Raw genomic sequence first — 48,237 nt, forward strand, 5'->3', positions numbered from 1 at the left:
GAAACGCTACACCCCCCAAGGCCACCACCCCCCCCCCCCCCCCCCCCCCCCCCCCCCCCCCCCCCCCCCCCCCCCCCCCCGCGCCCGGTCACGCGCCGTACCCTCCGTCCACCGAGAACTCCGCGCCCGTCACATACCTCGCCTCCGGTCCCGCGAGATGGGCCACCGTGGCGGCCACCTCCTCGGCGGTGCCGAAACGGCCCAGGGCGGTCATGGCCGCCTGCCCGTCCGCGTAGGGACCGTCCGCGGGGTTCATGTCGGTGTCGATCGGGCCCGGGTGCACGACGTTCGCCGTGATCCCGCGCCCGCCCAGCTCCCGGGCCAGGGCCCTGGTCAGACCGGTGACCGCCCACTTGCTCAGCGCGTACAAGGTGGCGCCGGGGCCCGGTACGTGCCGGGTGACACAACTGCCGACGGTGATGATCCGCCCGCCGGTCCCCATGAGCGCGGCGGCGGCCTGGGAGGCCAGGAACACCCCGCGGACGTTCACGGCGAGCAGGCGGTCGACGTCGGCGAGGGACATGCCCTCCAGCGGACCCATCAGCCCGGCGGCCGCGTTGTTCACCAGCACGTCCAGCCCTCCGAGCGCCTCCGCCGCACGCCCCACCGCGCCCGCCGCCTCCTCGGCGTCCGCGGAGTCCGCGCGAAGGGCGACAGCCCGCCGCCCCAGCGCCTCCACGGACCGCACGACCTCCTCCGCCGCGTCCTTGCCGTGCACATAGGTCACGGCCACGTCCGCGCCCTCCCGCGCCAGTCGCAGTGCCGTCGCCGCTCCGATACCCCGGCTGCCACCGGTGACCAGGGCCGTCTTTCCGTTCAGGATCGCTTGTGCGTTCATGCACTCATTCCATCGGGCGGCCGTGGGGAACGCTGGCGGTGAACGGACGCCGACCTGGGCCGCCGGCGCGGGCGAGCCCCGGCCGGGGGTCAGCCCTGCCGTGGCCCGCGAGGGCGGACCAGTCCGCTCTCGTACGCGAGGATGGTCGCCTGCACCCGGTCCCGCAGCCCGAGTTTGGACAGCAGCGCGTTCACATGGCTCTTGACCGTGCCCGTGGTCACGCCGAGTTCGCTCCCGATCTCGGCGTTGGTCAGACCGGAGGCGATCTTCAGCAGTACTTCCCGTTCCCGCACGGTGAGTCGGCCGAGGGCTCCCGGGGCCGACAGCGGCGCCGGGGCGCCCTGCGCGAAGGCGCCGATCAGACGCCGGGTCACGGCGGGGGCCAGGATGCCGTCTCCCGAGGCGACGACCCGAACGGCGGACAGCAACTCCTCCGGTCGGGCGTCCTTCAGGAGGAACCCGGAAGCCCCGGCGCGCAGCGCCTCGTACACGTACTCGTCCAGGTCGAAGGTGGTGAGCACCAGCACCCGGGGCCCGCTCTCCAGAGCGGTGATCAGACGGGTCGCGGTGAGTCCGTCCATACCTGGCATCCGGATGTCCATCAGCACCAGGTCGGCGCCTCCGGCGGCGGCGAGCGAGACCGCCGTCGCTCCGTCACCGGCCTCGGCCACGACGGTCAGATCGGGTTCGGCGTCCACGATGGCGGCGAATCCGGCCCGGACCACGGCCTGGTCGTCGACGACGATCACGCGTGTGGCGACGGGGACACCTCCTGGACGGGGGCCCGAACGGGTCCGGCCGGCAACGACACCCGCAGCGTACCGCTCGGTTCACCCACCATCCGCCCCTCACCGGCGGCGACCTGCACGCCCAGGCGCTCGGCGACGGGTCCCGCGACGGCGAGCCGTACGCCCGTCACCGTGATGCGCACGGTGTCACGGCGCCGCCTGAGCGTCACGCGCGCCGGGCCGAGGTCGCCCGCGCCGAGCGCCGCTTCGACGATCCGGTACACCGAGACCTGCACGGACGCCGGAAGGTCACGGGCCGCCTCGGGCAGGCCCCGCAGACGCACCTCGCGGCCGCGGGCGGACAGGACGCGGCACAGCGCGTCGAGGTCGTCGGCGGTCGGCGACGGCGCGAGCCGGTCGTCGGCGTCCTCCGGTTCGCCGAGGCCGCGCAGCATGTCCCGCATGGCGGCCAGCGCGGCCCGGGCCGCGGCGGCCACCTCCTCCAGGTCCGCGCGCCGTGCCGTCGCCACCAGCGACGCCGTGTGGTGCAGCACGGCGTCGCGCAACGTGCCCGCCACCCGCTGTCGTTCCGCCTGCGCGGCCCGGTCCGCCTGCCACATCGAGCTGGCGAACGCGTAGTCGTCGTGGGCCAGGGCGCGCAGGCGGCGGCGCCGTACGAGGAGTCCGGCGCCCCATACGGCGGCGAAGAGGGGAGCCAGCGAGACGTACAGGAGGGCGGCCATGCCGACGGCGTCACCCCACCCGGCCGGCTCACCCGCCAGCACACCGTCGGCGCACGCCACGGTCGTCACCAAGGTCGCCACCGCGAGCGGCGCGGCGGCCACCGCGGGCACCGTGCGCGCGGGCCCCTGCCCGTACGCGGCGATCGCGTACACGGCGAGCGTCTCCACCGCCGCCCCGCCGGTGAGGAACTCCGCCACCTGCGGCGACAGGGGGAACGCGACGACGGCCGTCGCCGCCGGCACACCCGTGGCCAGCACGGTGAGGAAGGCCGCCCACGGGGCGCGTCTGCGCCAGATCAGGGGCAGCGCGTGGAGGGCCAGCAGCGCCGTCAGCACGAGCAGGTCCGGCAGCGCGGCGCGTCTGGTGCCGGCCGGCCAGTCCTCCACCATCGCCAGGGCGCAGGCGAGGGGCAGCAGCATCGCGACGAGGGCGAGGGCGGGGTCGGCGAGCCGCTGCTCCCGCAGGACGTCGCGGCGCCACGCGGGGCCGGGCCGCTGGTGCGGCTCGGCCCCGTCGGGCAGCGTCGCACGGACCCGCCAGCCGCCCTCGCGCGTGGGTCCGGCGGTGAGTTCACCGCCGACCGAGGCGGCGCGCTCCCGCATCCCCGGGACCCCACGTCCGGCGCCGAGACCTCCGGCACCGTGCGGGGCGAAGGCGCGCGACGGGCCGTTCTCCACGGTCAGTTCGAGCAGACCGTTCCTGCGTCGGACGATCACCCGCGCGGCCGCGCCCGGCGCGTACCGCAGGGCGTTCGTGAGCGCTTCGCGGACGATGCCGTGGATCGCCTCGCCCGACGGCCCGGCCAGATCGCCGGGGATGTGGGTGTCGACCGGGCGGCCCAGACGGCCGAACCCCGCGACCAGTTCAGCGATCCGGCCGCTCATCGGCCGGTGCTCCGGGCGATCGGCATCCCGCAGCAGACCGACGAGACGCTGCAACGCCGTGAGGGTCTCGGCACCGGTTCGCTCCGCGAACGCCAGGGCCTCGGCGGCCAGTTCGGGCCGGCTGTCCCGGAGCCTGCGCGCGGCGTCGACCGTGACGACGACCGACGTGAGGTGATGGGCACTCACATCGTGCAGTTCACGGGCGAGCCGCCGGCGCTCCTGGTCGCCCGCGAGCCGACGGGTCTGCTCGGCCCCGGCCAGTCGCCGGGCCGCGGTCAGCCGGCCGGCCAGCCACTGGCGACGCGCCTCACCGAGCCCGGCGCTCAGCAGGTACGTGCCCAGGGAGATGCCCAGCGTCGCCAGAAGCGGCATGCGCAGGCCCTCTTGAGCGGCCGCCAGCAGCCACTCGACGCCGACGGCGGCTGCCACGGCCCGTACCGTGACGGGCACGGGGCAGCGGACCGCGACGGAGTACAGGGCGATCAACGCGCCGATGCCCGGGTATCCGTCCGGCATCAGGAGCGCGCCCAGGACGAGGGTCACCAGCGTGCAGGCCAGTGTCCGTACCGGCGTGTGCCGGCGCCGGCCCAGCGCGGCCGTCTCCACGGCCAGCACGCACACCACGCCGATCAGACGGGGTGTGCCGGATGCTCCGTCCAGGCCCGACCCCGCGCACAGCAGGGCAGTCTGACCGCCTGCCAGGGCCAGGGGAAGAAGCCAGTCACGTGTCGTCTCCATGTCGCCGACGAGCGTAAAGGCCCCTCCGGACGGCCGACACCATTCCACAGGGCGAGACCGGTCCCTATCCGGGGATAGAGACAGCCGTCGTGCCGTGGGCCGATGACGGGGCCCGTGTGTCCCGGGCAGGCTGACGGCATGACGCATCCACCGGTCCCCGAGCCGCTCCCGTACCACCGTCTGGCCCGCCTCTCGACACGCCACCGGTGGTGGCGCCCGCTGGTGGGAACGCTGGTCGTGGCCGTGGCCTACGTCATCGCCGTGATCGTCCTCGACGTCCTGTCCTCCGCGTGGGGCACCAGCAGGGGATACCCCGAGGACGCCGACGGATTCGTGGAGTTCGGGCCGGTGTCGGGCACCGCCGTGGACCTGCTGATGATCGCCGTGGCCATACCGGCCGTGCTGCTCGCCGTGCGGTGGATCGGTCGCCGGCCGGCGGGCACGGTCTCCTCCGCCACGGGGGGACTGAGGTGGCGCTGGCTGGCCCGGTGCGTGCTCACGGCCGTGCCGGTCGTCGCCCTGACGACGGGCGCCATGCTCCTGCTGCCGGCGGACGGCGAACCGGAGCCCCGCTGGGCGGGCTGGTCGCTCTTCGGGCCGGCCCTGGCCATGCTCCTCGTACTGGTTCCGCTTCAGGCCGCCGCCGAGGAGTACGTCTTCCGCGGCTGGCTGACCCAGAGTGTGGGTGCCTTCGTGCGCTCGCCGTGGGTGGCGCTCCTGCCCCAGGCCGTCCTGTTCGCCGCCGCCCACGGCTGGGGCACGCCGTGGGGCTTCGCCGACCTGGTGGTGTTCGGGGCGGCGGCCGGCTGGCTGACCTGGCGGACGGGCGGCCTCGAGGCATCCATCGGACTGCACACGGTCAACAACCTGATGGCCTTCGGCTTTGCGGCGGCGGTGGCCGGCGGGCTCGACAGCGACGAGACGGCGGCCGACGCGCCCTGGGAAGTGGTCGCACTCGACGTCGTCGGCATCGCCCTGTACACGGCGGCCGTGGCGTGGTGGCTGCGCCGCCGCCCACTGGACCGCACGGCCCCGGCACCGCTGCCGCCCGCACCGCCGCCCGCCTACGCCGTCCCGTACGGCCCGTACCCGGCCAACCCCTACGCGTACGGCCCCTACCCGGACGGCCCCTACGCGTACGGTCCGTCCCCGCACGGTCCTCACCCTGGCGCCCCGGTGCCGCACGGCCCCTACCCGGGCGCCCCGGTGCCGCAGCCGTGGCCGGGGCGGCCGGCCGCGGGCCCCTGGGCACCGCCCGGACACCCGGGGGCCGGGGCAGGAGCTGCCGACGGCAACTGAGGTGTCCGGCGGGGGCGTTGTCAGTGCCGGACCGTAGGCTCACCGCAGGGTCGGGTCCTGGAAGCGATGGGGGTGACGGTGCGCAGGCCGGTCGAGGGCGAGGTGCATGTCCACTACGGGGGACGTCGGTGAAGGCGGGACGGCCGCGCGCGAGGCTCAGACGCTGACCGCGATACTCCGTTCGCCGGACGAGCCGTCCAGCTGCCAGTCCCGGGGAGACATCCCGTAGGCGGCGCGGAAGGAGCGGCTGAAGTGGCTGGCGCTGACGAAGCCCCAGCGCCGCGCCACGGCTGCCACACCACCCGACTGTTCCTCGGGCCGCAGCAGGTCCCGCCGGCACCGCTCCAGGCGCTGGGCCCGGATCCAGCCGCCCACCGTGGCCCCCTCGGCCTGGAACAGCTTGTGCAGCGAGCGGACCGACATGAAGTGCGCCGCGGCGATCGAGGACGGCGAGAGGCCGGGGTCGGACAGGTTGCGCATGATGTGGTCCCTCACGCGCACCAGGGTGGTCGCCGCGGCCTCCGGGGTGGAAGGCGTGAGGTGACCGCGCCGCTCCTCGATCAGCAGCGCCAGCAAGTCCAGTGCCGTGGCCGCGACCTGACGGCCCGTCGCCGCGTCGAAGGTCGCCGCCTCCTGCGCCATGCGGGCGAAATACGTCGCCACCAGAGCGGCACTGCCCGCCTCCGGGCGGAAGGCGGTCGCGGTCACCGCCCGCAGATCCTCGTCCCGCACGCGCAGCGCCTGCCGCGGGAAATGGAAGGACGTGAAGCGGAACCTCTCGTCCAGCCGCTTGCGGAACACACGGGAGGAGTCGGACAGGGAGAACTCGCCCGGCCGTATCACGGACTCCCTTCCGTCCTGCTCCTTGAGCGAGGAACCCCGGAGCTGGAGGCTCAGGATGAGGTACTCCTGGTCGTCGCGGGCGATGAGCCGGCTGCTGCGGGAGACCACCTGGGGGCCCGCCTCGACATGGGCGACCTGAAAGGCACCGATCCGCCGGCCGACGATCCTTCCCGGCGACGGTTCCTCCTCCAGAAGGGCGACGTCGAGCGGGACGAAGGTGCGGGCGACGGCGTCGTGCCAGCGCTCCGCGCGGTCGGAGGCGGCGAGCGGCACCGTGGAGAGAACGTGGGACACGGACTTCCTCGAGAAATAGCGCACGGAGCCCGGCTCGCCCTCCCGCACGGGCGGAAGGGCGAGGTCCGTGCGGGTCGTCAGCCGGCCGCGCGGACGGCGTCCCGGATCAGGCCGGCGACCTCCTCGGGCCGGGACACGGCGACCGCGTGGGAGGCGCCCTCCAGCTCCACGACGGTCGCCCCGGCCCGCTTCGCGCCGAAGCGCTCGACCTCCGGGTTGATCGCCTGGTCCGCGCCGGCCACCAGCGCCCAGGACGGCTTGGTCTTCCACGCGGCGGCGGAGGCGGTCTCCTCGAAGGCCGCGGCGGCCAGCGGCCGCTGCGCCACCGCGAGCACCTGGGTGACCTCGGGGGCCACGTCGGCGGCGAAGACCGACGGGAAGGCGTCCGCGGCGATGGTGACCTCGACGGCGTCCTGCCCGCCGGGGACGGGGTACGTCCACTGCTTCAGGTTGCTGACGAGCGGCGACAGCGGGAAACGGCCCTGCAGCTCGCCGAGGCTCTCGCCCTCCTCCAGGACATAGGCGGCCACGTAGACGAGCCCCACCACGTTCTCCGTGGTGCCGGCGACCGTGATCAGCGCACCGCCGTAGGAGTGGCCGACCAGGACGACGGGGCCGTCGATCTGGGCGGCCACGGAGGCGATGTAGGCGGCGTCGGAGGCGAGGCCGCGCAGCGGGTTGGGCGGCGCGATGACGGGTATGCCGTCGCGCCGCAGTTCCTCGATCACCCCGGACCAGCTGGCGGCGTCGGCGAACGCGCCGTGGACGAGGACGACGGTGGGAGTGGAGGCGGTCATGAGGGTGCTGGCTCCTGGGCTCAGGCGGTGTGCAGGGCGGTGTGCAGGGTGCGGACGGCCAGCTCGATGGCCGCCCCGGCCGCGTGGGTGCCACGCAGGGCGTCGAGCATCACGAAGTCGTGGATGATGCCCTGGAATCGGACCGCGGTGACCGGCACGCCGGCCTCGCGCAGCTTGTTCGCGTACGCCTCGCCCTCGTCGCGCAGCACGTCGGCCTCACCGGTGATGACCAGCGCCGGGGGCAGACCCTCGAGCTGCTCGGTGGTGGCGCGCAGCGGGGACGCGGTGATCTGGGCGCGCTCGCCCTCGTCCCTCGTGTACTGGTCCCAGAACCACTGCATGCCGTCGCGGCGCAGGAAGTAGCCGGTGGCGAACTGGTGGTAGGAGGGCGTGTCGAAGTTCGCGTCCGTGACCGGGTAGAACAGCACCTGCTGGACCAGCGCCGGACCACCGCGCTCCTTGGCCATCAGGGTCAGGGCGGCGGTCATGTTGCCGCCGACGGAGTCACCGGCCACGGCCAGCCGCGAGCCGTCGAGGCCCTTGGCCGCACCCTGCTCCACGACCCACTGGGCGACGGCGTAGTTCTGCTCGATGGCGACCGGGTAGCGGGCCTCGGGGGAGAGGTCGTACTCGGGGAAGACCACCGCGGCCTGCGCGCCGACGGCGAGTTCGCGCACCAGCCGGTCATGGGTGTGGGCGTTGCCGAACACCCAGCCGGCGCCGTGGATGTAGACGATGACCGGAAGGGTGCCGGTGGCGCCGGCGGGCTTGACGATCCGCGCCCGGACGCTGCCCGTGGGACCGCCCGAGACGGTGACCCACTCCTCGTCGACGGCCGGCTTCTCGATGTCGCCGGACTGCACCTCGTCGACCGCCTTACGGCCCTCCGCCGGCGGCAGGTCGAACAGATACGGCGGATTGGCGGTCGCCTCCGCGAACTCGGCTGCGACGGGTTCCAGTACCGGCTGCACCGGCGCTACGGCATCGGACATCGAATCTCCTCGTATTTCCTGGGCTGCCGGAAGATCCGGCACACGAGCCGGACGTGTCACTGACTGGTCCGGCGCCGCTGAACGCCACCGTAAATCGGCCGAGCGCAGGGCAATTGCCCGTGAGCGTACGGCCGGTGTACCCACAGCGCACGGGTTCTCCGGGCCGCGCACCCGGTGCGCTGTGGGAAACGGCCCGGTGCGCGGAGAGGAAACACGAAGGAAACCGCCGGACCTAACGTGACGGCACAGCGGCCCGCCGTCGGCCCGTGAATTCACCGTTGCCCGGAAGGGGTCCTGCAAACGTGTCATCCATGCCGGTCGGTGGGCTCGTGCCCCGAGCCACCGACGACCCCGCGGACCTCGTCGTCCGCAATGCGAAGGTCCACACCGGCGACCCGGCCCGCCCGCAGGCCGGGGCGATCGCGGTCCGGGACGGTGTCATCACGGTCGTCGGTGACGACAAGGACGTCGCGCCGCACGTCGGGGCGGGCACCCGGGTGGTGGACGCCCTCGGCCGACGGGTGGTCCCCGGGCTCAACGACAGCCATCTGCACGTGATCCGCGGCGGCCTGAACTACGTACTGGAGCTGCGCTGGGACGGTGTTGCGACCCTCCGCCAGGGCCTGGCCATGCTGCGTGAGCAGGCCGCACGCACCCCCAAGGGCCAGTGGGTACGGGTGGTGGGCGGCTGGTCGGCAGAGCAGTTCGCCGAACGGCGGCTGCCCACCGTGGCCGAACTGAACGCGGCCGCCCCGGACACCCCGGTCTTCGTCCTGCACCTGTACCAGTCGGCCGTGCTCAACCGCGCGGCGCTCGAGGCCGCCGGATACGGCAGGGACACCCCCGACCCCAGGGGCGGGCAGATCGTGCGCGGCCGGGACGGGGAGCCCACCGGCATGCTGCTGGCCGCGCCCAGCGCCCTGATCCTGTACTCGACCCTGGCGAAGGCGCCCGTGCTCCAGGGCGCGGACAGGAAAACGTCCACCCGGCATTTCCTGCGCGAACTGAACAGGTTCGGGCTGACCTCGGCCATCGACGCGGCCGGCGGATTCCAGAACTTCCCCGAGAACTACGGCACCGTGCGGGAACTGGCGGAATCCGGCCAGTTGTCGCTGCGGATCGCCTATCACCTCTTCCCGCAGACGGCCGGGCAGGAGCTGGCCGACCTCGCCCGCTGGATCGACATCGCCCGTCCCGAGGACGGCGACGCCTGGCTCCGGCTCAACGGCGCGGGCGAGAATCTCACCTGGGCGGCCGCCGATTTCGAGAATTTCAGCCAGCCGCGCCCCGAACTCGCATCCGACTACGAGGCCGAGTTCGAGAAAGCGGTACGCCTCCTGATGGAGAACGGCTGGGGTTTCCGGCTGCACGCCACCTACGACGAGACCATCCGCCGGGATCTCGCCGTCTTCGAGAAACTGGCCGCGGACGGGCTCTTCCCGGCGGGCAACCGCTGGCTGTTCGACCACGCGGAGACGGTGTCCCCGGCGAGCCTCGACCGGATCGCCGCGCTCGGCGGCGCGCTGTCCGTACAGAACCGCCTGTCCTTCCAGGGCGAGGCGTTCCTGCGCCGCTACGGCCCCGGAGCCGCCGCCGACGCCCCGCCGGTCCGCGCCATGCTGGAGCGCGGCCTGACCGTGGGAGCCGGCACGGACGCCACCCGCGTCTCCACCTACAACCCCTGGGTCGCCCTCCACTGGCTGGTCAGCGGCCGTACCGTCGGTGACCTTCCGCTGCGCCCGCCGGCGAACCGCGTCGACCGGACGACGGCGCTGGAGATGTTCACCCGCGCCGGCGCCGTCCTGACCGGCGAGGACGAGGTCAAGGGCGTGCTGCGGCCGGGCTGCTACGCGGACCTCGCCGTGCTGTCCGACGACTACTTCACCGTGCCCGAGCCCGACATCGCGCACATCGAGTCCCTGCTCACCGTCACCGGCGGCCGGATCGTCTACGGCGCCGCCGAGTACGAGGGCCTCGACGAGGAACTGCCGCCCGTCAGTCCCGGCTGGAGCCCGGTGGCGCACTACGGCGGCTACCAGGCGTCCCGGCCCGGCGCCCCCGGCTCCGCGGGCGCCCGCCAGGCCGAACTGATCGGTGAGGCCGTCGCCGAGTCGGAACAGCACCGCGCCTGGCGCGTCCGCCGCGGCCTGGTCGCGGACGCCGCGCACCCGCCCTTCGACCCCTGCTTCGCCCTCTGAGCCCCGGTGCCTCACCGCTGAAGCACCGCACATCACCCACTCACCGGAAAGGTTCCGTCATGGCCGACATCAACGAGGTCACCTCCGCTCCCAGCCCTGACCTGCTCACCCCCGACAACTGCGCCGTGCTGTTCGTGGACCACCAGCCGCAGATGTTCTTCGGCACGGGCAGCGGCGACCGCACCGCGATCATCAACTCCACTCTGGGCCTGGCCAAGGCCGCCAAGGTGTTCGACGTGCCGGTCGTGCTGAGCACCGTGGCCGCCGAGTCCTTCTCCGGCCCGGTCCTGCCGCAGCTCGCCGACGTCTTCCCCGAGCAGAAGATCATCGACCGCACCACCATGAACGCCTGGGAGGACCCCGCCTTCGTCGAGGCGGTCAAGGCCACCGGCCGCACCAAGCTCGTCATCGCCGGTCTGTGGACCGAGGTGTGCGTCGTCCTGCCCGCGCTCTCCGCCCTCGCCCAGGGCTTCGAGGTGTACGTCGTCACCGACGCCTCCGGCGGGGTCAGCCCCCAGGCCCACGAGCACGCCGTCCAGCGCATGATCCAGGCCGGCGCGGCCCCGGTCACCTGGGTGCAGGTGCTGCTGGAGCTGCAGCGCGACTGGGCCCGCTCGGAGACGTACGTGCCGGTGACGGAGGTGGTGAAGGAGCACGGCGGCGCCTACGGCCTCGGCCTCGTCTACGCACAGGCCTTCATCGGCGGGCACGCGGCCGGCTGAGCCCGGCCTCCACGGCACACCCCGTCAGGAACAGGCAGGAGAAGATGAACACGGGACTGCTGGTCCTCCGGCTCGTGGTGGGACTGCTCATCGCCGGGCACGGAGTGCAGAAGGTGAGCTTCCACCTCGGAGGCCATGGCTTGGCGGGCGGCACCGAGGAGTTCCGCCACGACGGATTCCGCGGCGGCCGGCTGACCGCCGTCGTCGCGGGAGCCAGTCAGATCGGCGCCGGCCTGTTCCTGACCGCCGGGCTGCTCACACCCCTCGCGGCGATGGCCGCCATGGGCGTGATGACGGTCGCGGGTACCGTCAAACGGTCCCATGGGCTCTGGGTGCAGAACGACGGCTACGAGTACCCGCTCGTCCTCGTCGCCGTCTCCGCGGCACTGGTCCTCACCGGGCCCGGCCGGTGGTCCCTCGACCGGGCACTGGGCATCACCGACTGGCCGGTGTGGATCGTCCTGCCGGCGATCGTGATCGGCCCGACGAGCGGCCTGCTCACCCGGCTGGTGCTGCACCGCGCGTCCGCCCCGGCCGAAGGGACGCCGTATGCGCCGGCTGCTGACTGACGCGGCCCGTACGCTCGTACCGCCCGCGGGGGACCGGCACGGTCCGCTGCCCCCGCTGATGCTGACCCTGACGGTGGTCACCGGCCTGGTCGACGCGGTCAGCTATCTCGCGCTCGGGCACGTCTTCGTCGCCAACATGACCGGCAACGTCGTCTTCCTCGGCTTCGCGCTGGCGGGCACCGCCGGCCTGTCGGTGTCCGCCTCCGTGGTGTCCCTGGCGGCGTTCCTCACCGGGGCGCTCGCCGGAGGCCGGCTGGGCACACGGTTCGCGGCGCACCGCGGGCACCTGCTGCGGGCGGCCGCCGGTGCCCAGGCGGTCCTGGTCGCCGTCACGGTGGCCGTGGCCGCGTGGACCGGGGGCCGGGTCACCAACGGCGTCCAGTACACCCTGATCGTGTTCCTCGGGCTGGCCATGGGGCTGCAGAACGCCGTCGCCCGCCGCCTCCGCGTGCCCGATCTGACCACCACCGTGCTGACCCTGACGCTGACCGGGCTGGCCGCGGACTCCTCGCCGGCCGGCGGCGAGGCGCCACGGCCCGGCCGGCGGATCCTGTCCGTCCTCGCCATGTTCGCCGGTGCCCTGGCCGGAGCCCTGCTGGTCCTGCACGGCCACGTCGTCCTCACCCTGGGCCTGGCACTGCTGTGCCTCGCGCTCACCTCGGTGACCACACACCGCCTCTCGGCCGGCGCCGCCGACTGGGCCCGGCCGCACCCCTGAGGACGGCGTCCCACGGTCCGTCCCGGCGCGCGGGGTCGCGCCGTTCGCGCGGGGTCGCCCCGTACGTCGCGACTCCGCCGGCCGGCGCAGCAGGGTCCGCCGGCCGGGGTCCCCTCGTCCGCGAACAGCCTCGGGAAACCGCCCGGGGGAAGTCCGGCGACGGCGGTCGGTGCACCTCGTGGAAGCGGATGCCGCCCGGTCCGAGCCGCGCCCCTCCCGTGCGCACCCCGGTCCGTCGTCAGCCGACGCGGTCGGCGATGGCCTGCGCGCACACCAGGGCCTCGGTACGCGTCGTGTCCACCTCCAGGTCGTAGACGACTCCCCGGTGCACCAGCTCCGCCTGGGCCGCGGCCATGCCCCGGGCCCGGTCCCCGCGCGCGATCTCCCGCCCGGCGGCGACCGCGCCGTCGCACCTGACGCCGACCCACAGGACGGCCAGCCCGGCCACGGCCTTGCGCCACCGCTCCTGGGAGGCCGCTCCGCCGAGGAAGACATCGTCGACGACGACCCTGGCGCCCGCCCGCGCCATGGCCGCGATGCCCTCCATCCAGGCGGCCTCCAGCGCCCGGAAGTCCGCTCCGACGCTCACCCCGCCGTCATCCGCGAACGTGATGCCCTCGTCCGCCGCCCGCGTCTTCGCCGGCAGCGCGTCGACGAGCGAGTCGATCCCGAACGCCAGCCAGGACCCGGGCAGTACGGCCTGCAGGCACCGCACCATCCCGGACTTCCCGGAGCTGGAACCACCGTTGAGAATGATCATCTGAGGCGTCACGCCGCCACAGTAGGCCGACTCCCCGGCGACGGGAAACGAGATACGGCGGACACCGCGCCGACGCCGGGGGACGCGCCGGGCGCTGGGGGACCAGGACCGGTGCGCTCCCGGTCAACTCCCCGCGCGCGCCTGCGCCTACGGTCAGAAGCGGACGCAGCCGCCGACCGCCTCCCACCCTCGCACCCCAGTGGACCCGTATGAGCGCCGCCCCCTCACCCGCGCCGACCATCGCGCCGCAATCCCCCTGGTCCCCCCTCGCCGCCCGCGTGTTCCGGGCGCTGTGGATCGCCCAGCTGGTGTCCAACATCGGCAGCTGGATGCAGACGGTGGGCGCACAGTGGCTGCTGATCGGGAACGACGCGGCCCTGCTGACCCTCGTGCAGACGGCGTCCAGCCTGCCCGTCGTCCTCCTGGCCCTGCCCGCCGGTGTGGTCGCCGACCGCTTCGACCGCCGCTCGGTGCTGCTCGCCGCGCAGGGCGCGCTGCTCGCGGTCTCCACGGTGCTGACCGTGCTGGCGTTCACCGGCGCGCTGACGCCGACGATCCTGCTCGCCCTGACCTTCCTGCTGGGCTGCGGCACCGCCCTGATGGGCCCGGCCTGGCAGGCGATCCAGCCGGACCTGGTGGAACGCCGGCGACTCGGTCAGGCGGCCGCACTGGGCGCGGTGAACATGAACCTGGCCCGAGCCGTCGGACCGGCGCTCGGCGGGGCGGTGGTCGCGGCCGCGGGCGTGGGCTGGGTGTTCGCCTTCAACGCGGCCTCCTACCTCGGCATCGCCGCCGTCCTGCTGCGATGGAAACCCGCCCCGAGGCCGGCCGCCGTCGGCGCCGAACGGCCGGCGGCCGCCCTGCACGCGGCCCGCCGCTACGTGGCGAACGCGCCCGGTGTGCGCCGCGTGCTGCTGCGCACGCTGCTGTTCGTGCCCGGCGGTGCCGCCCTGTGGTCGCTGCTGCCGCTGACCGCGCACCGCTTCCTCGGCCTCGGCTCGGGCGGATACGGACTGCTGCTGGCGGCGGTGGGGGCGGGTGCCGTGGCAGGGGCGTTCCTGCTGCCCCGCGTCCGGCGTGTGCTCGGCGCGGGCGGCACGCTCACCGCCGGTGCGCTGGTCTTCGCGGCGGTGCTGGCGGTGCTGGCCACGGTCCGGGTGCCGTGGCTGGTGGTGCTCGCGCTGCTGCCCGCCGGGGTCGCCTGGATCGGCGTGCTGTCCACCCTCAACGCGGCCGTACAGACGCGGCTGCCGGGCTGGGTCAGGGCCCGTGGACTCGCCGTCCATCTCGTGGTCTTCCAGGGCGGACAGGCCCTCGCCGCACCGCTGTGGGGTGTGGTGGCCGACCGGCTCGGGCTCACCGCCGCCCTGCTGATCGCCGGGGCCGCCCTGCTGCTCGGCGCGGCCGTCGGCCACCGCCGGCCGCTGCACGGCACCGAGGGCCTCGACCCTTCACCCTCCGACCACTGGCCCACCCCTCCGCTGCTGTTCGAGCCCGGTGCGGCGGACGGCCCCGTGCTGGTCTCCGTCGTCTACCGGGTCGGGCCGCGGGACCGCGCCGAGTTCACCGCCCGTATGACCCGGGTCGCCCGCTCCCGGCGCCGTACGGGAGCGCTCACCTGGGGGCTGTACCAGGACGGCGGCGACCCGGAACGCTTCGTCGAGAACTACCTGGTCGCCTCCTGGTCGGACCACCTCGCCCAGCACCACTCCCGGCTGACGGCCACCGACCGCCGGGACGAGGAGCGGGCCAGGGAACTGCTCGTGCCGGGCACCCGGCCCGAGGTGACCCACGCCTTCGACTCCCTCACCGGTCCGCTCGTCCCGGCGGCCGCGGACCGGGCGACGGCACCGTCGGACGACACGGGGAACGCCCGGGACGGCACTCGGGACGGCACTCGGGACGGCAAGGGGCACGGCTGACCGCCGCCGGCGAGGTGCACGGTGTGCGCGTGTGAGCCCTGGACGCGCCCCCGCCCGTGCGAGAAGACTGCGACTGACGGCGAGGCGGTGGCCAACGGATCGTCCGAAGCAGTCCGCCCGTCCCCAACTCCTCGGGAAGAAAGGTCGGCCGCTGTGCTGTTGCGTCTGCCCACGTCCGTGTCCGAAGCGCAGGAGTGTCTGGCCGCGGGTGCTGTGCCGATCGGTGGGGCGACCCTCGTGTGGGCCGCCTGGCAACGCGACGGCTTCCCCGAACTGGCCGTCTCCCTGCGCGAGTTGCCGGAAGCCAACATCATCGGGCGGGAGTCCGTGGGCGCCGCCGTGATCCTGCACCGGATCGACGACCGGGTGCCCGACGTCCTGCGCCTGGCGGCCGCCACGGTGGGCACCGGCGCCGTACGGCGGACGGCGACCGTCGGCGGGAACCTGGTTGGCAGCACGCTGCGCTGCCTGCTGCCCGCGGCGCTGGTCCTGGACGCCCGGGCGAGGGTGCTGGACGCCGAGGGCGTGCACGAGACCGATCTGGCCGAAGTGGTGGCCAAGCGCCCCGCGCTGCTCAGCCTCCACTGGCGTGCGCCGATCGCCTCCGCGTACCGCAAGCTGCCGGCCGAGCCGGGCGGGGCGCCGCCACTCGTCGTCGCCTCGGCGGTGCACGCCGACGACGGCGCGGGCAGCCGCCTTCTGGTCGCCGTCCGCGACGGCTACGACGTGTTCAGCGGTGGCACCGCAGGCGGCACGGACGCCGAGCAGGCCCTGCACGCGCTGCGCGGGACGGCGCTCGGTGAACTGCCGCCCGCCGTCTGGGAGATCGTCGACTCGCAGGTCACCGGTCTTCTGGAGGGTCGCGGCAACCGGGAGGACCCCCAGCGGCCGTAGGACGTCCGGGTTCCGCCGTACGGGTCCTCGAGGGAACTCCGGCCGCACCCCGTTCGTCTTCCTGTACCAGCGGCCTCTCCTTCGTGGCAGGCCGGAGCTGCGCGGAGGTCGAGCGATGCCCAGAACGCCGGCGGGCAGGATCGTGTACTGGTCCGAGCGACTCGTCGAGGAGGTGATCGATTCCAACGGCATTCGCGTCGACCCCCGGCTCAAGTCGGTCGTCAAGGTCGGCGCCGCCGGCGCGGGAGTCGAACTGAGCGGTCACGAACGCGGCAAGGCCACCCGCTTCGAGATCATGAAGAAGGTCTCGAAGAAGCTCGGCGACGAACTCGTGTCCGACCTCGACACCCCCGGACCGCTCCATCTCGTGCAGGGCCGGGGACAGGCCGACGTCACCGAGTTCCAGCGGTGGGGTACGCCGGCGGAGCACGGCCCGCGCCAGGAGTCGTGCCTGGTGCACGTCCGGACGGACAGCAGGCGCGGGCGCCGCGTGGACCTGTGTCTGTTCGGCAGCCTCGGCAACCTGACGGGATACACGGCGCCGCAGGAGCAGGCCACGGGGTGGACGTCGTCCGCCGCTCCCGCCATCGAGGAACTCGTCGCCACCCGGGGAGCGAGGATCCCTCGTTCCTACGACGACGAGTCCGTCGCGGTCGAGGCGTTGAGAACCGCGCTCCACCAAGGAGCGCACGCGGCCTCCTCCGGACGTCCGGGGCGCCCCGACACCCGCGCCTACACCGTCGCGGGCATCGAGAGCTGCCAGTTCGCGGCCGTCGTCTACAAGGACGTCACGCTCAGCCCGGGCCGCTGGGACTTCGGGCACGAGCCGGAGCTGAACGGCGCCCAGCGCATCCTCGTGGGCGCCCCGCTGTGGCTGCGGGCGACCGGCCCCTAGGAGACGTGGACGCCGATCCTCGCGAGGTCGGCGTGAGCGAGTTCCACCCGGCGGGCGGCGCTGGGGCGGTCGTGGAGCCGCGCCTGCGCCTCGAGTTCGCGCAGCGCGGCACGCACCGACTCCGTGTCCCCGCGCGCTCCGTGCAGCAGGACCGGTGCGGACAGCGCCCGCAGGTACCGGTCGACGAGGTCCCGCCGCCCGTACTCCACCACCAGGGTGCGATAGGCCGCGGTTCCCCTGTTGAAGCCGCTCACGGCGGCCGCGTCACGACCGCACCGCATGGCGAAGGCGCCGAGCCGGAGCGCAGCCTCCCCGCACAGGTGCTCGACACTCGCACCGGGGTGCCGGGTACTCAGCCAGACCAGCTTGCCCACGAGTTGGCCGAGCAGCATGGAGGCGTCGCGTGGCGAGGCCTTGGCCCCGATGTCGGACGCCGAACTCAGGTCGCGTTCGAACACGGCCAGCTGAGCGGGAAGACCACCCGACGTGACGGCGAGCAGCGCGCGCAGCTCCCGCTGCTGCTCGCGCAGTGCCTCGAACATGAAGGCGTGCACGTCGGCGCCCCTGCGGTGGGCGGGTTTCGGCGAGGTGGGCAGCCACCGGCTGACGAAGCGGGCTGCGCGGCCGAGGGCCGGATCGTCGGTCGCCAGAGTGCCGTGCCGGGACAGCGTCTGCTCCAGGGCGCGCTCGGCCCCCTCGATGTCGCCCAGACAGAGCAGTGCGGTCGCGAGCACGCCGGTCACCCGCGAGGCTTCCGTGGCGAGGTCGCTCCGGCCCTGACCGATCAGCGCCGCGTACTGGTCGACGGCGCGGCGCGCCGCCTCGGCCGCCTCGGCGTGCGAGCCGTACAGCAGGCGTGAGTTGGCCACCCGCTGGATGCTCTGCGCCAGCTCCGCCGACACGGCGTCACCGCCGGCCGACCGCACGAGCGCGGCGTGCGCCGCCTCCTGTGCCCGCAGAGCCGGTTCGTACGCGCCGAGGTCGTCGTAGACCCCGGACAGCGTCTCCAGGGCCAGCACGTACATGACGGCCGTCTCCGGCCGCAGGGCCGGGTCGGTGTCGCCCGCCCCACCCGCGGGGTCACCGGACGCGCCCAGGAGGTCGAGAGCCAGGTTGCAGGCGTCCAGCGCTTCCCGCGCCCGGCCGGTGCGCCGCAGCCACACCGCCCGGAAGCGGTGGACGGCCGCCGCCTCCGGGTCGGGCACGGGGGCGTGGTCCGCGTACTCGGGCGCGGCGAGGATCTCCAGCGCCTCGGCGAGACAGCGCTCGGCCTCCTCGGGCGCATCGGCGTCGAGCGCGACGAAGGCGAGCTTGGTCAGCGCGTGGAGGAACCTGGGGCCCCAGACGGCCAGGCCGTCCAGCGCGGTGAGCCGGCGCCACAGGTCGAGGGAGGTACGCGCGTGTTCCAGGCCGCGCACCGGGTCCTCCAGGACCCCCACGAGATTGGCCAGGTTGTCATGGGCCCGGGCCAGGTGGTCCGCGTCGCCGGCGTCGCCGGCCAGAAGCACGGCCTGTTCCAGGTGGCGCACCGCTTCGGCGTAACTGTCGCGCGCGGCATGCACCCGGTCGGCCGCCTCCTCGTCCCGGCCGCGCAGGATCAGTGCCTCCCCCAGGCGTCCGGCCAGCTGGTGGATGCCCTCGTCGCGCACCATGGCGGTGAGCACCTCGACGGCGGCGGCCGCCTGCCCCGGTGTCCCCGCCTGCGCCCGCTGGAGGCAGACGGTGGCACGCATCTCGCGCGCCTGCCGGTCGGCCGGCGCCCGCTCGAGGCGCTCGTCCAGCAGTGCGTCGATCTTCCCCCACAGCTCGGCAGCGCGTCGGCCGTCGCCGCGCGTGCTCTCCACGGCGGCCAGGTTCATCAGGGTGGGGACCACGTCGAGCGGGTCGTCGGAGCTGGCGAACTCCTCCGCGGCGGCCTCGTACAGCTCGACGGCCCGCGCCGTCCGGGCCCCGTGATGCCCCCTGGCGCCCCGGACACCCCGGTCGCTCAGGACGTTCGCCTCCAGCACCAGCGCGTGGCCCAGGACGCTCCGGTCCTCCGGACCGCCCGGCAGGCTTCGGGCCAGATCCACGGCACGCTCGGCGGTGTCGAGGGCGGCGGCCAGGTCGCCGGTACGGCGCTGGAGGTGGCACAGCGAGCCGAGGACGGCCGACAGCAGACGGCTGTGGTCGTCGGTCAGCCGGCCGACGAGGTCGGCGGCCGTCCCCAGTTGCGCGAGGGCGCCGTCGACGTCGCCGAGCGCTTCGAGCACCCGGCCCGTCTCGGCCGCACAGCGGCCGCGCGCGTACGCCGTCTCCGGGGCGTCCCGCCCGGGCAGGCCGTCGAGCACCCGCCGGGCCTCCCGCAGCGCGCGCAGGTCGCCGAGCAGCTGGGCGCGCGGCCCGCCCACGTCGAGCGGCCAGAAGTCCACGGCGGCCCGCTCGTCGAGGCCCGCGGTGCGGTAGGCGTAGTGCAGCAGACCGCGCGGGTCGCTCCACGTTCCGCCGCCGGGGGCCCGCCGTTCGTACCGCGGCTGCGCCGGGATCGTGGCGGTCGAGGGCCGGGGAGGCCGGACCACCGCGAGGGGCTCGCCGGTCTCCTCCTCCGCGATCCGCAGGACGGACTCGGCGAGTTCACCCAGCGGGTGCGGGCGTTCGCCGGGCTCCGTGCGGAAGCAGCGCTCGAGCAGGTCGGCCAGCGCGGGCGGCACGCGCAGCGACCTCGGTGTCAGGGGCCGCGTCCGGGCGGCCTGCAGTACCAGGCCGGCCACGGTTCCCGACGGCCAGGTGCGCTCGCCCACCAGCAGTTCCAGGACGGTCACCGCCCAGCTCCACACGTCCGCGGGGACGCCGACCCGCTGTCCCCCGGCCTGTTCGGGCGAGGCGTACGCGGGGGTGCCGGCGGCGGCGCCGGAGACCTGCAGGGAGGCCTCGGAACCGGGGCGCGGCGGGTGCAGCTGCTGGCGCAGGATGCTGCGCATCAGCTCGCGGTCCGCTTCGTCGGTGTCCGGCACGGCGGTGATGTACTGGACCACCGCTTCGAGTTGCAGGCGCTGCTCCTCGCCCCAGGCCGGCGCCGCGGCCAGTCCGAAGTCGGTCAGCCGGACCGCGCCGTGCCCGTCGACCAGCAGGTTGGCCGGCTTGATGTCCAGGTGCAGCAGACCGCCCTCGTGCGCGGCGGCGAGTCCCCACGCGCACTGGGCCGCCGCCGTCAGGACGCGACGCAGCGCGGCCCGTTCACCGCCTTCGTGCAGTGTGCCGGAGCGCAGGTGGTCGGCCAGCGAGCCGCCGGGAGCGTACTCGCTGAAGACGACGACCTCGTCGCCGAGACTGCGGGCGAACCGGCAGGGCGTGATGTGCGGGTGGGCGGGCAGGTCGATCCAGCGCCGCACCTCCGCGAGAAGCCTCCCCTGGTGTGCCGGGTCGGCGCTGTGCAGACGCTTGACCGCGTACCGCTCGCCGGTACGGCGCGAACGGACCAGTACGACACCGGCGAACCCGCCGCTGCCCAGCGGCCGTTCCACCGTGAACTCCGTCAGTAAGGTGCTGCCCGCTTCCACGTCAGCTCCCCTTGAGTGCGGCGCGCAGCGCCTCTGCGGTCGAGAAGCCCCCGTCGGGTTCATCACTGAGCGCGTGGTCGAGGACCTCGCACAGGCCCCGCGGCAGGCCGGCGACCCGCTTGCCGACGGGCACGACGGGGCTGGTGGCCACGGCCAGCCAGGGGTCCCAGCCCGGCGGGAGGTCACGCGGCGTGGCACCGGTGAGCACGTGGTAGAGCGAGGCGGCGGTGGACCACACGTCGACCTCGGGGGTCGCGTACTTGTAGTTGATCAGCTGGGCCCTCGGCATGAAGGCCGGAGTGCCCATGACCGCGCCGGTGCGGGTCAGTCCGCTCAGCCCCGCGCTGTCGTACGCCTTGGCCAGCCCGAAGTCGGCGAGTTTGGCGGTGGTCCGCCCGTCGGGGCCGGAAGCCAGCAGGATGTTGTGGGGCTTGATGTCACGATGGACGAAGCCGTGCTCCTGGTGGATCCGGCCGAGCCCGGCGAGCACACCGTCGAACAGGTCCAGGGCCTGACGCGCGGGCAGCGGTCCGTCGCTGCGCACCCGGTCCGCGAGACTGCCGCCCTCGCACAACTCCATGACCAGGCAGCAGGCGTCGGCCTCCGCCGGCGAGGCGCCGTCCTGGGGCCCTGTGCGCTCCACCCCGACCACGTGCACCACGTGCGGGTGACGCAGTGCCATGCAGACGCGGACCTCACGGGAGAAGCGGGCCACCTCCTCGTCGGCCCCCGCGGGCGCCTGGATGACCTTCAGAGCACGGCGCTCGCCGCTCTCCGTGTGCACGGCCGCGTAGACCACGCCCATGCCCCCGCGCCCCAGTTCCCCCTCCACGACCCACGCCCCGAACCGCACCCGGCATCCCTCCCCGTGTGCCCGGCCCCCATCGGCCGTGCTGGTGAACTCAGGCTACTCACAAGCGAGTCGGGGCGCATGACCTCGCCGCACGGTCCGCCGCACGTCGTTTCGCGCGGCACACCGGGCCGGACGGGGCATGCCGGTGCGGTGAGAGCACGCAGCGCCGATCACTCGCGCGAGTGACGACACACCGACGGCACCACGGGGCTCACTCGGTGCCGGTGCCGGTGCCGGTGCCGGTGCCGGTGCCGGGTGCCCGCGTCCGTGTGGTCCGCCCGGTCAGATGCCGTCGATGCGGTCGAGCAGTTCCCGGGCCTCGACGGTGCGGCGATGGTCCGGGCCGAGGGCGGTCCGGGAGGAGTCATGGGCGGTGACGGCCAGGGCGCGCGCCTCGGCGGCCCGGCCCAGCCCCAGCAGAGCGGTGGCCCTGGCCAACTCGACGGCGCCGGTCTCCGGGCGGCACTGTTCCTCGGGCATGCCGCGACGCAGCCCGTCGGCGCGCTCGGCCTCGGCGAGAGCCTCCTCGTGACGGTCCTGACCGCTCAGGCTGCGGGTCAGGCCGAGCCGCAGGACCAGGGTGAGCCGGTCCGGTACGCGGTAGGCGGCGAGGGCCTCGCGGGCTACCGCCTCGGCCTCGGCGTGACGCCCCTGCCCGTTGAGGGCGAAGATCTGGCCGTTGCGGGCGGCCGTCGCTGTGAGCGCCATCTGCGGCCCCGTGCCGCGCTCCGCCGTCCGCGCCACGGCCGCGCATTCCGCCTCGCATTCGGCGTATCGGGCGACCGCGCTCAGCGCCTGCGCGCGGTCCGAGCGCAGCTTCAGGGTCTGCGGGTGCTCGGCGCCGAAGAACCTGCCGAACACCGGCAGCAGTCCGTCGTAGGCGGCGATGGCCTCGTCGTGGCGGCCCTGGGTACTCGTCGCGAGCGCGGCGATGCCGAGCGCCAGCGGCACGTACGGATCGTCGCGCAGCGCGGACCGGGCAGCGGCCACCGCGCGTGCCTCGGCCTCCGCCTCGGCATGGCGCCCGGCTTGGTACAGGGCGATGACCTGGGCCAGTGGGGAGGCCGCCGTCCGCCCGGTGTCGGTTCGGCCGCGGGACCGGAAGAGTTTCATGCCCGGAGCATACGGATGCCGTGTACACGACGGCCCGGGCACCCCGGGGACCGCACCAGGACGCGGAGGACCGGGTGTTGACGGGAGACGCCTGGTTGTAGCGTGGCCGGGTGACGGCGAACAACGTGTACCGGGAACTGGGCGAGGCCGCCTGGTCGTGGGTACTGAACCAGGTCCGCGAGGACGACGGCCCGTGGCTGCCGGAGACGGTGGCCGAGGACGGGCAGGGCACGGCGGCCGAGGACGACCGGGGCACGGGACCCGCGCAGGACCGCGACACGCTGTACGCGGGGATCGCCGGCCTCGCCCCGGTGCTGGCGGAGATCCGGCAGTACCGGGAGCTGAGCGAGGGCGAGCGGACGCTGGCGACCGGGATCGTGGCCCGGCTGTCGGCGAAGGCGCGGGAGAGAACCGAACCGTCCCTGTACGACGGCCTGGCCGGCGATGCCATGGCGCTGAAGCTGCTGGCCCCGGGCACGGAGTCGATCGCCCTGCGGCGGCTGGCCGACCTGGCCACCCCCGAAGGATGGAAGACCACACTCGACTTCCAGCCCGGTTCCGACGCGCCCCTCAACGACATCATCATGGGCACCGCAGGCGTGGTGCTCACCGCGGTCTGGGCGGGCGGCGAGTTCGCGGAGGCGATCGCGACGATTGGCGGTGAGGCCCTGCTGCGAGTCGCGGACCGGACGGCGTCGGGCCTGGACTGGGGGATGGCTCCGGGCGCGGAGCAGAAGTGCCCGAACTATTCGCACGGCACGGCCGGTGTGGCCTCGGCGCTGGCCGTGGCGGGCGCGGCATTCGGCCGTGCGGACTTCGTCGAGGCCGCGGTGCAGGGGGCGCGGCACGTCCTGGCGGTGGGCTCGTGGGAGGACGACGGCTTCATCGTCCCGCACACGATCCCGCCGTCGCGACGGGAGGTGGAACCGGTGACGTACACCTGGTGCCACGGTCCGGCGGGCACCTCGCACCTGTTCGCGGCGCTGCAGCACGCGGGCGTGCCCGAGGTGTCCGGCTTCGGGGCCGGCGAGCTGCGGGACCGCTGCCTGACCTCGATCCTGACCTCGGGCGTCCCCGAACGCCTGCGGCCCGGCTTCTGGGACAACGACGGCCGCTGCTGCGGAACCGCGGGCGTCGGGGACGTGCTGCTGGACGCCGCGCAGGACTGTGGGACGCCGGCCAGGGCTCGGACCCTCGTACGGGCGGCACGCAGGATGGGCGACGCGTTGGTGGAGCGCGCCGTCAGGGACGGGGCGGGTGCCCGCTGGCGCTTCCTGGAACACCGCGCGGACCCACCGCTGCTGCCCCCTGGCACGGCATGGATGCAGGGCGCGGCCGGCATCGCGGCGTACCTCCTGCGCCTCGCGCGCTTCCTCGAGGCCGGTCCGGACACCCCGGTGGTGGACCGCCCGGACCAGTGGTGGGCGGTGCCCGCACGCCTGCGCGTAACTCCGGTGCCCGCGCGGGGAGTCGAGACCGTCGGCTGACCTTCCGGGGACGGCGCCGGGTACGTGGGGGATCCCCGCCCGCCCGAAGGATCTCCGGACGTCACCGGGTGCCGTGGGCGCGCCGGTGTGCCGCGACCCGTTCGCGGGTCGCGCAGCGGCGGGAGCAGTAGCGCCGGTCGGGGCCGCGGCCCTGGGCGATGAAGACGTTCCGGCAGCCGGCCGACGCGCAGGTCCTGCCGGGCGGGAGCTGGCGGTCCCAGAGCAGGACGGTCAGGGCCATGCAGGACGAGGCGAGGAACCACTCGTCCCAGGGTGCGTCGTCGTCGTGGTCGAGATGGGGGTGCCAGGGGGTGCCGCCGCCGTGTGAGGTCAGCCGCAGCGGGACGGTGTGTTCCCGCAGGAGGCGGTTGAGCCCCGCGGCGGCGTCGTCGGTGTGCTCGGCGGCGAAGACCTCGCGCAGCAGGGCGGCGGCCGCGCGCATCCGGGTGACGTCGCGGGAGGTGAGGCCGACGGGGTCCGGTTCGCCGTACGCGCGCAGCACCGCGGCGACTTCGCCGGGGTCGGGGTGGTCCGCGGCGAGCGCGTTGACGAGGGCGGCGGTGCGTCGGGCCGTGCTCAGCACGGAGTACCGGGTGGACCGGTCGTCGTCGAAGGCGGGCACCTGCGGAATGTAACGCATATTGCGCAGTTTTGAGTTACCTCCGTAACGTCTCGCGGGTGAGAAGGCGTTGCTCCTTGGCCTCCTGTCTCGGGGGAGCGGTGGCTGCCCGGGCCGGGGACGAGATGTCGGGTCCGGCACTGATGCTGGCCGGCTTCGCCCTCGCCGGGTCGGCCGCGCAGGCGTCGTCGCTGCTCGCCGGGATCACGGTGGCCGCGGCGGCCGGGGGACCGGTGCTCGGGGCCCTGCTCGACCGGCGGGAGCGGCCCGGGCGCCTGCTGGCGGGAGCGCTCGTGCTGTACGGGACGGGGCTGGCCGTGATCCTCGCAGGCCTCGGCCGGCTTCCGTTCACGGTCACCGTGCTGATCGCGGTGCTGACCGGACTGCTCGGGCCGGCGCTCTCGGGCGGCTGGACGGGACAGTTGTCCCGGGTGGTGGCGGCCGACCGGCTGCCACGGGCGAACGCGCTCGATGCCATGACCTTCGCCGTGGCGAGCCTGGCCGGTCCGGCTCTGGCGGGCGGCGTGGCACAGGTGCTGGGGGCGCCGGCGGCCGTGGTGGCCGCCGCGCTGCTCATCGGCTGCGCCGCGCCCGCCGCGTGGATCCTGCCCGCCCGGCCCGCCACGGCCCGGGACAGGCGGGCACGTTCGCTGGCGAGCGACCTGACCGCCGGGGCGCGCGTCATCGTCGGCAACCCGCGCCTGGCCCGGGCGACCCTGACCTCCGTCGGGTGCTGTGCCGCTCAGGGGATGGTGACGGCCTGTGTCCCGGTTCTGGGCGAGCGCACCCTCGGCGGACCCGGCCGCGGGGCGTTGCTGCTCTCCTGCACGGCCTGCGCCGCCCTGGCCGCCAACGCCGTACTGGCACGCTGCCCGAGGGCGGTCGCCCCCGACACGATCATCCGGGCCGGCGCCCTGGTCCAGGCCGGCGCGTCGGCCCTCGCGGCGCTGGGCGGTCCGGCCGCGCTCGTCCTGGCCTTCCTCGTGGCCGGAATCGGTGAAGGGCCGCAGCTCGCCGCCCTGTTCGCAGTGCGGCATCGGGAGGCTCCGGACCACCTGCGCGGCCAGATCTTCACCACCGGCGCCAGCTTGAAGATCACCGGGTTCGCGTCCGGGGCGGCGCTCGCCGGACCGCTCGTGAACCGGTCCCCGACCGGCACTCTGGCGCTGGCGGCGGGCGTGGCCGCCCTTGCGGCCCTGGCCTGCTCCGCCCTTCCGCCGGGCACCGGGAGGACCCCCGGGAGCGGGGCGCGTCCGAGGTGAGGCCCTGGTCGAGCCTTTCTTGATCGACGGCATTTCTCATCTCATAGAATGTTCAAACATCACGGCGGGGGGAAGGGGCGGGAATGTCCGCACAGGACGCGGCATTCGGGGCGCTGCTGCGCGAACTGAGGCTGGCCAAGTCGCTGACCATCGAAGGGCTGGCCGAGGCATCCGGGGTGAGCGTACGAGGCATCGGCGACCTGGAACGCGGACGACGGGCGGCCCCGCAGCGCCGTACGGTGGCCGCGCTCGCGGACGGCCTCGGACTCGACGACACCGACCGGGAACGCCTGCTCGCGGCCGCTCGTACCGGACGCAGCCCGGGATACCACCCCGTCGGCGTGCGCTCCTTCCCGCGCGGCATCGACGACTTCGTAGGCCGCGAGGAGGAACTGCTGCGCCTGACCCGGCTCGCCGCAGCCCGGGAAGACGCCGCGGACGAGGCCGGCGCCACGGCGCGGCAGCCCGTCGTGGTCGCCGTCTCCGGCGCACCCGGCATGGGCAAGACGACGCTCGCGCTGCGAGCCGCCCGCCGGCTCGCCGACCGCTTTCCCGACGGGCAGCTCATGGTGGACCTGCGCGGCACGGACGACACCCCGCCCGGCCCGGCCGAGCTGATGGTCGGCGTACTCAAGGCGCTCGGCGTACCCGACCGGGACCTCGCGAAGGCCGGCGCGCCGGCCCACCCGGCCCTGTACCGGCAGGTGCTCGCCGACCGCCGGTGCCTGCTGGTCCTGGACAACGCCCGCGACGAGGCCCAGGTACGGCCGCTGCTGCCGGGCACCGGGCAGACGTGGGCGCTGGTCACCAGCCGGCGCATGCTGACAGGTCTGGAGAACGTGCACCGGCTGCCGCTCGGCCGGCTCGGCGCCTCCGAGTCCGCCGCCTTCCTGACCTCCCTCGTCGGCGAGGAACGCGCGGCGGCCGATCCGGAAGCCCTCACCGAGGTCGCCGGACTCTGCGGACACCTGCCGCTCGCCCTCCGGGTGGCCGGCAACTGGCTCGCCACCCGCACCGGTTGGAGCCTGCGCCGGCTCGCGGACCGGCTGGCCCTGGAGGAACGGCGGCTGGACGCGCTGACCGCCGGTGACCTGCGGGTGGCCGGCGCCTTCGACCTGTCGTACCGTCAGCTCACGCCCGCGGCCGCCCGCCTGTTCCGGCGCCTGTCCCTGGTCCCCGGACCGGACACGAGTGCCGCCTGCGCCGCCCGGCTCACCGGCCAGGACCTCTTCGACACCGAGGACACCCTGGAGGAACTGGTCGAGACCGGACTGCTCGGCGCCGCCGGGGACCGCTACCGGCTCCACGACCTGCTCGCCCTGTACGCCCGCACCCGGCTCACCGCCGAGGAGAGCACCGAGGACACCGAGCGGGCCCGCACGGCGATGTTCCGCTGGCTGCTCGACACCGCCGTCGTGGCCGGCCGGTGGTACGAACCCGCCCACGGCGCGCCGCCGCCCTCCTGGCCGGGCACGGTGGACCTCTCCAACGCCGAGAAGGCCCGCGACTGGCTCCAGGCGGAGGGCCTGAACTGGCTGGCGGCCCTGCGGGCCGCCGCGGCGGACGGCGAGCACGCCACCGTGGTCGAGGTGGCCGAGTCCCTGCACTGGTTCTCCGACCAGTGGATCTTCTGGGGCCACTGGCCGGAGGTCTTCGGCACCGCTGCCCGCTCCGCCGAGGCCCTCGGCGACCCGCTGCTGGAAGCGACCCAGCTGAACTACTACGCCTGGGCCGTGCTGCTGTGCGAGGGCAGGCCCCGCGACAGCCTCCAGTACTCCGCCCGGGCCCTCGCCGCCGCACGCCTCGCCGGTGATCCCGACCAGGAGGCATGGGCGCATCACTACGCCAGCTGGGCCCACCGCCTGCTGGGTGAGCCGGCCTCGTCCTCCGACCACAACGAGCGGGCCATTTCGCTGTTCCGCGCCTCGGGAGACCTGCACGGCGTGCTCCAGGCTCTCCTGCAGCGCGCCTACGACCTGCAGAAGGCCGGGCTGAGCGAAGAGGCGGTCGGCGCCTACCAGGAGACCCTGGACCAGTTGGAGGAGGCCGGTGACCGCATAGAACCGCACATCGCCGAATTCACCCGCGGCAGCGTGCTCGTCGGCCTCGGCCGCGCCTACGCGCGCCTCGGCCGCTGGCAGGAAGCGGTCGATCACCTCCGGACCGCCGTCGACATGTGCCGCGTCCGCGGCAACACCGCCCTGGAGAGCCGTTACCTCGTCGTGCTCGGTGACACCCTCCTCACGGCCGGACGCCCGGCGGAGGCACGTGCGACGTTCGCGCGGTGCGTCGCGCTCGGCCCCGACGCCGACCCGGAATGCGTCGCCCGCTCCCGCGCCCACCTCGCCCGTCTGGACGCGGACTGACCGTTGCCCGTCCCCACCCCGCCGTGGCCGGTGCCGATGCCGGCCGGCACGGCTCCGCCCTCGGCGGTGTTCCCACGATAAGTCCTCCGGTCGGGCGGCACTTGCCGCTCAGCGCACCCTGATGTTCCGTCGGCGCACTCCCTCGAGGCAGCCGGTGCGGAAGTTTTCTGCCTGGAGAGTGCCTGGTGACCGCCCGGCCCGCCTGGTTGGCTCGTCCTGACGGAGAGGAGACCCACGTGGACCTGGTGCTGTCGACGGACACCGTGCCCGACCGCGAGAAACTCGACTACTGGCGGGACGCCATCGGCAGAGCCCTGGTCCCGATGGCCGTCGTCCCGCGCGGCGGTGGCCCGTTCGGCGGCCGGATCGCCGGCGGCCGGCTGGGACATCTGCGCGTCTGCACCGTCGAGGCCGACGCCCAGCGGATCAGCCGTACGGCCGCGCACATCGGCACCTCCTCCGAGGCGTTCGTGGGGGTCCACATCCAGGTGTCGGGCACGGCGACGCTCCTGCAGGACGGACGGCACGCCGCCGTCGACGCGGGCGACCTGGTGGTCTACGACACCGCGCGCCCCTACACCCTGGACTTCCCCGAGCCGTTCGTCAGCCACGTCGTGCACCTGCCCCGGCGCACGCTGGGCGTACCCGACGAGCACATCCGCGGGATCACGGCGACACCCGTCTCCGCCACCGAGGGGCTCGGCGCGGTCGTCACCCCGTTCCTCGCGGCGCTGGTCGGCTCGGCGCACTCCTATCCGCCGGCCGTCGCCGGACGGCTCGCGGTGAGTGTGGTGGACCTGTTCGGCACGCTGGTGGCGGAGCGGAGCCGGTTCGGGGGCGCAGACAGCGCACGCGAACAGCTGGTGCTGCGCATCCGGGACCACATCGACCGTCACCTCGAGGACCTGGACCTGAGCCCGGAGACCGTCGCCGCGGCGCACCACATCTCCGTGCGGTACCTGCACCGGCTGTTCGAGGATGAGGGGATCACCGTCGCCCGGCTCATCCAGCGCCGCCGGCTCCAGGAGTGCGCACGCGAACTGGCCCGCGGCGGCAGCAGCGCACCCGCGGTGTCGGCGGTCGGCCAGCGCTGGGGTTTCGTCAACCCCGCCCACTTCAGCCGGGTGTTCCGCGGGGCGTACGGCCACTCGCCCCGCGAATGGCGCAGGTTGCGCACGGCGGGAGCGCTGCGGGACGAGGAGTTGTACGGCATGCCGCCGGTCGCCGTCCGCCCGGCGCGGGACACCGGCGAGGGCCGCACCCGCGTGGCCTGACCCGCCCGCCGCGGTACGCGCGCGGCCCTGACACGGGCAAGGGCCCGCTGCCGTGGCGGCAGGGGGGAGTTCCCGCCGCTCCCGAGTCCTGTGCTCCGGTCGATCACGAACTGCGATCCGGGCTCGACGACGATGTCCCCCTCGGCGGAGCCGGTGACGCTCACACGCGTCAGAGTGGCTCTGCCGCGGGCGCTGTGGTTGTCGTGCCCGACGTCGACGCCCTCCGCGCCGCCGTCGCCACCCCGGACGGTTCCCGAGCCGAAGACGGCGATGTCGCAGATCGTGGGGCCCGGGGGCGTCGGCGGCCGCGGCCGAAGCCGAAGCGGGCCGCAGTCCCGTGAACGCCAGGGCGGCCAGGAGCAGGCTCGAGATCGCTCGCAGGCCGAAACGCCTACGTCTCAAGGTGTCCTCGTCTCATGGCGCCTCGACTGGGCGACCCCTTGTCCCTGACCGTCCTGCCCGACCGCTCGGTCCTGCACACCTCGCGGGACGGCACCATCCGGTACACCGACGCCGCGGGCAACACGAAGGTGGCCGGCAGGCTCGACGTCTACACCCACGGCGAGGAGGGACTGCAGGGCATCGCGGCCGACCCCGCCTTCGCGCCGGCTCGTCGGCGCGTACTTCAAGAGCCACCCCGCGATCCAGCAGGCCACGGTGAAGACCGAGGACCGTACCCACCCGGCGACCGCCCACCTGCCCGCGACCTGGACGCGTACCGACGAGTGGTACGACTACCGCACCGACCCGCGCCCCGACGTGCACGTCCTGCAGACCCTCGACGAAAGCACCTACAGCGGCGGTGAGATGGGCGCGGACCATCCCATCACCTGGTGTCACGACCAGGGCCGGGGGCGCTCCTTCTACACCGGACTCGGCCACACGGCGGAGTCGTACGGCGACGCCGCCTTCCGGAACCTGTTGCTCGGTGCGGTGCGCTACGCGGCGGGCCAGGCGCCGGCCGACTGCTCCCCGCCGTCCGGTCCCCGCGCGGTCGAGGCGGAGTCCTTCACCTCCGGCTCCGGTGTGCAGGCCGCCGCGCACACCCCGGCCGGCGGTGGCCAGACCCTCGGATACATCGACGACGGTGACTGGGCCGGCTATGCCTCCGTCTCCACCGAGGCCGCCCGCACCTTCACCGCGAAGGTGTCCTCACCAGGCGCCGGCGGCACCATCGGGGTGCGCTCCGGCTCGGCCGGCGGCACGTTGCTCGGTTCGGTGAAGGTGCCGGTGACCGGAGGGTGGGAAACCTTCACCACCGTGTCGGCCACCCTGACCGCCTCCGCCTCCGGCCCCCTGTTCCTGAGATTCACGGGCGGCAGCGGAGCGCTCTTCGACATCGACACCTTCACCCTCGGCACCGGGTCCGCCACCCGGGCGCTCGACCAGAACGTGCACTTCTTCTACTACCCCTGGTACGGCAGCCCGGCCGTGAGCGGGGACTGGCGCCACTGGCAATAGGGAGGCCACGCCCCGCCCGACGACATCGGCGCCGACCTCTACCCGGCGCTCGGCCCGTACGACTCCGCCGACTACGCGCGCGTAGTGGCCCAGCACATGAAGTGGATCGCGCGCTCGGGCGCCGGTGTCCTCGTCTACAGCTGGTGGGGCCAGGGAAGCCAGGAGGACCGGGTCGCCCGGGGCGTCCTGGACGCCGCCCAGCAGGAGGGCGTCGAGGTGGCCTGGCATCTGGAGCCGTACGCGGGCCGCACCGCCGCCTCGACCGTCGCCGACATCCGGTACATCAACGCCACGTACGGCGGTCACCCGGCCTTCCACCGCTCGGCCGAGCACGGCGACAAGGCAGTGTTCTACGTCTTCAGCAGTCTGGACATCACCGACTGGGCGGCACTCGACCAGGTCACCGGCACCAGCATCGTGCTCGCCCAGACCACCGACACCACCAGGATCGCGCACTTCTCCGGGATGTACACCTACGACGGCATCGCCGGTGCCACCGCCCCTGGCTGGAAGCAGGCAGGTGACTACGCACGGGCCCACGGCCTCGTCTGGTCCCCGTCGGTCGCACCCGGCTACATCGACGACCGGGCGGTGCCCGGCAACACGACACCCACCGTCGAGCGGGCCGACGGCGCGGCGTACGACCGGCAGTGGTCCAACGCCCTCGACCCCGCGACCGGCGGCACGCCGACCTGGGTGTCGGTCACGTCCTTCAACGAATGGCACGAGGGCAGCTCGATCGAACCGGCGGACGCCACCCCGCCCGCCGGTCACGGCTACCAGACCTACGACGGCGCCTACGGACTGACCGGTGCGGCGGCCGAGACCGCCTACCTGGACCGCACCGCCCACTGGGCGGAGCTGTTCCGGGCCGCCCGCAACTGACGCACCCGGCACCATCGGCCTACCCGGCGGCGGGCTCGGTCCGGTCCTCGCTCGCGGCCGTCGGTTCCGGGGCGCCGGTGACGGTGTAGAAGACGGAGGTGCCCTGCTTGGTGCGCTGCGCACCGTTTCTGGCCACGAGGTTCTCCAGAGTGGTGCGTACGACCCTGGTCTGGATCTCCCGGTCGGGGCGGGCCTTGCCCAGCGCCTCGGCGACTTCCGCGGCGGAGCGGGGCTCGCTCTGTTCCGCCAGGTGGCCGCGGACGAGTTCGACGAGCGTGGGCTGAGCCGGTGCCTTCGAGGCCGCCTTGGGAGCCGCCTTCCCGGCCGCGGGCTTGGCCACGGTCTTCGTGGCGGACCGCTTCCCGGTCCCGGCCTGTTCCCCGGTCGCCGCCTTGGCCGTGCGGCGCTTGCCGGGCGCGGCGGGGGACTTCTTCCGCGGGGAGGGCACGACCGGGCTCGCGGGCTCGGCGGTCGCCGGGCCGACGGAGGCCGGGACACCGAGCGCCTGCTGCATGCTCACCAGGGTGGTGTGATCGCGCTGCAGGGTGGCCAACTGCTCCTGCAGGGCCGTGATCTCGGCCGTGATGCGTTCCTGCTCCTTGACGTTCTGTTCGAGGTCGCCGGCCACCTGGTTGACGTAGTGAGACGTCAACTCCGTGACGGGTGCGGTGTTCTCAGGCATCTGTCCTCCATTCGTCACCGTGCGCCCCCGGCGGCCGGTCGCGGCATGCGGGGAGCGGGAGTGGGGTACCGCGGGGTGCCCGATAACTGGATCATACGGGCCGGTAGACCTGTTTCCAGTTGGTTCAGCTCATATAACCCTCGTCTTGGCCCAGTTCACGGAAGTGTCACCCGGAGCGCCGGTGGGAACCGGGCCGGACCCTTCGGCGTCCCTCCGGTCGACCGCAAGATCGTGAACGCCGACGGGGGAAGGACGCCCGCACACATGACTGGAACAGCCCCTCGCTACCTGTACCTGGTGCGACACGGGGAGGCCTCTCCGGACGAGAGCACACTGACGGACACCGGTCGCCGGCAGGCGCAACTCCTGGGCGAACGGCTTCGCCACAGCCCTCTCTCGGCCGTCCACCACGGCCCGTTGCCGCGAGCGGCGCAGACCGCACGGCTGATCGGCGACCAGCTGGACAACGTTCCCGTGCGGTCCTCGGAGCCGGCCGGTGACTACCTCCCCTACCTGCCGTCACGCGAAGAACTGCCGGCGGAGTTCGCCGACGCCATGCTCGAGCGGCTCGCCCGGTTCCCGGACGAGGAGCGCGACAACGGGCCGGGACTGGCTCGCAGCGCCCTCGCCCGGTTCACCGGCCCGGTCAGCGGCGACGAACCCCTGCACGAGCTGGTCGTCACACACAACTTCCTCGTCGCCTGGCTGGTCCGGGACGCCCTGGACGCACCTGCCTGGCGCTGGATGGGACTCAACCACGGCAACGCCTCACTGACCGTCATCCGTTACGCACCCGACCGCCCCGCCTCCCTCCTCTTCCACAACGACATGAGCCACCTGCCCCCGGAACTGCGCTGGACCGGCTTCCCGCCCGAACTGCGCCTCTGAAGTCCCGGCGAGCCGGACGACGGTGCGTGCCCGTGGCGGCCGTCAGGGCTCGGACGGACGCGGGGCGTGCGCACGGACCGCGGCCGCCAGCGCGGCATCGTGGGTCCGGCCGCGGGCCTCGAGGCCCGTGACGACCCCCTCGATGTTCCGTGGCGGCTGGTTCTGGCTGAGCTTCGACTTCGCCTCGATGCGGTGGATGACCACTTCGACGCCCACGACGGCACGCAGCCGCCCCTGGACGTACTTCGCGGGGGCCTGGTCGACGGACCAGGGCTCGGCGCGGGTGGATTCGTGCCGGTCGGTCAGGCGGCGCATCTGCGCTTCGATCCAGGCCGGGTCGTCGTGCACCACCAGCTGTCCGTAGACGTGCGCGATCACGTAGTTCCACGTCGGCACCACCCGGTGGTGCTCGGCCTTCGTCGCGTACCACGACGGGCTGATGTACGCCTCGGGCCCCCGGACGATCACCATGGCCTCGCCCCGCACCGGCTCGCGCCACTGGTGGTTGCCGCGGGCCATGTGTCCGATCAGGGCGCCGTGCTCACCCCTGTCCGGGGCGTACTCGAAGGGAAGCAGGGTGGCCAGCAGGCCCTGGGGGGTCATGGTGACGAGGTCGGCGGCACCTTGGTGGGCCAATAGGTCACGGACGGCGGCGTCGTCGGGCGCGAAGTGTCCGGGCACGTACATGGGCAGTCGGCCTTTCCGGCAATCGTGAGGAATCGGGTGTTCGCGGGCGTCGCGTCAGGGAGGTCCGGGGACTGTCGGTCCGTGCCGTGGCCCTACAGGGGGTTCTCGCGCAGCCAGGCCAGGACCTGCTGGGCGTGTGCGTCCGGCGGGAAGACCGGATAGAAGGCGTGCTCGATCACGCTGTCGCGGACGACGAGGGTCAGCCGCTTGAACAGCCTGGCCCCGCCGGCCTCGAACGTGGGCAGGCCGAGGGCGTCGGCCAGGCCGAGTGCGGGGTCGGAGAGCATACCGAAGGGCAGCCCGAGCCGTTCCACGACCTCGTTCTGATAGTCGCTGTGCTGGCTGGACAACCCGTAGACGCGCCCGGCGCCGGCTTCGAGGAGGTCCTGGAAGTGGTCGCGGAAGCCGCACGTCTCGGGTGTGCAGCCGCGGGCTCCGGGAATGGAGTTCCAGCCCTCGGGCAGATCGGTGCCGGGACGGCCGGTCAGGGGGTAGACGTAGACCACCGTGCGACGGGGACCCCAGGTGTCCAGGCCGATCGCTCTGCCCGCCGTGTCGGTCAGGGTGATCGACGGCACCCGGCTGCCCGGCAGATGGTCGGCGGCGCCGTCGTCCTCGGGCACGGGCAGGTTCGCCGGCAGGCTCAGGTGGTCCTCGTCCCCTGCTGCCGGCTCCTCGGGCGGCGCGACGATGCTGCCCCGATGGGCGGCGGCCCTGAGGTGCGCGACCAGCGTCGCACGGCGGGCGGTCAGAGCCTCGATGCGTTCCGTGAGGTCGTCGATGGCCTCCCGATAGCTCGCCAGCGAGGCGGGACAGTCGTCGGCATGCAGGCTTCCGGCCGTCAGGCACTCCAGGAACGGCCGGGTGCGCTCGACGGGGATCCCCAGCCGGTGCAGCGCCCTGATCTCCCGCACGAGGCGTATGTCGTCCTCGGTGTAGTCCCGGTAGCCGTTGGCGAGGCGCTCGGGGGTGATCAACCCCAGCCCCTCGTAGTACCGCACCGCCTTGGCCGTCACTCCGGCCCGACGTGCCAGCTCACTGATCCTCATGCCGTTCACCTCGCTCGTACGCTAAACCCTGCCCTCCGGGGCAAGGTCAAGCGCCGATCCGGGGGCCGGGGCGCACCCCGGTGACCAGGTGAGGGAAAATAGTTGCCCTGAGAAACCAGATTTTGTGCGAAAGGTCCTTCATGCCGCACCTCGCCATCGACTACTCCTCCCGGCTGGCCGGAGTCATCGACCCGAGAGCCCTGGTGCGGGAGCTGCACCCGTTGGTGGTCGAGGAGTCCGGTACGACGGGCGTGTGCAAGACGCTGCTGCGCCCGGCGGAGACGTATGTCGGTGAGGGCACGAGCGGCGACACCGTGTTCGTACACGTGGAGGTGGGCCTCATGCCGGGCCGGTCCGAGGCGCGTAAGACGCGCCTCGCCGAGGGCATCCTGGCCCTGCTCGCCAGGCATCTGCCGCTGGACGACGAGGACCGCGCGGTCTGCTCCGTGGAGGTGCGGGACCTGGCCGTCTCCTACCGTCTGTCCCCGTCCGCACCGACACCCGGCAAGAACCGCCTGTTCGAACGACCTTGACGCCCGGTCACTACCATGTAAGGCCAAGACAACGATGCGACCGGCCCGTTCCGCGCGAGCCGGTCGGGGTCGCCGATGCCAGGGACCGCTCCCCGGGTTGCGGTGATCTTCCTGCCACAGGAGGACCTTCCGCATGTTCCGACGAATTGGCAACGCCGTCGTCCGACATCCTGTCTGGACGATCGTGGCATGGCTGATCGCCGCGGTGGCGATCGTGGCCACCGCCCCGAGTCTGCCCTCGAACAGCGACGAGAGCAGTTTCCTGCCCAAGAGTTACGAGTCCATCAAAGCGGCGGATCTCCAGGAGAAGGCGTTCCCCAGCGCCTTCACCCCGTCCGCGATCGCGCTCTACCAGCGCACCGACGGCGGCAAACTGACCGACGCCGACCGGCAGGACGTCGCCCGTATCACCTCCGAGCTGGGCAAGAAGCACATCGACCAGGTGCAGAAGGTCGTCCCCGGCCAGCCGTCGAAGGACGGCAGGTACGCCCTGACCCTGGTGCAGATGGACAGCAGGAACGCCGGCCAGCCCAAGCAGGTCGACGCGGCCGAGGTGCTGCGCGACGACGTCAAGGACCTGGCCAAGGGCACCCATCTGGAGGTCAAGCTCGGCGGTTCCGCCGCGCAGGCCCTCGACCAGGAGGATTCGTCCAAGCGAGGTGAGATGCTGATCGGTGTCGGCACCTTCGTGATCATCCTGGTGACGCTGCTGATCATCTTCCGGGCGCCGATCCTGGCGGTACTGCCCCTGATCCTGATCGGCCTGGTGTCCGCCGTCGCCAACGGGCTGATCGCCTACGCCACCAAGCTGTTCGACCTGCAGGCCAACAGCTCGATCTCGTCGATCCTGATCGTCGTGCTGTTCGGCGTGGGTACGGACTACTTCCTGTTCCTGATGTTCCGTTACCGCGAACGGCTGCGCGCCGGTGACGAGCCGAAGCAGGCCATGGTGAACGCGGTGGACCGGGTCGGCGAGGCCATCGCCTCGGCGGCGGGCGCGGTCGTCATCGCCTTCCTCGCGCTGGTGCTCTCCACGCTCGGCTTCCTCAAGCAGATGGGCCCGGCGCTGGCCATCGCCGTGGCCGCCACCCTGGTCGCGGGCCTGACCCTGATCCCGGCCGTGGTCTCCCTCATCGGACCGAAGGTGTTCTGGCCCTCCAAGTCCTGGCACAAGGAGCCGGACAACGCCCGGTTCGCCGCCCTCGGCCGTGGCGTGCAGCGCCGTCCGGCACTGACCGCCGCACTCTCCGGCCTCGTCCTGCTCGTGCTGTCGCTCGGCACCCTGGGCTTCAACGCCACGTTCGATCTGGCCTCGGGCTCCATGCCCAAGACCAAGGAGTCCATGGTCGTCCAGGACGAGATGCAGAAGGCGTACTCGGCGGGCGCCGCGGCACCCACCGACGTCTACCTCTCCAGCACCGACGGCAAGCCGCTGGACAAGGCCGGCTTCGACGCGTACGTGAAGAAGCTCGGGGCCGTGGACGGCGTCGCGAACGCCCGCATGTCCCAGGTGAACAAGGCGGGCACCACCGCCGACTTCACCGTCACCCTCAAGTACGAGGCGTCGACGGACAAGGCGATCGACACGGTGGAGCGGGTGCGCGACGTCGCCCACTCCGACGCCCCCGACGGCACCGAGGCGCTCGTCGGCGGCATGTCCGCGATCTACAAGGACATCGACACCGCGGTCAACCACGACTACCGGACCGTCTTCCCCGTCGCGGCCGTCCTGATCATGGTCATCCTCGGACTGCTGCTGCGCAGCGTGGTCGCCCCCTGGTACCTGATCGCCTCGGTGGGCCTCGGCTTCGGTGCCACCCTCGGCGCCACCGTGTGGATCTTCCAGGAGGGGCAGGGCCACTCGGGCCTGATGTTCATGCTCCCGGTGATCATGTATCTCTTCGTGGTCGCCATCGGCACCGACTACAACATCCTCATGATCGCCCGGCTCCGTGAAGAGGCCCGCGAGGGCCGCGATCCGCGCGAGGCGGCCGGCATGGCGCTGCGGCACGCCGGGCCGACGGTCGCGGCGGCCGGCTTCATCCTGGCGGCGACCTTCGCCACGATGATGCTCGCCGGCAACGCGCTGCTCACCGAGATGGGATTCGCCGTCTCCTTCGGCATCGCGGTCGCCGCCTTCGTCATGGCGATGTTCTTCACCCCGAGCCTCACCGCGCTCATCGGCCACGCGGCGTGGTGGCCGGGGCACGCGGACCGGGCGGAGGCGACGACGGCCGGCGCGGGCACCGCGACCGGCGCGGGACCGGCCCGGGGCACCGGCGAGCAGGACACGGTCACCCGCGATCCGGCAGGACGGCGCAGCTAGCTGCCGCGTGACGGGACGGGTTCTGCCGGGCCGCGCGGCCCGGCCGAAGCCGCGCAGCGGCAGGACGGCCGTCGTCACCGGGGCCACACGGTGCCCCGCGCGCCGCCGGTCAGGGCCGCCCCCGGGGGAGCGTGAGCCCGGCGGCGGCCGAGGCGTACTGATGTCCACGGGAGGAGTCCCGGCACCGGGCGGCCTCAGGAGGGCAGCAGGCGCAGGGTGTACAGGGCCGCGCCCAGGTCGGCGAGGGCGACGGGATCGGAGAGCGAACGTCCCGTCAGCTCCTCGACGCGACGCAGCCGATAGCGCACGGTGTTCGGGTGGACGAAGAGCCGTTCCGCGGTCTCGGCGGCCCCACCGCCCGAGGTGAACCAGTGCGCGAGCGTCCGCAGCAGCCGGGCGCGCTCTGCCGCGGGCAGGGCGAGGAGGGGACTGAGGGACACCTCGACCAGACGGCTCGCCTCCGCCGGAGCCGCCGCGACCAGCATGGCCAGCGGGCTGTCGTCGAAGCGGGTGACCCCCGGCCCGTCGCCGGGCAGACCCGTCAGGGCCAGCCGGGCGAAACGCAGTGCCTGCGGTGTCTCCCGCAGCGTGTCGAACGTGGGGCTGACGCCGACCCGCGCCCGTCGGCGGCGCAGCGCCCGCAGGCTCACCGACTCCGCGTCGCGGTGCGCGAGCGCGACCAGGCCGATCTGCTGGTCGGGCAGCAGCCGCCAGACCGACGGCACTCCGGACCGGCGCAGCGCCGCCTCGATGCCGGGCAGCGGCTCCTGACCGGGATCCGGCACGGACGCGGCCACGACCGCGTACGGACCGCGTTCCGGCAGACCGAGCTGCCTGGCCGCCTCCCACGGCGTCGTACGGTCGGCGAGGGCGCCGGTGAACAGCGCCTCGGCCAGTGCCGAGCGGCGCGCCTCGCGCTGCAGCGCCAGCTCCGCGCTGGCTTCCCGGTAGGCGGCCGCCACGGCCTCCGCGTAGCGGCCGAACAGGGCCCAGATCTCCGACGACCCGGCCACCAGATCGGCATCCGTGACGTCCGGGTGCCTGCGTGCCTCGTCGACCAGCTCCGACCACAGGAACTCGAAACCGACCCGGTAGGCGTGCAGGGTGTCCGACAGGGGCACGCCCTGCTCGGCGCGCAGGCGCCCCGTCTGCAGCGCGGCCCCCACGTCCGGTCCGGCGCCGAACGCGAAACGGGCGAGGATCAGGTCGGCGTTGCCCTCGCAGGACTCCCTGAGCGAGGAGAAGGGGATGAGCGCGTCATCGGCGTACGACTCGACCTCCCCACGGATGCGCTCGGCCATCCGCTCACCCAGCTCCGGAAGCCGCGTACGCAAGGCGGCACCCACACTCGACAGACCCATACCCGCAGCGTACGGCGGCACGATTGTTTCCGGGAACAACGTCGCGATGCCCGGACTGTCCGCGCGGCCATGGACGGCCGCGATCGTCCACGCCACCATGCCCTGAGCGTTGACGACGGGACCTCGTGAACGCCGAAGAGCTCGCATGCAAGGAGGCATGGATGGCCAACCTGGCGGAATTCCTGGTGGACACGGCGCGACGACTGCCCGAGCGCCCGGCCCTGCGGCTGGGCACGGTGACCACCACCTACGCCGAGCTGGACCGGCTCAGCGCGCAGGCCGCGGCCCTGCTGCACACCGAGGGTGTACGCGCCGGCGACCGGGTCGCGCTGATGCTGCCGAACATGCCCGAGTTCGTCGTCCTGTACTACGCCGTCCTGCGCGCCGGCGCGATCGTCGTGCCGATGAACCCGCTGCTGAAGGAGCGGGAGACCGAGTACCATCTGCGGGACTCGGGCGCCGTGCTGCTCTTCGAGTGGCACCAGGCACCCGGCGAGGGCGCCGCGGGCGCCGCCGCCGCGGGGGTACGGCACCTCGCGGTCGAACCCGCCGCCTTCGCCGCCGAACTCGGGCGCCTGGAGCCGCGCTACGACGTCGCCGTGACCGCCGGGGACGACATCGCCGTGCTGCTCTACACCTCGGGCACCACCGGCCGTCCCAAGGGTGCCGCGCTCACCCACGCCGGGATCCGTCACAACACCGAGGTCAACGTCACCGAGGTGCAGCGGATGACGTCCGAGGACGTGATCGTCGGGTGCCTCCCGCTGTTCCACATCTTCGGGCAGACCTGCACGATGAACGTCGCCGTGCGCAGCGGCGCGTCGCTCACCCTCGTGCCGCGCTTCGAGCCGCAGACCGTCCTCGACGCCATCGCCCGCGACCGGGCCACCGTCTTCGAGGGCGTGCCCACGATGTACGCCGCGCTGCTCCAGCATCCGCAGGCCGCGGCGGCGGACGTGTCCAGCCTGCGCATGTGCATCTCGGGCGGCGCCTCCCTGCCGGTGGAGGTCCTGCACGGCTTCGAACGGCGCTTCGACTGCATGGTGCTGGAAGGGTTCGGCATGTCCGAGACCAGCCCGGTCGTCTCCTTCAACCACCCCGACCGCCCCCGCAAGGCCGGGTCCATCGGCACCCCCGTCCGCGACGTGGAGGTGCGGTTGCTCGACGACACCGGCCGGGACGTCGCACCGGGAGAGGTCGGTGAACTCGCCGTCCGCGGACCGAACGTGATGAAGGGCTACTGGAACCGTCCGGAGGACACCGCCGCCGCCATTCCCGACGGCTGGCTGCGCACCGGCGACCTGGCCCGCCGGGACGAGGACGGCTACCTCTACATCGTCGACCGGAAGAAGGACCTCATCATCCGCGGTGGCTACAACGTCTACCCGCGGGAGATCGAGGAGGTCCTGCACGAGCACCCCGCGGTCGCTCTGGCCGCGGTGCTCGGCCTGCCGGACGAGCGGCTCGGCGAGGAGGTGGCGGCCGCGGTCGTCCTGCGTCCGGGCGCCCACGCGGACGCCGAGGAACTCCAGCGGTTCGTCCGGGACCGGGTCGCCGCCTACAAGTACCCGCGCCGGATATGGGTGACGGACGCCCTGCCCCTGGGTCCGAGCGGCAAGATCCTCAAGCGGGAGATCGCCGCCCCGCTGACCTGACGGACGGTCGGACACCGGCGTGGATGAACAAGTTGTTCACAATATTCGGTTGACGCCAAGTCGTGCCCTCCTTCATGGTCGACCCATGTCATCCACGCCTGGGCCCACCGATCCCTTCACGCCCCCGCAGCCCGAGGAGGCGCGCGCCCAACGGGTGTACGCCTCCCTGTTCCGCATCGCCGAGCGCCACGCGGCCACGGACGACCAGCGCCGCCGGCAGGTCCACCCCTCGGTCCTCGGGCCCCACGAGGCCGTCCGGCTCGTGGCGTTCCTGCTCAGCGGGGCCGCACAACTCGAGGACGGGGAGGAGGAGGTCGACCACCCCGACATCACGGCCGCGCTGAGCCTCGTGCCGCTCGTCCGCGGGGAGATGGACGAACTGGAGGCCTCGCTCCTGCAGATGGCACGCGGTCGCGGCATGACCTGGCACGAGATCGCCTTCGGCCTCGGCCTCGGCACCCCACAGGCCGCCAGGCAGCGCTATGAACGCCTGGCCGGCCGCGTGGCCGACAGGGAGGACACGGAGTAGGCCCTCGACGGTTCGCGTCAGCGGATGTCGTGGTCCGGGTGGCTCCGGTCGTACGCCTGCCGTGCCTCGGCGATGACGGCCCGGTGGGCGAGCGACCAGTCGGCGAGCGTCTTGACCAGGTGCGTCAGGCCGGCCCCGGTCTCGGTCAGACGGTAGTCGACCTGGGCGGGGACGGCCGGGTACACGGTGCGCAGCACGAGGCCGTCGCGTTCCAGTCTGCGCACCGTGAGGGTCAGCATGCGCTGGGAGATGCCGTCGACGGCGCGCTGCAGTTCGCGGAACCGACGGGGCCCGCCCGCGAGTTCGACGATCACGAGCACCGACCACTTGTCCCCGATGCGGTCCAGGACATCGCGAATACCGCAGTCGGGGTGCTCCGCGCGCCCGCAGGGTTCGAGGTCGGCAGGGGTGGTGGTTACCCCGGTGTGCGTGAGTGACATCAAACTGCCTTCTTGTGACCGGCTCTTGGGCGTTCGAGGATCAAGCGTAGTTACCGATGCGAACCACGACGGAAGACCTCGACTGACATGATTCTGGTGACCGGAGCGAACGGGAACCTCGGCTCGGCCACTCTCGCGGCGTTGCGCGCCCGCGGCGCCGCCGTGGCGGGCGGCAGCCGGACCCCCCGCGAGGGGATGCGCCGGCTCGACTTCGACGACCACGCGAGCCTCGACCTCGCGGGGGTGACGACGCTGGTGCTGGTCTCGGCCGGCTACGCCGAGGACGACCAGGTCGTCGAGCGCCATGCGGCCGTCCTGGACGCCGCCGTCCGGGACGGCGTCCAGCACATCGTCTACACGAGCCTGACCGGGGCCGGCGACCATCTCGCCTTCGGGCTCGCACACCGCGCGACCGAACGGCTCGTGCGCGCCGGCGGACTGCCGTGGACGATCCTGCGCAACGGCCTGTACGCCGAACTCTTCGGCGCTCTCCTCCTGTGGAGCGGTGACGGCGTGGAGTCCGCGTACGGCGACGGCGCCCTGGCCGCGGTCGCCCGGGCCGACCTCGTCGATGCGGCGGCGACCGTCGCGGCGCGCCCGGCGTCGCACAGCGGGCGCACCTACGAACTCGTGGGTACACCGGTCACGGCGGAGCAGGTGGCCGACCGGCTCGGGGTGCGGCACCGCACCATCGGACTGGGCGAGTACCGGCGCAGACTCCTCGACGAGACACCGGGACTGCTGCCGTTCCAGCCGCCCATGCTGGCCTCGATCGCCACCGCGGTCCGGCACGGCTTCCTGGACGGCACCGCCCCCGACCTCGCGGACCTCCTCGGCCGCCCGCTCCGCGACCCGCTGGCCACGGCCGTCGCGGCCGCCTCCGCCGCGAGGCCGAAGGCCGGCGCCTGAGCCGTGGTCGTGCGGGGACCTCGCCTCTCCGTCCGCGCTTTTGCGGTCCCCGCAAAAACGCTGGTCGGCGGTGGTCGCGCTGCCCGAGCCTGACCGGGCAGGACTTCCGGATGCGAGAGGCGGACCGTGACCGCGACAACCCTTCACCCAGCCCCACCCCTGCTGAGCGCACGCCGTCGTTGGACCGTGCTGGCCGTCTGCTGCCTCAGCATGTTCCTGGTCGGGCTGGACACCACCATCGTCAACGTGGGCCTGCCCGCCATCGGGCACGGCCTGGGCGTCGGAACACGCAGTCTCGAATGGACCGTGGACGCCTACACCATCGTGCTGGCCGCTCTGCTGATCTCCTCCGGGGCGCTGGCCGACCGGTTCGGACGCCGACGGGTCTTCCGGTCCGGGCTGGCCGTGTTCGGGGCGGCCTCGCTGGTCTGCGCATGGGCTCCGTCGGTGGGCGCGCTCGTCGCGGCCCGCGCGGTCCAGGGCATCGGCGCGTCGATGCTCAGTCCCGTGGCACTCGCGATCGTGGTCAACGTGATGCCCGATCCCAGGGAGCGGGCGCAGGCGATCGGCATCTGGGCGTCTGTCTTCGGGCTCAGCATGGCCGTCGGTCCGGTCACCGGCGGCGCCCTCGTCGCGGCGCTCGGCTGGCGGGCGCTGTTCTGGATCAACGCCCCCGTCATCGTGGTCGCCCTCGTGCTCAGCGCCGTGTTCGTGCCCGAGTCCCGGGCGCCGCGGGCTCGCCGGCTCGACGTTCCGGGGCAGGCCCTGCTGACCGTGGTCATCGGGCTGTGGGTCGGCGTGCTCATCGAAGGCCCCCGCATCGGCTGGACCGCACCCGCGGCACTGGCCGCCTACGGGCTCGCCTCCCTGGCGACGGCCGGATTCGTCCGGGTGGAGTCCCGGCGGCACGAGCCGCTGATGGACCTGCGCCTCTTCCGCAGTCCCGTGTTCAGCGGGGCGGTCGTCGGCGCCGTGGCGGTCTTCCTCGCGCTGAACGCCACGATGCTGCTCAACACCCTCTATCTGCAGCACTCTCGGGGCTTCACACCCCTGGCCGCCGGGACGGCGACCCTGCCCATGGCGGTCGGTGCGACCGTCTGCGCACCCTGGTCGGGCCGCCTGGTCGGCCGCGTCGGACCACGACCGCCACTGATCCTGGCCGGCGCCTTCATCGCGGCCGGCGCCCTGTGCCTGAGCGGACTCGACCCGCACACCAGCGTGTTCGTGCTCCTCCTCGCCTACCTCCTCATCGGTGTCGGCTTCGGTTTCGCCAACGCCCCGATCACCAACACCGCGGTCGGCGGGCTGCCCCCGGCCCAGGCCGGCGTGGCCGGAGCGATCACCTCCACGGCACGGCAGTTCGGCGCGGCCCTCGGCATCGCCCTCGCCGGCAGCCTGGTCGCGGGCACGAGCCCCGCGGGTCTGGCCCGCGCCTCCCAACCGGGCTGGCTCCTGGTCGCCGCCTGCGGCCTCCTGCTGGTGCCCATCGCCCTGGCGTCACCCAGGAAGAGCCACCAGAGGGCGTGAGCCATTCATGGAAAGGTGACCGACGCGGCGGGCCATGGATGAGAGGTTTGTACGGCAGAATCACCTTGCTTTCCTCGGGCGACCCCACTGTGATGCCCCGGCGCTCCAGCCGCTCGTCCGGCGCCCGGAAAGCTTTTGCCCATTCGGATGCACGTACGCACCGGTTGGGGGCACTCGAAGAGCAGGAGCATTGCTATCGGCAGGAGGCACGTCATGATCGCCCTCGGCATCATCCTGCTCATCATCGGTTTCCTCACAGGCATATCGATCCTGTGGACCATCGGCATCATCCTGGTGGTGATCGGGGCCGTCCTGTGGATCCTGGGTTCCATGGGGCACGCGGTCGCCGGCCGACGGCACTATTGGTGACCGGACGAGTCGCTCGGCTGTGCGCCGGCCCACGACCTGGACGCAGAAGGGGCCGGCCGTCCAGTTCGACGTTCTGTTCCGGCGGCGGCTGCTCCTCGGCAGCCGCCGCCGCTTCCGGCCGACGCGTCGGGCGGAAGCGAGGCGACTCGTGTCCTCAGGCGCGGACCAGCGGTGTGTCGACGAGGTGCTCGGCCAAGAACCACGCCTGGAGTTCCCCGGTCCTGACGACCTGCGAGACGAGCAGGTCGTTCGTACCGTCGTCGCCCAGCTCCGCGGTGCGGGCCGCCGCGTCGTGCGCGTCGACGAGGATGCTCTCGTGAGCCTCCAGCAACCGTGACAGCATGGCGGGCACCTGCTCCACGCCGTCCGGAGGCCGCGGGATCGACGTGATCTCGGCGACGTGCCGCGGGTCTCCCACCGCCACACCGCCCAGGGACTGGACCCGCTCGGCGATGGTGTCGACGAGTTCGAGCTGTTCCCCGGCGTGCTTGTCGAGTACCAGGTGCAGCTGGTAGAAGGTCGCGCCGCGCATCAGCCAGTGGTGCTTCTTGTAGAGGCCGTAGAGGATCTGCGTGTCCGCCAGGACCTTGTTCAGACGCTGGCAGGAGTACATCCGGGCCTCGTAGGACAGGCCGACCGGAAACTGCTTGACCGTCCCGAACTCCTGGATCACCTCGCCCTTCTGGTGCAGCCACGGCTGGCTGCCACTCGTGGGCTGGGGACTGCTGGTCATGATCCGCCTCCTGCGGTGCCGTGCTGTGCGTACCCGGCAGACGCTAGGTGCCTTCGGGCGCACGACTTGTCCGACGGCGCACGCCCTGGTGCCCCTCGGCGCACCGTTCACCACGCCGTCGGCCGACGGCACGTCAGTCACCGATGAAAACGGCCGACTTGGGCACGTGGACAGGAACGATCTTCGTCGTCGTTCACCGGAGGGGAATCCCGGCATGACCGTACCCGTACGCCGTTTCCGGCACCCGCGCCGCGAGCGCGGTTTCGACCTGCGCACGACCGCACTGTTCTTCGTCCTGCTGGCGATCATCGTGTGCGTCGTGGTGTTTCTGGCCCGAATGGCGGTGAGCGTCGTGGAGCACCGGCCGTTCTGGGCGGGTCTGCTCGCCGCGGCGGGCCTGACGGTCGCGGCGGCGTCCCGGTCGCGAGGGCGGCGGCGCCTGTCCGCCGCGAGATGCGCACGGGGGGCCGCCGAGGCTCTGGAGGCGGCGGCCGAGACCGCGTCCGACACCCTCTGCCGTGCGGCCCCGCCCACGGCGGTGCCGTCCGCGGCACGGCCCGACGCGCGGTACGAGCCGACGGGGGAGGAGGAGGTCACCGCGGTCCTCGACGGGCTCGACCCCGACGGCTTCGAACGGGCCATAGCCGACCTGTGCGCGCGTGACGGCTGCCGGGGCATCGAAGTGGTGGGCGGCGCAGGCGACTTGGGGGCGGACGTCATGGCGGTCACCCCGGACGGGCGACGCGTGATCATCCAGTGCAAGCGCTACGGCGACACCAACAAGGTCGGCTCGCAGGACATGCAGCGATTCGGCGGCACCTGCTTCACCGTCCACGAGGCCGATGTCGCGGTGGTGGTCACGACGAGCGACTTCACCGCCCCCGCCCTCGAGTACGCACAGCAGTGCGGGATCGTGTGCGTCGACGGCCAGGATCTGCGTTCCTGGTGGGACGGCACCGGTCCCCGGCCCTGGGAGACGGTCGCGGACGCCTGACGCGCGGTCCGGCCGAGCGGCGCGCGCAACGCACGTGCCGCTCGGCCCGTCCCTCGGGCCCCCGTCGCTCAGTGGCGGGCCGCCTCGGGAGCGCGCCGCACCCCCGCCACGGCCAGCAGCGCGCCGCCGACGCACAGCACACCGGCGGTCAGGACGGAGGTGTGGACGCCGTTCATGAACGCCTGGTGACCGCCCTGGACCACGGCGGCCCGCATCTGGGCGGGCATGTCCCCGGAGACCGGGGCGACGCCCATCGCCACCGCGTCCTTCGCCCGGCCCAGATCCGCCGCGGCGCGCGCGGGCACACCCGCGGAGGTGAGTTCACCGGCGAAGGTGGAGCCGACGCGGCTGCTGATGAGCGAGACGAGCACGGAGGTGCCGAGCGCCCCGCCGATCTGCAGGGCGGTGGCCTGCAGACCACCGGCCACCCCGCCGTCCTCGACCGGCGCGTTGCCGACGATGGCGTCGGAGGAGGACGACATCACCATGCCCACACCCAGACCGAGCGCGACGAACGGCGGCCACATCGCGGTGTACGACGAGTCCGCGCTCCAGCTGAGCATGACGAAGCAGGCCACCGCCTGGAGCGCCATGCCGAGGGGCATGGTGAACCGGGGTCCGAACCGTTCCGTGAGCGCCGCGCCCAGCGGGGAGGCCACGACCGAGGCGAGACTCAGCGGCAGGGTGCGCACACCGGCCTCCACGGGGGTGAACCCGCGCACGTTCTGCAGGTAGAGCATGACGAAGAAGATCACACCGAGCAGCACGAAGAAGTTCAGCGCGGTGATGACCGTGCCGATGGTCAGCGCGGGGTTGCGGAACAGGCGCATCGGCAGCAGCGGCGCCGCGATCCGGGTCTCGTACAGACCGAAGGCCAGCAGGACCGCCGCACCGGCCGCGATGGCACCCAGGGTGCCGCCCGAAGTCCAGCCCCAGGTCTCGCCCTTGACCACGCCGAACACGACGGCGAGCAGTCCCAGCGCCAGCAGTACGACCCCGAGGATGTCGAACTTCTCGCCGGCCGCCGCGGTGTTCCTGCTCTGCGGGAGGACCAGCATGCTGAAGACGAGCGCGATCACGCCGATGGGCGCGTTGACGTAGAAGACGGACTCCCAGTCGACGTGCTGCACCAGCAGGCCGCCGACGATGGGGCCGAGGGCGGTGGAGACGGACGAGACCATCGCCCAGATGCCGACCGCCATGCCGAACTTCCTCGGCGGGAAGACGGCACGCAGCATGCCGAGGGTGTTGGGCATCAGCAGGGCACCGAAGAAGCCCTGCAGTGCGCGGAAGACGATGACGCCCGTGATGGATCCGGACAGGCCGATGGCGACGGACGCGGCGGTGAACCCGGTGACGCCGATCAGGTAGAAGGTACGGCGCCCGAACCGGTCGCCCAGCTTGCCGCCGAGGATGAGTGCCGCGGCGAGAGCCAGCAGATAGGCGTTGGTGACCCACTGCAGGCCGGCGGTGGAGGCGTGCAGATCGCGGCCGATCTCCGGGTTGGCGATGGACACCACGGAGCCGTCGAGGCCCACCATGAAGAGGCCGAAGGCGACGGCGATCAGGGTCAGCCACGGGTTGGCCCGCCGGCCGCCGGGGCGTGGTGCGGGCGGGGCAGGGGTGGGCAGGGTGGAAGGGGTGACGGAGGGCATGCCAGTCCTTCGTAGGTCATGACGGAAGCGTGGGCGGGGCGTGAGCCGTCCACGGCGATGCGGGAGCCCGGCGACCGGGCAGGCCCGTCGCGGGGGAGAGGAGAGGAAACCGGCTCGCGAGCCTTGGGGGGGGGGGGGGGGGGGGGGGGGGGGGAGGGGGGGGGGGGGGGGGGGGGGGGGGGGGGGGGGGGGGGGGTGAGAAGGGA

39 protein-coding genes and 2 pseudogenes are annotated in these 48,237 nt (G+C 73.2%); 23 read left to right on the forward strand and 18 right to left on the reverse strand.

Annotated features, from left to right (window positions below):
* Positions 1-88: 88 nt before the first annotated feature.
* The 3 genes from ACZ5CW_RS24155 to ACZ5CW_RS24165 form a co-directional block, all read right to left on the reverse strand.
* The gene (locus tag ACZ5CW_RS24155; RefSeq protein ID WP_468604608.1) at positions 89-838 is read right to left on the reverse strand and encodes an SDR family oxidoreductase; all 750 of its coding nucleotides are present in this window, start codon (positions 836-838) and stop codon (positions 89-91) included.
* An 89-nt stretch (positions 839-927) separates the two neighbouring features.
* Entirely contained in the window at positions 928-1,587 is a 660-nt protein-coding gene (locus ACZ5CW_RS24160; protein WP_468604610.1) for a response regulator, read from the reverse strand.
* Positions 1,584-3,932, reverse strand: a complete 2,349-nt coding sequence (locus ACZ5CW_RS24165) for a sensor histidine kinase (protein ID WP_468604612.1) — start codon at positions 3,930-3,932, stop codon at positions 1,584-1,586. The genes ACZ5CW_RS24160 and ACZ5CW_RS24165 overlap by 4 nt, the downstream gene beginning before the upstream one ends.
* A gap of 138 nt (positions 3,933-4,070) precedes the next feature.
* Between ACZ5CW_RS24165 and ACZ5CW_RS24170 the strand changes: the two genes are divergently transcribed.
* Positions 4,071-5,231, forward strand: a complete 1,161-nt coding sequence (locus tag ACZ5CW_RS24170; RefSeq protein WP_468604614.1) for a lysostaphin resistance A-like protein — start codon at positions 4,071-4,073, stop codon at positions 5,229-5,231.
* A 156-nt stretch (positions 5,232-5,387) separates the two neighbouring features.
* Here ACZ5CW_RS24170 and ACZ5CW_RS24175 read toward each other — a convergent pair whose 3' ends face one another.
* From ACZ5CW_RS24175 to ACZ5CW_RS24185, 3 genes are all read right to left on the reverse strand, one after another.
* The gene (locus ACZ5CW_RS24175; protein ID WP_468604616.1) at positions 5,388-6,368 is read right to left on the reverse strand and encodes an AraC-like ligand-binding domain-containing protein; all 981 of its coding nucleotides are present in this window, start codon (positions 6,366-6,368) and stop codon (positions 5,388-5,390) included.
* 77 nt (positions 6,369-6,445) lie between these two features.
* Positions 6,446-7,165 (reverse strand): alpha/beta fold hydrolase, encoded by a 720-nt coding sequence (locus ACZ5CW_RS24180; protein WP_468604618.1) that lies wholly within the window; start codon positions 7,163-7,165, stop codon positions 6,446-6,448.
* Between the two features lie 20 nt (positions 7,166-7,185).
* Positions 7,186-8,157 carry an alpha/beta hydrolase gene (locus ACZ5CW_RS24185; protein ID WP_468604620.1) on the reverse strand — a complete coding sequence of 324 codons (972 nt, stop codon included), beginning with the start codon at positions 8,155-8,157 and terminating at the stop codon, positions 7,186-7,188.
* A gap of 311 nt (positions 8,158-8,468) precedes the next feature.
* Here ACZ5CW_RS24185 and ACZ5CW_RS24190 point away from each other — a divergent pair, with 311 nt between their 5' ends.
* From ACZ5CW_RS24190 to ACZ5CW_RS24205, 4 genes are read left to right on the forward strand one after another with little or no spacing between them, the layout of a single operon-like run.
* A complete protein-coding gene (locus tag ACZ5CW_RS24190) occupies positions 8,469-10,355 on the forward strand; it encodes an amidohydrolase (RefSeq protein WP_468604622.1) in 1,887 nt (628 codons plus the stop codon).
* 59 nt (positions 10,356-10,414) lie between these two features.
* Positions 10,415-11,077, forward strand: a complete 663-nt coding sequence (locus ACZ5CW_RS24195) for a hydrolase (protein WP_468604624.1) — start codon at positions 10,415-10,417, stop codon at positions 11,075-11,077.
* 44 nt (positions 11,078-11,121) lie between these two features.
* Positions 11,122-11,646 (forward strand): DoxX family protein, encoded by a 525-nt coding sequence (locus ACZ5CW_RS24200; RefSeq protein WP_468604626.1) that lies wholly within the window; start codon positions 11,122-11,124, stop codon positions 11,644-11,646.
* Positions 11,627-12,364, forward strand: coding sequence for a YoaK family protein (locus ACZ5CW_RS24205; protein WP_468604628.1), 738 nt, complete (start codon positions 11,627-11,629; stop codon positions 12,362-12,364). The genes ACZ5CW_RS24200 and ACZ5CW_RS24205 overlap by 20 nt, the downstream gene beginning before the upstream one ends.
* Positions 12,365-12,602: 238 nt before the next feature.
* Here ACZ5CW_RS24205 and cpt read toward each other — a convergent pair whose 3' ends face one another.
* Positions 12,603-13,124, reverse strand: coding sequence for a chloramphenicol phosphotransferase CPT (cpt, locus tag ACZ5CW_RS24210; protein ID WP_468604829.1), 522 nt, complete (start codon positions 13,122-13,124; stop codon positions 12,603-12,605).
* Positions 13,125-13,333: 209 nt separating this feature from the next.
* On the opposite strand from cpt, the gene ACZ5CW_RS24215 reads away from it, so the two are divergent.
* The 3 genes from ACZ5CW_RS24215 to ACZ5CW_RS24225 all read left to right on the forward strand — a co-directional run bounded on the left by ACZ5CW_RS24215 (position 13,334) and on the right by ACZ5CW_RS24225 (position 16,835).
* Positions 13,334-15,046 carry an MFS transporter gene (locus ACZ5CW_RS24215; RefSeq protein ID WP_468604630.1) on the forward strand — a complete coding sequence of 571 codons (1,713 nt, stop codon included), beginning with the start codon at positions 13,334-13,336 and terminating at the stop codon, positions 15,044-15,046.
* 153 nt (positions 15,047-15,199) lie between these two features.
* The gene (locus ACZ5CW_RS24220; protein WP_468604632.1) at positions 15,200-15,940 is read left to right on the forward strand and encodes an FAD binding domain-containing protein; all 741 of its coding nucleotides are present in this window, start codon (positions 15,200-15,202) and stop codon (positions 15,938-15,940) included.
* 115 nt (positions 15,941-16,055) lie between these two features.
* Entirely contained in the window at positions 16,056-16,835 is a 780-nt protein-coding gene (locus ACZ5CW_RS24225) for a hypothetical protein (RefSeq protein ID WP_468604634.1), read from the forward strand.
* Here the strand turns inward: ACZ5CW_RS24225 and ACZ5CW_RS24230 are convergent.
* The 3 genes from ACZ5CW_RS24230 to ACZ5CW_RS24240 form a co-directional block, all read right to left on the reverse strand.
* On the reverse strand, positions 16,832-20,374 hold the full coding sequence (locus tag ACZ5CW_RS24230) for a serine/threonine-protein kinase (protein ID WP_468604636.1): 3,543 nt from the start codon (positions 20,372-20,374) through the stop codon (positions 16,832-16,834). The two genes, ACZ5CW_RS24225 and ACZ5CW_RS24230, sit on opposite strands and share 4 nt — an antisense overlap.
* Before the next feature lies 1 nt (position 20,375).
* Positions 20,376-21,227: a serine/threonine-protein kinase gene (locus ACZ5CW_RS24235; protein ID WP_468604638.1), complete on the reverse strand. Its 852-nt coding sequence runs from the start codon at positions 21,225-21,227 to the stop codon at positions 20,376-20,378.
* Between the two features lie 282 nt (positions 21,228-21,509).
* On the reverse strand, positions 21,510-22,340 hold the full coding sequence (locus ACZ5CW_RS24240; RefSeq protein ID WP_468604640.1) for a tetratricopeptide repeat protein: 831 nt from the start codon (positions 22,338-22,340) through the stop codon (positions 21,510-21,512).
* A 110-nt stretch (positions 22,341-22,450) separates the two neighbouring features.
* Here ACZ5CW_RS24240 and ACZ5CW_RS24245 point away from each other — a divergent pair, with 110 nt between their 5' ends.
* The gene (locus ACZ5CW_RS24245) at positions 22,451-23,827 is read left to right on the forward strand and encodes a lanthionine synthetase LanC family protein (RefSeq protein WP_468604642.1); all 1,377 of its coding nucleotides are present in this window, start codon (positions 22,451-22,453) and stop codon (positions 23,825-23,827) included.
* 61 nt (positions 23,828-23,888) lie between these two features.
* Here ACZ5CW_RS24245 and ACZ5CW_RS24250 read toward each other — a convergent pair whose 3' ends face one another.
* Entirely contained in the window at positions 23,889-24,467 is a 579-nt protein-coding gene (locus tag ACZ5CW_RS24250) for a CGNR zinc finger domain-containing protein (RefSeq protein ID WP_468604644.1), read from the reverse strand.
* Between the two features lie 80 nt (positions 24,468-24,547).
* Here ACZ5CW_RS24250 and ACZ5CW_RS24255 point away from each other — a divergent pair, with 80 nt between their 5' ends.
* The 5 genes and pseudogenes from ACZ5CW_RS24255 to ACZ5CW_RS24275 all read left to right on the forward strand — a co-directional run.
* Complete coding sequence (locus tag ACZ5CW_RS24255; RefSeq protein ID WP_468604646.1) at positions 24,548-25,708, forward strand: MFS transporter; 1,161 nt, start codon at positions 24,548-24,550, stop codon at positions 25,706-25,708.
* Between the two features lie 83 nt (positions 25,709-25,791).
* Positions 25,792-28,074, forward strand: a complete 2,283-nt coding sequence (locus tag ACZ5CW_RS24260; RefSeq protein WP_468604648.1) for an ATP-binding protein — start codon at positions 25,792-25,794, stop codon at positions 28,072-28,074.
* A 236-nt stretch (positions 28,075-28,310) separates the two neighbouring features.
* Entirely contained in the window at positions 28,311-29,348 is a 1,038-nt protein-coding gene (locus tag ACZ5CW_RS24265; RefSeq protein ID WP_468604650.1) for an AraC-like ligand-binding domain-containing protein, read from the forward strand.
* A 428-nt stretch (positions 29,349-29,776) separates the two neighbouring features.
* A pseudogene (locus ACZ5CW_RS24270) lies at positions 29,777-30,007 on the forward strand (PQQ-dependent sugar dehydrogenase); the annotation flags it as partial.
* Positions 29,958-31,694, forward strand: a pseudogene (locus ACZ5CW_RS24275) (ThuA domain-containing protein); the annotation flags it as partial. The pseudogenes ACZ5CW_RS24270 and ACZ5CW_RS24275, both read left to right, overlap by 50 nt.
* Positions 31,695-31,713: 19 nt before the next feature.
* On the opposite strand, the gene ACZ5CW_RS24280 reads toward ACZ5CW_RS24275, so the two are convergent.
* Positions 31,714-32,376 (reverse strand): hypothetical protein, encoded by a 663-nt coding sequence (locus ACZ5CW_RS24280; RefSeq protein ID WP_468604652.1) that lies wholly within the window; start codon positions 32,374-32,376, stop codon positions 31,714-31,716.
* 264 nt (positions 32,377-32,640) lie between these two features.
* Here ACZ5CW_RS24280 and ACZ5CW_RS24285 point away from each other — a divergent pair, with 264 nt between their 5' ends.
* On the forward strand, positions 32,641-33,264 hold the full coding sequence (locus ACZ5CW_RS24285; protein WP_468604654.1) for a histidine phosphatase family protein: 624 nt from the start codon (positions 32,641-32,643) through the stop codon (positions 33,262-33,264).
* A gap of 42 nt (positions 33,265-33,306) precedes the next feature.
* On the opposite strand, the gene ACZ5CW_RS24290 is transcribed toward ACZ5CW_RS24285, so the two are convergent.
* A complete protein-coding gene (locus ACZ5CW_RS24290) occupies positions 33,307-33,951 on the reverse strand; it encodes an FMN-binding negative transcriptional regulator (protein WP_468604656.1) in 645 nt (214 codons plus the stop codon).
* A 92-nt stretch (positions 33,952-34,043) separates the two neighbouring features.
* Positions 34,044-35,000: a MerR family transcriptional regulator gene (locus ACZ5CW_RS24295; protein WP_468604658.1), complete on the reverse strand. Its 957-nt coding sequence runs from the start codon at positions 34,998-35,000 to the stop codon at positions 34,044-34,046.
* Between the two features lie 140 nt (positions 35,001-35,140).
* Here ACZ5CW_RS24295 and ACZ5CW_RS24300 point away from each other — a divergent pair, with 140 nt between their 5' ends.
* Together ACZ5CW_RS24300 and ACZ5CW_RS24305 are read left to right on the forward strand one after the other, a co-directional pair.
* A complete protein-coding gene (locus ACZ5CW_RS24300; protein ID WP_468604660.1) occupies positions 35,141-35,533 on the forward strand; it encodes a 5-carboxymethyl-2-hydroxymuconate Delta-isomerase in 393 nt (130 codons plus the stop codon).
* A gap of 133 nt (positions 35,534-35,666) precedes the next feature.
* Positions 35,667-37,859, forward strand: coding sequence for an MMPL family transporter (locus ACZ5CW_RS24305; RefSeq protein ID WP_468604662.1), 2,193 nt, complete (start codon positions 35,667-35,669; stop codon positions 37,857-37,859).
* A gap of 194 nt (positions 37,860-38,053) precedes the next feature.
* On the opposite strand, the gene ACZ5CW_RS24310 is transcribed toward ACZ5CW_RS24305, so the two are convergent.
* The gene (locus tag ACZ5CW_RS24310) at positions 38,054-39,220 is read right to left on the reverse strand and encodes a PucR family transcriptional regulator (RefSeq protein WP_468604664.1); all 1,167 of its coding nucleotides are present in this window, start codon (positions 39,218-39,220) and stop codon (positions 38,054-38,056) included.
* Between the two features lie 161 nt (positions 39,221-39,381).
* Between ACZ5CW_RS24310 and ACZ5CW_RS24315 the strand changes: the two genes are divergently transcribed.
* The gene (locus ACZ5CW_RS24315) at positions 39,382-40,875 is read left to right on the forward strand and encodes a long-chain-fatty-acid--CoA ligase (protein ID WP_468604666.1); all 1,494 of its coding nucleotides are present in this window, start codon (positions 39,382-39,384) and stop codon (positions 40,873-40,875) included.
* 85 nt (positions 40,876-40,960) lie between these two features.
* Positions 40,961-41,404, forward strand: a complete 444-nt coding sequence (locus ACZ5CW_RS24320; RefSeq protein ID WP_468604668.1) for a DNA-binding protein — start codon at positions 40,961-40,963, stop codon at positions 41,402-41,404.
* 17 nt (positions 41,405-41,421) lie between these two features.
* Here ACZ5CW_RS24320 and ACZ5CW_RS24325 read toward each other — a convergent pair whose 3' ends face one another.
* Positions 41,422-41,844, reverse strand: a complete 423-nt coding sequence (locus ACZ5CW_RS24325; protein ID WP_468604670.1) for a winged helix-turn-helix transcriptional regulator — start codon at positions 41,842-41,844, stop codon at positions 41,422-41,424.
* Positions 41,845-41,931: 87 nt separating this feature from the next.
* On the opposite strand from ACZ5CW_RS24325, the gene ACZ5CW_RS24330 reads away from it, so the two are divergent.
* The 3 genes from ACZ5CW_RS24330 to ACZ5CW_RS24340 all read left to right on the forward strand — a co-directional run bounded on the left by ACZ5CW_RS24330 (position 41,932) and on the right by ACZ5CW_RS24340 (position 44,649).
* Complete coding sequence (locus tag ACZ5CW_RS24330) at positions 41,932-42,753, forward strand: NAD(P)H-binding protein (protein WP_468604672.1); 822 nt, start codon at positions 41,932-41,934, stop codon at positions 42,751-42,753.
* A 186-nt stretch (positions 42,754-42,939) separates the two neighbouring features.
* Positions 42,940-44,280 carry an MFS transporter gene (locus tag ACZ5CW_RS24335; protein WP_468604674.1) on the forward strand — a complete coding sequence of 447 codons (1,341 nt, stop codon included), beginning with the start codon at positions 42,940-42,942 and terminating at the stop codon, positions 44,278-44,280.
* 213 nt (positions 44,281-44,493) lie between these two features.
* The gene (locus ACZ5CW_RS24340) at positions 44,494-44,649 is read left to right on the forward strand and encodes a DUF6131 family protein (RefSeq protein WP_468604676.1); all 156 of its coding nucleotides are present in this window, start codon (positions 44,494-44,496) and stop codon (positions 44,647-44,649) included.
* 154 nt (positions 44,650-44,803) lie between these two features.
* Here the strand turns inward: ACZ5CW_RS24340 and ACZ5CW_RS24345 are convergent, their stop codons facing one another.
* Positions 44,804-45,382 carry a Dps family protein gene (locus ACZ5CW_RS24345; RefSeq protein ID WP_468604678.1) on the reverse strand — a complete coding sequence of 193 codons (579 nt, stop codon included), beginning with the start codon at positions 45,380-45,382 and terminating at the stop codon, positions 44,804-44,806.
* Positions 45,383-45,596: 214 nt separating this feature from the next.
* Between ACZ5CW_RS24345 and ACZ5CW_RS24350 the strand changes: the two genes are divergently transcribed.
* Complete coding sequence (locus ACZ5CW_RS24350; RefSeq protein ID WP_468604680.1) at positions 45,597-46,376, forward strand: restriction endonuclease; 780 nt, start codon at positions 45,597-45,599, stop codon at positions 46,374-46,376.
* Between the two features lie 68 nt (positions 46,377-46,444).
* Here ACZ5CW_RS24350 and ACZ5CW_RS24355 read toward each other — a convergent pair whose 3' ends face one another.
* A complete protein-coding gene (locus ACZ5CW_RS24355) occupies positions 46,445-48,031 on the reverse strand; it encodes an MFS transporter (RefSeq protein WP_468604682.1) in 1,587 nt (528 codons plus the stop codon).
* Positions 48,032-48,237: the final 206 nt, after the last annotated feature.

The sequence above is a fragment of the Streptomyces sp. NPDC031379 genome (assembly GCF_055569615.1).

Coding starts and splice junctions, on each gene's coding strand:
- ACZ5CW_RS24155 (WP_468604608.1), bottom strand. CDS start 838: ATGAACGCACAAGCGATCCTGAACGGAAAGACGGCCCTGGTCACCGGT.
- ACZ5CW_RS24165 (WP_468604612.1), bottom strand. CDS start 3,932: ATGGAGACGACACGTGACTGGCTTCTTCCCCTGGCCCTGGCAGGCGGT.
- ACZ5CW_RS24170 (WP_468604614.1), top strand. CDS start 4,071: ATGACGCATCCACCGGTCCCCGAGCCGCTCCCGTACCACCGTCTGGCC.
- ACZ5CW_RS24180 (WP_468604618.1), bottom strand. CDS start 7,165: ATGACCGCCTCCACTCCCACCGTCGTCCTCGTCCACGGCGCGTTCGCC.
- ACZ5CW_RS24185 (WP_468604620.1), bottom strand. CDS start 8,157: ATGTCCGATGCCGTAGCGCCGGTGCAGCCGGTACTGGAACCCGTCGCA.
- ACZ5CW_RS24190 (WP_468604622.1), top strand. CDS start 8,469: ATGCCGGTCGGTGGGCTCGTGCCCCGAGCCACCGACGACCCCGCGGAC.
- ACZ5CW_RS24195 (WP_468604624.1), top strand. CDS start 10,415: ATGGCCGACATCAACGAGGTCACCTCCGCTCCCAGCCCTGACCTGCTC.
- ACZ5CW_RS24200 (WP_468604626.1), top strand. CDS start 11,122: ATGAACACGGGACTGCTGGTCCTCCGGCTCGTGGTGGGACTGCTCATC.
- ACZ5CW_RS24205 (WP_468604628.1), top strand. CDS start 11,627: ATGCGCCGGCTGCTGACTGACGCGGCCCGTACGCTCGTACCGCCCGCG.
- cpt (WP_468604829.1), bottom strand. CDS start 13,124: ATGATCATTCTCAACGGTGGTTCCAGCTCCGGGAAGTCCGGGATGGTG.
- ACZ5CW_RS24215 (WP_468604630.1), top strand. CDS start 13,334: ATGAGCGCCGCCCCCTCACCCGCGCCGACCATCGCGCCGCAATCCCCC.
- ACZ5CW_RS24225 (WP_468604634.1), top strand. CDS start 16,056: ATGCCCAGAACGCCGGCGGGCAGGATCGTGTACTGGTCCGAGCGACTC.
- ACZ5CW_RS24240 (WP_468604640.1), bottom strand. CDS start 22,340: ATGAAACTCTTCCGGTCCCGCGGCCGAACCGACACCGGGCGGACGGCG.
- ACZ5CW_RS24250 (WP_468604644.1), bottom strand. CDS start 24,467: ATGCGTTACATTCCGCAGGTGCCCGCCTTCGACGACGACCGGTCCACC.
- ACZ5CW_RS24260 (WP_468604648.1), top strand. CDS start 25,792: ATGTCCGCACAGGACGCGGCATTCGGGGCGCTGCTGCGCGAACTGAGG.
- ACZ5CW_RS24280 (WP_468604652.1), bottom strand. CDS start 32,376: ATGCCTGAGAACACCGCACCCGTCACGGAGTTGACGTCTCACTACGTC.
- ACZ5CW_RS24285 (WP_468604654.1), top strand. CDS start 32,641: ATGACTGGAACAGCCCCTCGCTACCTGTACCTGGTGCGACACGGGGAG.
- ACZ5CW_RS24290 (WP_468604656.1), bottom strand. CDS start 33,951: ATGTACGTGCCCGGACACTTCGCGCCCGACGACGCCGCCGTCCGTGAC.
- ACZ5CW_RS24295 (WP_468604658.1), bottom strand. CDS start 35,000: ATGAGGATCAGTGAGCTGGCACGTCGGGCCGGAGTGACGGCCAAGGCG.
- ACZ5CW_RS24300 (WP_468604660.1), top strand. CDS start 35,141: ATGCCGCACCTCGCCATCGACTACTCCTCCCGGCTGGCCGGAGTCATC.
- ACZ5CW_RS24305 (WP_468604662.1), top strand. CDS start 35,667: ATGTTCCGACGAATTGGCAACGCCGTCGTCCGACATCCTGTCTGGACG.
- ACZ5CW_RS24310 (WP_468604664.1), bottom strand. CDS start 39,220: ATGGGTCTGTCGAGTGTGGGTGCCGCCTTGCGTACGCGGCTTCCGGAG.
- ACZ5CW_RS24315 (WP_468604666.1), top strand. CDS start 39,382: ATGGCCAACCTGGCGGAATTCCTGGTGGACACGGCGCGACGACTGCCC.
- ACZ5CW_RS24320 (WP_468604668.1), top strand. CDS start 40,961: ATGTCATCCACGCCTGGGCCCACCGATCCCTTCACGCCCCCGCAGCCC.
- ACZ5CW_RS24325 (WP_468604670.1), bottom strand. CDS start 41,844: ATGTCACTCACGCACACCGGGGTAACCACCACCCCTGCCGACCTCGAA.
- ACZ5CW_RS24330 (WP_468604672.1), top strand. CDS start 41,932: ATGATTCTGGTGACCGGAGCGAACGGGAACCTCGGCTCGGCCACTCTC.
- ACZ5CW_RS24340 (WP_468604676.1), top strand. CDS start 44,494: ATGATCGCCCTCGGCATCATCCTGCTCATCATCGGTTTCCTCACAGGC.
- ACZ5CW_RS24345 (WP_468604678.1), bottom strand. CDS start 45,382: ATGACCAGCAGTCCCCAGCCCACGAGTGGCAGCCAGCCGTGGCTGCAC.
- ACZ5CW_RS24350 (WP_468604680.1), top strand. CDS start 45,597: ATGACCGTACCCGTACGCCGTTTCCGGCACCCGCGCCGCGAGCGCGGT.
- ACZ5CW_RS24355 (WP_468604682.1), bottom strand. CDS start 48,031: ATGCCCTCCGTCACCCCTTCCACCCTGCCCACCCCTGCCCCGCCCGCA.